A 57,671-nucleotide genomic window follows, 5' to 3' on the forward strand; every position below is an offset into this window, starting at 1 on the left:
CCTACCACCACAGGTAGTTTTCCCCCAACAAAATTTACTACAAATGGGGAACCTAAACCAGTTGATATTCCAGATAATAAGAACACAGACAGCTTTACCTCGTCTGTAACTGGAGAAAAGCCGATTAATTGTATCACCGTCATCAATGCATATAGTCCACAGGGAATTGCTATTAGTTTGAATATCGTAAGAACAATCAGATGTGTCGGGTTAGCAAAAACCCTGTAAAGATCTTGCAGATTCATTTTTATCAAATTAAAAAGCAAAAGTAGGCCTAACCATAAGAGCAAATAGGGTTCAGTTACCAGTCCTATTTGAGGAAACAATATTCCCATCACAGTTGAAGTTGAAATTGCAAAAATAAGAAGATAGAATGCCCGATTCTTAACATTTGATTCATTCAATCAACTTTTCAGTCTCCCTTATTCAGATGTTTGTACGGGGTCAAACACTTTTGAGTCTGACAATTTTCCTATCGATTGCATTGTGACTATTAATTGCATTGTGATAATCAAACTGAAAAAGTGATTGTCCGTAGATTGTATTCGTTATATTATTAGTCAATTTTTTAGTAAAAGGCATTATTTACTAACTAACAATAAAAAAAGTATTGGCAAGTCAATAATAACAATATAATATTTACCTGCTATTATTCTCAGCTTTAATGTAATTCAAAGTAATTTTAGGTGTCCTGTGATTTTGTCTAATTTTGAAGAATAATCCGGTCCAAAACCACAACAGGTCATAGTATTTGGTTCAATCTGAGTTTTGCCTGCATCACGAATTACGGTGGTTATTATTCCATATGCTTGAGCTTTCTTTATAATGTCTATTAGTTCTCCCTCTGATTGAACTTTCAAAACCGCTTTTTTTTGGTTACCATAGTTAAACCAATTCCTTACCTGGTCTGGATGATCCCAAACAACAGAACTGCAAGCGTGACCCACCTGGCCTGCTATCTTGCCAACCCCCATTCCCAAGTCTTTTCTTACCACTATTACAAATTTTATATCGTCACCGCCGCCCAATAATCTAAAATTGGCTTAAAATAATATAAATGAATAAAAAAGGTGGAAATTCTCACAACTAATATTATTATCTTGTTCTCACGTACTCTTTTTATAATTTATTTTCTGAATGTCACTATCCTGATAAACTTTAGTATAAAACTCTATTTCTTTCAAAACAAATAGAAGCATTGAACAAAAATAATGGTTAACCTTTTATCCTTCCTTTTGTCTGATTCAATCAATAAATGAACAGTGGTAGTAATTCTAGCGTCAAAAGGTTTGGCAAGATTTTGATAGCAATTGATGGGTCGGAGCATTCATTTCAAGCCGCCGAATATGCACTTGATTTGGCCAAAAAGTTTGAAGCACAATTATTTGCAGTTACTGTGACTTATATTCCTGCATCGGAGAATTTATCTCACAAACAAGTATTAAGCAAATCATTGGTGGAGGATGGTAACAAGGATATGAAAAACTCTGAACAATGGTTTGATAATTTTGTACAAAAGGCGTCTGAATACAACGTCAATCTCAAAACAGAGTTGTTAAATTCAACCCGGCCAGTCGATTACGTGCTATTGGAGTTTGCCGAAGAAAACGGCATTGATCTAATAGTTATGGGAACTAAAGGTAGGACCGGTTTTAAAAAACTGTTATTAGGCAGTGTGGCATCTTCGGTATCAACTTACGCACACTGTCCTGTCTTGATAGTAAAATAGTATAAAAATAGTAAATTTGTTTATTTATTATACTATTGTTTAATTCAAATAAGGTCATTATTATTATTATTGTTACTCTTGTTAGACCAAAATTGACTTTGTATATGAATTATGTGTGAATCCGCTCGACTTTTGAAATTATAAGTTAGTATACTAGTTTACCCTAGGGACAGGCAGTGTTTACCAACTATAAGGCAGTTATACCTACTATGATTAATTTGTGCTAATTGATTTCCTATACCTAGTCTTGTAAAACATGTTTACAAATTGTTGTAATGGTTTGCTTAAGTGATTCTTTGTTAATCTTTCATGGCTTTTCTAAAATTCCAAACGCATTCGAATCCGGGGTGTTATCTAACAACCAGGTGGATTTGTATTTCTTTTTAAAATGAAACTAACTTGACCATTTGGCTCTAATCGAGCGAATTTTATCTCATCTACATTTTCGATTCCATTGAGTCTCATTTGTACTTCAAACTCCTCAAAATCCATCTTTGCTGCCTTTAAACCTCTTGCCTCGATTGAACCATATTCTACTAGGGTTATCGGTTTAGGTTCCATAGAATTACGAAACCTTTTACTTTTTAAAGTTAGATAATCAATAGCCTTAAAAAATACTACTACTATTATTACTGCAGCCATTGCCTGAGGAATTGATATTTCTTTATATATCATCGGGTCACCAATTGCAGAACCCAATCCAACAACAATCAATAGTCCAAAAGGTGACAACTGGCCAATGCCTTTTCCTCCAAGCCACTTTACTATTAGAAAGACTAGAGTTGCTATTATTGTAGTTCTTATTATTACCGATAGCACTGAAGATGCATCAGGAACAAATGCATTATTCAATAGACTAAGAGTCATTGTATTATTTTGCAGTAGTGGGTTTGCCTGAGGAATTTCTTCTTGATCAGACTGTTGAGCGTGTGCTTCAAAAGAATTCGAAATACTTTGCAAAGACAAATCGTCTGGAAATTTTGTTTCGTTGATTTCTGTAATTGAGGTAATAATATTATGATCCATTTTTGCATTGACAGGAATTACTGGCTTGGGGATTGCTGATGTACTGCTATCTATCTCTAATCTTAGGGATATTAGATTTTCATTGACTTGATATAAACAATAGGTGAATACTATTATGGTGACATTTAGTCCCATCACCATGGTAAATAATAGATTTTTGCTGACATTCACATTATTGGATAAATATCTGGTGTATGTTAATGTTAAGACTAGAGAAAATAATTCTATGGTTTTTTTGTCTGACGCCATACAAAAAAAATTCTAGTTAGATATTTGAAATCAAAATAAGAAAGAAATGTGAGCATATCGAATTCATTTCTCTTCACTTATTCTAATAGTGATAAAGACTAGTAGTGGGTTTGATGAGCAAACCAATTACATGCTTCTTGTCAAAAAAACCTGTCATTTTAGTCATTATGCTGTCTTAATGTTATTACATAAATTTTTTAACTAGTAAAACTTGCATTCATTTTAAGTTTTGTCATATATTAAATTATAATGACCAAACCCGACCCAATTGGCTTGACTTTTGTATCCAATAACTATGATAATTCTATGGATGAATTCTGGATGATTGTCAGTCCAGGTGTTTTACTCAGTCCTTTTGATTTTGTGAATGTGGAAAATATCAATGATACTATAACTATAGGCATTGTTAAGGAAATCAAAAGGGTAAGATTGAGTAACAAGAAATTATCAAGGGTTCTCAGACATTCTTCTCTTTCACAAAAACCAGATCATAAATCAAAAAAAATTTCGGGAGTTACAGTTGGAAGGATAGATGTAATTGCCACCTTTCCTACGGATGTATATAAAACAGGGAAATCTTCCAAGGAAATGGATCCAAAACTTGCTAGGAAAAGAGTAAAGGCTCCGATAGTAAACATGCCAGTTGAGGAAGGAAAGACTGTGTATTTTGCTAGCAGCGATGAGGTTAAAATTGCTTTAGGAATGCCTGAAATGGAACGGCCTATTCCTGCTGGGTTAATTACAATGACAAATGATATAAAAATACCAATCGATCTTGATGTTACTTACATTTTTGGTCCGGATACAACTCACGTTAACGCAACAGGCATATCAGGTAACATGAAAACTAGCTATCTTTTATTCTTATTGCAAGTAATACATCAGAAATTAATTGATGAAGGTATTTCCATTATCATCTTTAACACAAAAGAAAAGGATTTACTTTATTTGGATAAGGAAAGAGAAGGGGGACAAAACCATCATGATGATCAGTCTACATTTGATTTGATGGGTGTAGAATTTTCACCATTTAAGAATGTGTCTTATTTTTTACCCCGGGGTAAAGATGGAAAACCAAATTCTGCACGTGTTATAACGGATAAGAATGCAAGGACATATTCCTACGAATTATCAGATGTTTATGACCGGCTAGATTTATTGTTTTCTTCAGAGTCTTTAATGGATCAGTATCATAATTTATCTTCAATACTTAATTATATTTATGAAACTTGGCCCCAATTACCTCAAAAAAATAACACCCAGAAAAAAAAATCCAGTCAGTTTATGAATTGGAGTGATTTAATTGACTATGCTGATTACCCTGAAGAAATTATTACACACAAGTCCACCCTTTTAAAATTTCAGGGAATGCTACAGAGATTTTACAAACCAAGCACTCTATTTGTAGATAAAAAGATAACCAGTACTTATCTGGGCAGGGAGATCCGGAATATGAGTAGTAATCAAGTAATTGTAATTGATATCGCAATGTTGCCTACAATGGAAGAACAGGCATTTGTAGTTGGAGATGTGTTAAAAACAATAAACGAAATGTATTCTTTGGGAGTTAACAATAATGATACTGTATCCAGTAAGGAAGTCTTGACAAGCAATAATAGTCAATACGACAACAAAATGGAAATAGCAAGTAAAAAGATAAAAGAAAGTGGAAAAATTCACATCAACAAAAAACCAAAATATGTTGTAATACTGCTAGATGAGGTTAACAGATTCTTACCCCATAGAGATTTGGACGGAAATTCTTACAGTAATCATATTGGTAGTCGCTCTTCTGTTGGTGAGGAATTGTTCAAGACGATCCTTGCTGGAAGATCAAGACACTGTATTTTATTTACCGCACAGCAATTTAAAAGTCAGATAGACCCAATCATAAATGAAAATACTGGACTTCATATTTTGGCCAAACTTGGAAACTCTGAGTTGAGCACACGGCCATACAATATGGTTGATGACATGACAAAGTCGGTAATCAACAAGTTGCATAAGGGTGAATTCGTCTTGGTACACTCTGCCTTCAGACATCCAATTAAGATTACTATACCCAAACCCGCATTCAAAAAGCCCTAGTAAATTTTTACTATTTTATTGACTCTATAACTTGCTGTTGTTACACTGTAACTATTTATTCAAAGGTTTTTAGGATCTAGTAATGATGCGCATTATACAGATTTCAGATCTACATATAGGTGGTTTATTTAAACAAGACTCTTTTGATACTCTGGTTGATGAGGTAAATAATGATTTGAAACCCGATGTTTTAATAATTTCAGGTGATCTAACAGATGAAGGTGTATACTTTCAGTATGAAAAGGCCAAAAAAGAATTATCAAGATTTTTATCCAAAAATATGATTGTTTTTCCGGGGAATCATGATTACCGCCATACTGGTTACCTCTTATTTCCTCAGTTTTTTCCTGATATTGGAAAGTCTATCGACTCAAAGGTCCATACCTACCGACATCCTGAAAACTTGAATCTGAAAATTCTAATTACTACCGTGGGAACTGCGGTGGCCGATAGAGATGAAGGTGAGGTAGGAGAAAGCCAAAACCTTTGGCTAAATAGGGTGTTAAAAGAAGATAATAAAGTAGACGACAGGTCAATACCTGAAGGTTCCTCTTCAAAAAAAAACACTGTAAAAATTGTCGCAATGCATCATCATTTGATAGCAATACCTGATACAGGATATACAAATATTGTCGGAATCTCTGATGCTGGAGATGTCTTAAGAACATGTCTTGCAAACAACGTTGATCTCATCATATGTGGTCATAAACACAGACCTTGGCTCTGGGATTTTGGTCAGATGAAAATTGCATATGCAGGCACTGCCTGCTCTTGGAGATACAGGGGGGTTTTTGAGGATACCTATAATATCATTGATATTGAAAAGGATGGAGTTTTGAAAGTCGACATAAAAATTGTCGGAGGCGACCGGATGCCGCTCTCTGATGTAGTATCACGATATGATCCTGAAGTACGTGTTACTCGAATAGCCGACATGATGTCTCCAGATTAAATTTAAACTACAAAAATATTTTGGTTAATGTACGCTATTTACTATGATTTAAAAACGTACAACACTATTAATTCCTCTTTATTGTCGTGGAAATAGTGTTTTGTATTAGCTGGAACAAAAATACAAGAGCCCTTGTTTATGGTATGATCTTTATGGGATATCTTTATTTTTCCATTTCCAGCCACTACAAAATAAAATTCATCGACTGAGTGAGTGTCTTGGATATCCTTTTGTCCTGGAAATAATCTAAGCACACCTACTTCAAAACTCGCATTTCGCATAAAATCTATAAAATAATGAGATGATCCCATTTTGTCTAACCTTGATAGTATCGATTCCAAGTTCGAAATTTGTTCCATGTACGTCTTTTCTCAAACCATGATTAGTTTGTTGCTCCATCCTACCTATTTTTTTATTTCCGTACTAGTCATAATATCATTACCGAAGCTTCACGATTGAGTGAAGATGTAGAGTTGTCGATGAAAAATTACTTTCTCTTTTGCAGGTGTCTGTTCAATCCTCAATTGATCGAAGATTGCATTAGTTTTTTAAACACAATAAAAATATCAATATAATTTTTTTGCGACAACAAGTGATGTAATAATAGACAGTCCTTTGTTCTTTGTATGTTACCATCTGTATTATAAAAGGTTTATAAAGTAAAAGTAAAAGTAAAAAAGTAAATCCAGTTATATTTTTTTTAGCAACCAAAAGCTGATTTCAGTCTATCTATCAATTTTTCAAAATTTTTGCAAGAGCTGCTATCTAAAACAGCTACCTTTGATGAGATTACATCTTCATTAATACTAAGTTCCTTTAATGTATCAGAAACGCTAGTTGTTTGACAAAACAGGATTCCACTAATATAGCTAGTACTTTCATTTAATATTACAGAATGAGTAGATTGATTGTTAATTTGTGATTCGATATACACCAATGCTGGAGACTTTATTGGACACATAACTGATGCATAATGGGTCGAATCTTCCTGTTTTAAAGTATCATTGTAAGAGTGTTCAATAAAAGATAACTTTACATTTAAAGTTCCATTCAGCTGTACAGTGTTATTGTTGTAAACTTCAGATATGATGCCCTTGATAATTGGATTAAAAGTCAATGCATTCGTCATATCCTTCATTTCTATTCCAATAACATCGGGTAGAGGAATATTGCCTGATACTGGGATGAATGCTACAATAACTGCTAAAAATATGAATATAAATATGAATATTCGACAATGATTTTGCAAATGAAACAACTATTTTAGTCTCCTTCAAAGTTGATATGGTAGGTACTTTATATAATGAATGAATTTATTAATTTTGGAACCAAAAAAGCCCATTCATGACCATCTAACACAAAAGAAAAAAGCGGAGAAATTGATTGCATTATTTATTTTTAACGTATTGTTCTAGGAAGTTAACGGTCTTTTCCCATGCATCATTTAGTTCGGCTGGTGCAAAACCGCCGCCGGTTGGATTCGCAAATGCATGCCCTACATCTTCATAAATGTATATTTCGTTGGTAATATTATTTGCATTCAATGCCTGTTCAAACTTCTCAACTTCCGAAACCGGTATGGATTGATCCAAACCACCAAAGATGCCTAATACTGGCCAATCAATCTTGGATAGGGTTTTCTCGTCAGTTACCAGATTCCCATAATAAAGAACAGTAGCAGCCAACGGATCCTGTGTATCAGTGTTCAATGCAAGTTGAAGAGATTGTCCTCCTCCAAAACACCATCCTAAAGAGGCGACTTTGGTTTGATTAATATAATCTAAGGTTTTAAGATATTTTACAGCGGCAAGAAGATTCGAATTGGATTCGTTTTGATTGTCTCTTGCTTTATTGACTAATTCCATTGCTTCATTGGGATTACTTGCTACCTTTCCATTGTAAAGGTCAACTGCCAAGACCGCGTATCCTTCCTTTGCGAGTTCATTAGCCATGTTCTTTATATTTTCATTTAGTCCCCACCATTCATGAATTATTATTACTGCCGGCAACTTTTTATCTGAACTGTTGGTCTGAGTTTTATTTATTTCAGGGTATACTAAATATCCGGAAGTGTTCTTATAGTATTTCACATCTTCTTTGTGTAAAGGAACTGAAACATTAGACAGGCTTATTGTCCCATTTGGCAGCAGGATGTTTTCTGAAGCTTTGGTGTCATTATTGGAAATTCTGATTGTTTGAACGTTATTTTGTGCCATAACTGAGTTAACTGACGTAATTGTCGCAGCAAATATTAATATCGATAAAGCAGCAGGAATTAATAGTATGTATTTTTTACTTAGTATTGCGTTTTCCATAAATTCTATTTGACGTCAATATATTTAAAATATAAAGAAATCCTATCTGAGGACAAGGATGCCTTATAAGCTCACCAGATTTACAATTTGTATCTCTGATTGGAATTTAAAGACAATTTGTTTATCATGTCGTCTATCTACTGATTACATGATATTTGTAATTGTAGGGGGAATCATTTTTCTTTTCATTTTGAACAGGTACCTATGATTTTTTTTGAATTTTTGCATATAGACTAGAAATAATCTCACAAATGCTTTAATATTACAATTTTTACAGAAACTATCTGTGAAACTGGGCATCACACTACCACAGTCAGGCAAGAGTGCCACCAAAGAAAATATACTTAAAGTGGCTCAATCTGCTGAAAATTCTGGGATTGATTCACTTTGGGTGTTTGAAAGATTGCTGTGGCCACTAAAACCCCAAACGCCATATCCTGCATCCAAAGACGGCCTTCTCCCTGAAGAATACCAAGTGATTTATGATCCATTACAGACTTTAGGATTTGCTTCTGCCAAGACTTCAAAGATTCAGATTGGAACTTGTATACTAGATATTTTATTTCATAATCCGGTGATACTTGCGAAATCACTTGCTACATTGGATAATCTGTCAGATGGCAGATTGATTGCTGGGTTTGGGTTGGGCTGGATGAAGGATGAATTTCAAGCATCAAACATTCCGTTTGAAAAAAGGGGAAAAAGATATGATGAATTAATAGAATTAATTAAAAAAATGTGGTTAGAAGATATCGTCAGTTTTAGTGGCGTTTATTATAATTTACCTCCATCAAAAGTGGGTCCAAAACCTAAACAAAAGCCTTACATTCCTTTTTTTCTAGGTGGCTTTAGTCCACAATCTTTGTCTCGTATCATAAAAACTGATGCAAATGGGTGGTTAGGAGCTGCTGTTGGACAGCGCGATATCATAAAAAAAACTATAGAATCTATAAAATCAAAAGCATTGGAGGCCAATAAAAATCCCAAGAAATTTGAAATAATCTTATTAAGTTATCCCCAAATTGTAAAAGAAGATCTAGCTGATAATATGCCTGAACATGACCATCAAAGACAACTTATGCGAGGTTCTTTAGATCAGATTGGAAGTGACATACAGTATCTAAAATCAGTCGGTGTGGATCACTTGATCACAAGCCTAACATTCGGTAATGGATCAAAAGATATAGAAAAAACTATGGATATGGCTAAGCAATTTCAGGAGTTTGCAAAAGCTTAATCATTAAGCAATACTGGAAGTTTTTTCGTGTTAAAAATAAAAAAACCTGCTTTATGTGACTACAAAATGGTAACAAACTTACCTCTCATTCTTGCTGGTCCAATTCTTAGGCGAGTTGAAAGTAATAGAGTATGTGTTTGGATTGCTACTAGTAAAAAAGTAGATATTACAATAGATATTTTGCAATGCCCAAATATTACTAATACTAGTAATGTCAGTGACAGCAATACTAACAACAACAACAATAACAAAGAAATTATTGAAATACCTTTTCATAAAAACAAACCGAATCCTGACTCCCTTAGTAATGACAGAAAGGCTACCCTAAATGGTATAGGGACTGGGAAAAATACGTTCGTGCAACTTGGAGACTGTCTTTTTATAAACATATTGGATGCAGTACCCACACTTGAGACTAAAACAAGAACTGACACAGATGCTGGAGTCATATTTCCAGAAGATGAACTTTTATTCTATGACCTTGAATTTGAAGTTGAAAGTGAACAGTCTCACAAAAAATATTCACTAGGTGATTTGGGACTATTGGATGGTCCAAACAGTATATCATATGCATCCAAAAATCAAGATATTGATTCCAAATTGGGTGACTCAACTACTTTGGAACATGTGCCTTTCTATTGCAATGTCAATTTACCTGGTTTTTTCATCCCAAGCAAAACTGCTAATTCAAAATTGAATTTTTTATATGGGTCATGTAGAAAGTTACATGGCGATGAAGAAGACAACTTTATAATTGCAGACAGTATATTGACTGAAAACTTTTTTGATTTGCACAAAAGACCAAGTGCGTTATTCTTAATTGGTGATCAAATATATGCTGACAATGTAGCAGGTCCGTTAATAAACCACATAACTAATTTGTCTAAAAAAATAATGGGTTGGGACGAAAGAATAGATGGATTGGACCATCCGATAAGCAGTTTCAAAATAGGACAACGAGAATCCAAAGTGAAGGATCTGACTCAGTTTTCTTCCGATGACATGGACAACCATCTCCTAGGAATGGGGGAATTTGCTGCTATGTACCTGACAACATGGAATCATGAGATTTGGCCCAATGAATTTAAAATGATTCAAAAAGATGATGCTTTTTTTGATACAAAGGACGTCGAAAAATACGAACTTGAATTGATGCACTTGTATCAGAGCCGAAATGCCTTAAAAAGCATTAGAAGACTGCTTGCAAACATTCCAACTTACATGATTTGCGATGATCACGAAATAACAGATGACTGGAACATAAATCGAAAATGGTATCAATCAGTATTAAACAGTAAAGCAGGAAATCAAGTTATCGTAAACGGCTTGGTCGCTTATTGGGCTTTTCAAGCTTGGGGAAATGAACCCATGGCCTTTGATAATGATTTTAAAAATCTCATACAAACATATCTAAAACGAAGACGTAATCAAAGTTTAGGTTTGGAGAATCAACAGAATGGATTCAATTTTAGCAAAGACCTTATAGATAAAAATAGTCTTGGTATGAATTCAATAAAGAAATTGGAACAGCAGATTCTTGATTTAAAGAAATGGACTTTTGTGGCTCCCACATATCCGTTGAGTCTATTTTTGGATTGTAGGACCCAAAGAAAATTTGTAGATGAAGAAGGGCCTCCTTTACTATTAAGTGAACAAGCTCTAGTTACTGCGAAAGATGGATTATTCACCAAAGGTTATAAATATGGTGACCCTTTGATTATAGTTTCTCCTACACCGGTTCTGGGTTTTGAGCTTGCGGAGAGCATTCAGCGTTTCCTAACTGCTATATCAGGTTCTTACAAATGGGATTTGGAAACTTGGCGGGCAAATGAAGATGGGTTTGTTAAACTCTTGACCTTTATACAAGATAATTTCAATCCCTCTTTCTGCGTCTTTCTTTCCGGTGATGTCCATTATGCCTTTACAATGAAAGGGGAAATAGTAAAATATGATTTGGTAACACGAAAGGCAAACTTTGGAGCATCTAGAACTGATTCTGTTGCTGATGTGCATCGAGAGTTAAACCAGGTCGACCCTGCTCCAATTTCAGAGTACAAGAATTTAGTAGGTGAAAAAATACTTTCTAGGTTGCAATTGGTCCAATTGACCAGTAGTCCCTTTAAGAGTACTAGTACTGAAAATAGGTTTGTTGCGATACTAATTTTGAACTTGGTTCACATGATGATTATCGCTACACGAAGGATGTTGATTAATAGATGTAAATTTGATTATAAGAGGTATTATCAGTGGCAATTTAATAAATTTGTACAGACAACAGATGTAAAAAAAATAACGGCTCATTCTCGCTTAAAAAAACCTGGCTGGCTTAGACCTAAATATTACTCTGAACATAACAGAAACCATCAAAATTTGTTCAGTAATTTTGCTACTATTTTTAAGACTTTACGCATTAGATCCTTTGTCCAAAGAAAAAGCACTGTTATTCCAACTGCACCGCATATTAAAGAGGCCCGATTGCTCATGCCTTCGAACTGTTTTCTATCTTCACCCGTGTTATCCAGCAACAATATGGGACAAGTTTCTTTGGATTATAGAAAAAAAATGGTGAGACATACTTTGCTTTATCTGAGCGGAGGTAAAATAAAGAACAAAAAAATTGATGTTGAATTTAATTGATCTATTTCCAAAATAAGTGGGATAGATTTTACTTAGTTTCCTTCCTTCCTTGTCTTATCATTAAATATATTGGTCATGGAAATTGCATGATAAAATATTGGCTTTATATAATGATAAACGAGGTTAAATTCATTTTCTTGATGGTTTTTATTTCAAAAGTTTCATGCAGTCGTTCTTAATCTAGACCTAAAACAGAATAACATTTTTGCTTTATCATTGCAATCCATGCTGGTAGTAGAGCCCCTATCAAGAAATGAGTTAGAGTCCATAAACAAAAAATATAGATACTAAGGGAGACAAACACTGTTTATGCATTTATCTTCTGAAATGATCGAAGCAATTAATGAGCAAATTTCCTATGAAGCATCATCATCAAACGCCTATATAGCTATAGGTTCATGGTGCGAGAGAACAGGGTATGATGGAAGTTCTGCCTTTTTCTATGAGCAGGCCAAAGAAGAAACTACTCACATGCTTAAATTTATTCATTATCTTAACAATGCAGGTTCAGAAGCGATAATACCTGCGATAGATAAACCAATTGGGAATTTTGAATCACTCGAGGCTGCATTTAGGTTCGGACTGGAAAGTGAGCAAAAAGTATCAAAGACCATTTATGACCTAGTGGATTTGTCCAGCAAACAAAAAGACTACTCAACTTATTCTTTCTTACAATGGTTTGTGACTGAACAAACAGAAGAGGAAATTCTCTTTCAGACGATCCTACAGAAATTCGATTTAATAGGCAGGGATAAACTCGCTGTTTACCAAATTGATCAATCACTGTCTGCTATTCGATCCCAAGTGGTAAGTAAGCAACAACTACTTGGCCAGCAGTAGTATTCTTATTCAAGAAACTCATCTTTCTAACCAACTTATTTTATTTTATTTATATTAAATAACAACACCAAATAATCGCATCAAGATTCCGTTGTGTGTTTTATCTTTGTACCTTTACAGTTAGCATGTCTTCAGTCAAACTGATTATTTTTATTATCATTAATTTTGGACTCTTGGAATTTTCCAGCATAACCTTGATAATATCTGGATTTTCAAGGGTAAAATTACCTTCAGAATAAACGGGTCTGTCATCTGGCCCAACTTCTTGGATTATTACATGACCATTTTTTTTAAATTCCATGATCCTTTTGCCCCTAGTAATGGGTATCTCGGCTTCTGACGATCGAAAAGTCATCTCTTCACTATCTGGAATATTTTTGTCGGCAGCAAATACCCACCTTTTAACGAGTTTATGTAGAATCTCAGACTCCATGATTACTTTCTGATTATACTTGGTTAAAAGTGATTAAAATAAAAAAAGGTATTGTATATCTACAAAAGCCGGGAAGAACCAAACTATAAAATCTCTTCAACTGAAATCTTTTTGTCTCCTCCGCTAAAGACTTCGGAAGGTAGTAACATAACCTTTGATAACTGTTCTTCTTCAATAGGACAGATCAAAACATCTGACTGGAGTAATGATGACCTAGAAGTATTTAGAGTTGCATGCATTCTAACAGATTGACCAACTGTAAACATGTACATGGAATCATCATCGGTGTAGTCCATATAGTTCATCCACATGGTCCCATGTTCTCCTGTATCATTGCACCTTTGCGTATTATCGGGAAAAGATGGCTTTCCTGTATTTTCGAATCGTTGGTTGGGGGTATCAACTACATTATCAGTTCCGCTGCATGGATCTTCCATCATTCCTTCATCTCCCCACAAATGATAACAGTTAAGATAATGTCCTATTTCATGAGTGGCTGTTCTTCCCAAATTAAAATTGTTTCCAAATGGACTGTTGGGGGATAATACTGAGCCCCTATCACCAAAGACCCAATGACTAATCGCGACTCCATCCGTAGAAGGGGGTCCGGCTGGAAACTGCGCATACCCTAATAGTCCACTTCTAAGATTGCATGTCCATAAATTCAAGTACCTGGTGGTATCCCACGCGTCTCTGCCACCCTCAGAAGTAAACTTTATTGGTTCGGGGTCATTAGGATTCTGCGGGATATCAAATACCGTCCTATTTGTTTTTGTTCGGGTTATCCCTCTGGTAGGTTTTCCCTCTGGGTCCTTGCAGGCAAGTTTGAACTCGATTCGGGTGTCTGCTGCTAAATTTCTCCACGGTTCAGGTACCTTTACAATATCTTCATTAGTTCTTCTAAAATCTTTGTTTAGTCGATTGATCTGGCTAAGAATCTGTTCTTCTGATATGTTTTCTATTTCGTTATATACACCACGTGAACGACCACAGGTATTGTCATAATTGTAGATCTGCTAATGCTTCGCGCAGAACGACCTGTAAATTGTAAAATGTTCTTTTCATCAGATTCTCTGTTCTTTCTATATCGTTCACCGTTTTTTTCTAAATTTCTCTTGTGTAGTAAGGTGGTACCGCACAATCCGCGACCCTGTTCACTCAATTAGATATACCTCCTATATTTGGATATTTCATGTTCCTATCAATTTCAATAAAAACCATTGTATTAAAATTTATTGTAACTCAAATTAATGAAGGGGATTTTTCTTTTAATTGGAAGTTTCTCAAGAAAATTATCGATTGCGGGAAAATTATACAAGATGATCAGATTCCAGAGAAATATCTCTTCCATTTTGATACTGACAAATATTAATTTAAATTGATTCAATTTAATTTAACACTTTAGCTTTTATACCTTACAGTTTCATTTTCATTTTGCTTTTGAATTTTGTTATATGTAGTTAAGATTTCATTCACAGTTCAAAAGTTGTCTCTACCCATGGCAAGTCCAATGCACACTAAGTATCCAGTTGTGTTGGATTGGCTAAAAAAATTCATAAATTAAATCAATATTTGTCCAATGTTTGTAATAAAAAAATGAAATTGTATTTCCCATCCCAATCCCTTTTATTAGAATATGAATGTAGTGCATTTTTATTAATGTAATTAATTAGTGGTGATGCAAACCCTATAGGTGTTACAAAAACTTTATGTTTGACCTGATCTATTTTCTATTATTGTTATCTTTTGATGTATCACATTAATTTTTTTATTATTGTGATACTCTGGCACCATAAGTCAATCTACTACATGGTAAATCTGGACTTGTAAGTTATGTAATTAGGATAAATTAAGTAGTAGTTCAAATTAATGGGCTTCCTTATTTTCTCTGTCAAATTACAAATAATTTTCTAAATTGTGTTTGACTAGAACAGATTTTGCAAATTTTTGTAAAATTCTTTAAATATGGCTGACAATGGATTTAAAATATGTGTATCTCTCATATAGAAAGGTATGGTCCTCCAGATAAGACCAAAAGTCCAAGAACTCTTCAGAGCCAGGATCTTTCTGATCTTAGAGCGAAAAAAGCACGTATAGCTACTGATGCAGCGGTACAGACTGTTTTAAACCTAGTGTCAGTCAATAATCTGGAAAAATCAATTCTGGAATTGTCAAATTTTCATAATAGACATAGCAAATCTGTCTACATCCACGAAGTAGCAGATTGGATTCAAAGACAGCTTTTGGATATCGGATTCAATGACGTCAGCTTTCATGATTACAATGAAGATGGATTTGATCTTAAGAATGTCATTTGCAACAAGGGCGTGGAAACTGAGGAAGGATGCATACTTTTGACTGCGCATTATGACACCGTGTTAAGTAAGGATCCTGATGACGTCACCAGCAGAATGCCTGGTGCAAATGATAACGCCTCAGGTGTTTCTGCACTTTTGGAGATCGCTAGGGTTCTTTCGGGTATTCCATTACAAAGAAGGGTCAAGTTCGCCTTTTTTTCAGGCGAAGAACAGGGACTATGGGGTTCTACTCATTATGCTCATCATATCAAGGAGAGTGGAGAAAAGATCCATGTTGTTGTAAACATGGACATGTGTGGAGAGACCGGGTTTTTGGCAAATGATAATCTGTCGTATATTGATATAGATAACGGGGAAACCGGAACTGTTGACTCTAATAATATTCCGTCAAAGAATTTTGGTTTAAAGATGCAGGGCTTGGCTGAAGTATATGCCCAAATCGATACTATATTTGATCCCATTGATGCCAGTGACTACATGCCGTTTGAATCTCGAGGATATGTCTGCATCGGAGCTTATGATGGATCTGCCATTTCAGAAAATCCTCATTATCATGATAGTTCCGACGTAATTTCAAACCTTAACATGAACTTTCTCAATGAAGTTACCAAAATGGTTTTGGCATTTGTGTTGAGTGAGACAAAGTAACTTTTCTGCCTCTTTTATTCTCTAACCCAATTTACTGGTTTCTTGACCAAATGTTACCACTATCTTATTTAAATTTAGTTAGTATTGGGCATAATTGACAATCTATCAATATTTTTATATTAGTGCCTTGCCTTAACTATATGAAATATCCTATTTTGTGTCAGATCATGCCTCCAGATTTGCTCAAGCAGTTACTGGGTCAAGTTCCTGAAGAAGAGAAAAATATAGTGCTGAGGACAATAATTATTGACAGCAAAATGCGTGAGAGGAGGGCTATAATGGGTTCAATGTCCTCGATGTTCCCACTTGCAGGCGAAAAAAGTATTTGCATTTTTGATTCACATAACACAAAGGATGTTAGATCTTCTACTAAAGTGCGGTGCTTAAACGATGATAAAGCAGATGATCTCTCTGCCAATGAGGCCTTCCACGGGTTAGACGTTACCTATAATTTTTATGAGAATATTTTTGGAAGGAAATCTATCGACAACAATAACATGTCCATAAAAGGATACGTACACTGGGGAGACAAGTATATGAATGCGTTTTGGGATGGAGCTAAGATGTGTTACGGTGACGGCGATCCAAATCTTGGAATAAAAAGCTTTACCGCTTCGATCGACGTTATGGGACATGAGTTGACCCATGGGGTAACACAATATGAATCTGGACTTGAGTACTGGTGTGATGAATCTCATCACCCGGGTGCTCTAAATGAGAGCATATCGGATGTCTTTGGATCTCTTATAAAACAATATGCCCTTAATCAGACTGCCGAACAGGCCGACTGGTTGATAGGACAAATCTTTACTGATCCAAATCTGGCCCTACGTAATATGAGAGAGCCAGGAACAGCGCGACCAAATGATCCCCAGCCAGCGCATATGCGAGATTATGTTAATCTTCCTAATGATGAGGATCACGACAATGGTGGAGTGCACATCAACTCTAGTATCCCCAACAAGGCGTTTTGTTTGGCAGCTATTGATATAGGGGGCTATGCCTGGGAAAAGGCTGGGCAGATTTGGTACAAAGCGTTGCATGGAGATATTCCCACCGACTGTGATTTTCATACATTCGCCCAATTAACGCTAGAAACTTCAAAGTTGCTGTTTGGCAATGAAAGCAGGGAGCATCGGGCTGTTAGAAAAGGGTGGGAGGCCGTAGGGATAAGGATTTAGGCTCTCAAATTGGTTAAAAATAAAATATAAAAAATAGTCAAAGGATCATTTTGTATTTATGAAAATTTATTTTTCTACCAGCGGAGGTCTAATGGGCATTTTAAATAATCACGTTATGATTGATTCTGATACATTTTCTGAAAAAGAAAAATACCAGTTTGAAAACTTGATAAGACATTCTGATTTCTTTAACTTACAATCTGATAGACCTCCAACACATGGTGCCGCTGATTATATCAATTATTCAATTTCAATTGAAGATGGCAAGCAAAAGCACACTGTAAAAACAAATGATGTTACTATGTCATCCCAATTAGAACCTGTTATTCGTTTCCTTCAAAACAAAATCAGAAAATAAACACCTTATGATAGATTGGTAAGGTAAATTTTGACTACCCCATAGTATGTATTAAAGTGAAGGCATTATGTAAAAATATTTTTTAAAGTACAGAGGTCAAAAACTAGATTAATATATTAGTAGAAATTCAATGAAATAAGTCGTATTTCTAAATTCTGAAAAAGTAAATCTTTGGGACGTAGAAATCTGTGTCAAAAGTATGATCAAACATTCCATTTAGAACAAGATGGTAACTATTATTTCATCTCAGATTTTATCAGGAGACCATGTAATAATCTACACCACAAGACTTTCAGAATTTTAATGCATCTTCTCCTCAAGAGAGGAGTTATTATGTTGTCAGAATTATACAAAGAGAAAACATTGATATCTGATTATGACAAAAAATTATATTATCTACTCTAGTGAGTGACTCAGAGTCACTCATACTTATATAGTATGAATACTAAAAGTAATTGTGCAGAATTATTATGAATGCAATTCATGCAATTACAAATCAACGAGGAAAACTAATGCGAATAGACATATCAAATTGGTGCACAAAGGAAATGCTCATGCATTTAACTTTAAAACTGGTCAAGCTTCATCAACACATTCAGATAAAACCCTAACTCAAAGAACGAAAGCTGACATGTCTGTGGATGATGCCCTTTTCGTCCAATCCATTGGGAAAATGATGGAACCTTTTGAAAGTCTAGAAAGTTTATCGGCAGTACTTCCACCTAATATTAAAAATTATTATTTGTCACAAATTCTTCAAATCTCACTCTTGACCAATGATCCCGCAGCATTCATCAACGAACAGGTTAAGCAAAACAGATCTTACTTTTTTCTAAGAAAACTTGCGACGTACCTTTCTAACACTGGTCCTCTTTCTGTCTCTAAAGCAGAAAATTTCATTAGAGTTGCAATCATATCTTGTTATCATTCAAAAAAGGCAATGGGAACCAATCAAACCATCAAGGCATCTTTAGATTCAAAGGATATGAACTCGGAATTGTCCAATGCTGTCGCTGCTAGTTTATTTGACAAGGAGAAAGCAAAGGGGATTGTACGCCAAATTCTGGCTACTGATCCAGAAAACAAGATAGGAAAAACAATCATGAATTATATCGATTCAAACCATTAGATTCTATAAAATCTTTTCAAAGAAAATATTTAGTGTATAACGTCTTTCTAAATCTTAAAAAGTAGACTAGGGAGAATGGATATTCAAATTCTATAATATTTTTTTTGATGTTGAATGATTAATGTGTTTAAGAATATTATGCATATGTTTGTCGATCATTACTATAGAACTGATTTGAAAGAATTAATAACAAAGAGAATTAGTTCTGTTTTGGATAAGTTAAGAAATGAACATACTCCATATGTGATGGATTTGATTTTAATTCTTAACAAGCCACAATCGCTGTTTAAAAAGGAAATGAGATAGGTACTTTCATTCTGTTGCTTGACTTTGATGTGTGAAATCATTTGCTTTAATATGGCCTAACTTTATTAAGAACTGACTGTCCCGTAAATTTCTAAATGTAATAACCCACCTTGAAATTTCTATTACCAACAAAAAAATTTCTTTCATGAATAATGCATATTTTTGGTGGTAACAGGGTGGCACAAATAGATTTCCATCTTATCAGAACCAGTTAAAATGAATTGAATTTAATTAGTTATGCATTACCCCCATACAAATTATATACTTTGTTTTTATCTGCAGTTTATGAAAATCTAACTGGTTAACGCATCAACTAGAATTACATTTCATGAAAATCTGCTTTTTAGATGTCGATAAAAAGGGGAGAAACAATGACTGAACACAGGATAGGAACAGGGGAAGAGTGGCTTGCAGCCATACTGGAGTTACTTAAGGCCGAGAAGGAGTTGACCCGGCGCAGTGACGAGCTGGCTCAATGGCGTTAAAAACTTCCATGGGTTAAAATTGACAAGGAGTATAGTTTTGAGACTGACAAGGGCATGACTGCTTTAACTGATCTCTTTGGAGGGTGCTCACAAATTCTCGTTTATCATTTTATGTTTGGTCCAGAGTATTGGGGAGATTGTCCAGCATGTTCTGCAATTGCCGATGGTTTCAATGGCTTCACCGTTCATTTAGAGAATCACGATGTCTCAATGGTTGCAGTCTGACGTGTCCGACTCTCAACACTTTTGGCCTATAAACACCATATGGGTTGGACTTTCCATTGGGTTCGTCATGGGATAGTGACTTTAACTACTACTTCAATACGTCATTTACTGAATAACAACAACGCTCAGCCCGAGTCGACTACAATTACCAAAAAATCAACTTGATTTCAAACTCGGAGTCAGGTTCAAATACTTTTGCAGCTATGAGTGGCACTGATTTACTAACATATAGACGTGAACTATCGGGTAAGCGCCTTCATTTTCTCTGATGGTGTTATTTATCACACATATTTTGCATATTCTCGAGGCCTTGATGCTCTCTGGAGGGATTGTATCAGTGGCTCGACTAGGTACTTAATAGACGCAATGAAAACGATATATGATTTAAGAAACATGATGAATACACAAGATCCTAAATAATACTCATCATCCAAACTGGAATTTTTAATAAAGAGGATAAGATCGTTACTAGATCCTTTATTTAGGGAATTGACCTGTCTGAATTGTATTACATTAGCTTGTATCCACTGCATACAAACGAATTACTTTGTAAATCATGTTTTCCATCCAAAATACAAACTAAACCATTCATCCAAGCGAGTTCTTTAACATCTATGAAAAAAGTCCTCAACACATAGAACTTTTCATTTTTACTCACATCTTTTCCAATAAAAGATATTTCTTGTCCCTTAGCAGTAGTAAATATCCCATACCAGTTCGAAATTGATATTCCATTTTTAAATATTTTTGAATTTCCTTGTCCCTTAGCATTGCCGCTTGGAAAGGGGTCTAATCCTGTAATCTTACCCGTCCAACTACTTTCCCTTTCTACTATTCCTTTTTCCTTATCCTCTGATGTTATTTTACTATCTTCTGGTTTATCCACTTCTTCAAATAGTTTGTTTTCTGTTGCGATCATTCATTCATATTCAGATTTTAAGGATTATTAAGAATATTGTTACCAACCCCTCCCCCCCTAAGAACATATAAATAATCCATTGGCTAGACAATATCGGCATAATTTCTATCTTTTTTAATTTCTTTGAACTTTTAAAGTTGCTTTAGGGTTATAGTTTTTTTATCAAACATTGTTCAAGCCATTGACCATTGCTATTTTCGAACATTTAATTACTTTTAGCAAGAAACTCTATTTCATACCTTCTTTGTAAAATCATTACTAGTTTTGCGTAAAGAATTTCCAGTCTGCTACTGCTCCACAAATCAATAGGGTCAGAATGTAAACCAAGTATTTCTACTTTTTTGCCTCCTTTTACAATCTTAACCCCAAGGTCTCTAATAGTGTATTCATCATTCGCAGGTAATTTACCCAGCAAACTCTTGCACTCGTTAACCAAATACTCGTGTTGAGTGTTATTGACAATATGACCCTTTAACACGTTTTCTATAGTAATGACAAAAATATTTACAGATTAAATATCATTAATAGATAAGAATGTTAGTGTAGATTTGCTAGGATTACGGCCTGGGCGAGTTGTAATTTAATTGGATGTTTATAATACCGCAATTTAACTAGAGTTATTGTCAGGAACTATATCATGCTATCGATAGTAAAACTATCTAATCCTCTTGCTGCGTCTTAAACTATTTCTATATCGGCATATCTTTTAAGCATCATCTTTTGACACCATGGATGGATTAGAAAAATTCTCACTTACCTTTGTGAATGACAGGCATCCGAAGCATTTTTCAAATCTGCTTTTTAGTATATTGAATCATTATCGAATAAGGTTCTAAAATCAGGAACTGAAGTAAGGATATTTTTTTAAAAGAGTGTGTTACTACATCTATCAAAACAACTAATAAAATTAGTATTTCATGGTCTTATAATATGATATTTGCTCTATATTTTTTTAAGTTCTCATAATGATTTCTTTACTATTCATAACAAATGAAAGATAGAGTGTTCTTAAACTTAACTTTATTTGATCTTCAGGAAGATGGGTTAAATATGCGTACCTTTAGAATGTCATAACATGCCAAAGAATTATTACTAAGGCTACATTCTCGTTACCAGCATTTACATTGGTTTATAAAGTATTACTTTTAAAGCCATTTACCACGCCTTAACATAGCTAGTTTTACATTATGTGTAAATAATATAATTTCGACCTTGTTGACTCACAGAAATATGAGGATACTAAAACATGAGTATTGAAAATATACCCTCGAGCATTGATGCCTTGTTACTTCTCAAATAGAAATTATCTATTTATTTTCTGCTGACTTTGACCATGGCAATAATTTTAAAATATTTGAAATCTAAAAATAGTAAAAGATTTAAAATTAAAGCATTTGATCTATTATTAAATACTTTAATGTTAGTTTTAACAAACTACAAGACAAATACCATTGATTTGTAGTGGCACAGGTGATAAAGGAACACCTTGATCTCTGTTAACAACCTTTTTATCGGCTTGTTTTCAATAGTCGTTTAAAATGATCATAGCTTTAATAGTTTGTTTTTTCTAAAATCGTACATTCAGGCGAGAAAATGCACCATGGACGAACAAAAAAAGCCAACAGCATTCGGCTCCTAGGGATGACAAATAATTGATAAGTTAATGGGGACTGCAACTCTTCGTTATTCATATACCCTTCATCCCTGGGTTCTCTTTGGACTTCGCTCGCAACTATGTTGATTACTCTTTAAACATCATGTTAAATTATCTCTGGTGTTCAGAAATAAAATTAATCATTCATCCGATCGGCTCTGGGATTTTTTATGTAAAAATATTTCAAAAATGGATTAGTTATGGTATTCTAAAAAGAAGAAAATTTTGTAGAGCCGCAATTTCGCAAGTCACCTTCTGATTTTGTTATTTGTTGATATTCCATTACTTTCTTGGTAAAGGACAAAATAACAGTAAGAGACGAGTCAATTGTCTGTACTTTGCTATTTCAGAGAAATTAAATAGGTGAACAAGCTATTTAATAATAGATGTCACATATTGACTATAGTGACAATCCGAATTTATTTCAACTGATAACCAATCAGGGTGGAAAACGAGCTTCATCAAATGAACTTAGGCGATTTGTATGGACGCATGTAGTTTGGTCCTTAATTTTAGATACGAACAGAAACTATTTTACTACTAAAGAATACCATAACAAAAGAAATAAGGTATGTAAAGATTACAATATATCTCCTTCTAAGGTAGGTGGGGGGATAATGTCATTATTAAACAAGGGAATTTTGTATAGAGATAAAGATGTGTATTCAGTTCATCCTAAATTACTTTTGTATGTTAGAAGAAAGATTAATCTTGAATATGGAACGGTGTTTAAAGAAATTAATTCTAACAAGTGAGAGTAGTTAGGCTATTTGTCTGGTTTGTAAACATCCTATTATTTTTGCTATATTTAGGTCAAAAAACTCTCTATTCGCTAGCAATACTGATCGAATATTTGTGAAGAATTTTCTCATGTCCAAATTTTATAAAGCAATAAATTCAACATCTTTGTTATAGTGGTCCCAACTGATTAACAGATATAGCTCGCAGCTCAATGAATCAAATGGAACACCTTCTTTGATGATGAAGGTTTTAGACCACTTCAGTGCTCGATACTCATGAAATGATAAATAGATATCTCCTTACATAGTATGCTTTTGAAACAAGTACCTCTCAATTTTAATGCGATGGACTGGGCGGGATTTGAACCCGCGATCTTTCGATTGCGAATCGAACGTTCGTACCACGCTGAACCACCAGCCCAATAATACCTTTTATGGGTTGCCAGTGGTTAGTTTATTTCCGCACCTATAACAGTAGACTGCAGTAACGGGATTTATATTATTGCATTGTGTACAAACTAGTCCATTTTTCTTCGACTGGTCACTCTTTAATTCTCCATGAAGATTAGATATAAGATTCAACAAAGTGACAATTTCTTCATTCTGTAATCCTTCTATTTCATCTATTTTGTTCTTAATAAGAGCCTTTATGTTGTTTTCTTCTTTTCTTCTCTGGGACCTAATACTTGATTCGATAAACTGAGCCCCAAGTGTAGATATCAAAATACCTAATATGGCTACTCCAATTATCATTACAACTATAGCAATGGCTCTTCCTTCAAAAGTAACCGGGTAAATGTCACCGTATCCTACAGTAGTTACAGTTACTACCGCCCACCAAAATGCATCACCTAAATTAGTGATAGTTGAATTAGGTGCATTGTGTTCAACAACGTAAATACCCAAAGCACCTGCAGTTACAGTTGATGCTGAGAGAAGAATGATGTAAATAAGACGGTTTTTTATCTCGTCAAAAATAATTAAAGTCCTCGAAAGAACATGAATAACTCTAAAAAGTTGAATAATGCGAAGGCTCTTGAGTCCAGCGCCAATAATTGTCTGCCCTGACAAAATCATGATAAAAAGCATTGGAATCAAGGCCGGTACTTCATAAACATGTGTTGCTAAATATTTCATTGGATGTTTGGATTCTTTGGCCCTCCAAAGAAGATCAAATCCTAATATTATGGAAACTATGAGATCAAAGACAAGAACTGCTATCAAAGCATCTCCAACAGGATTATAAAAGTACTGAACAAGAACTAGGAAAATAGAAAAACAAGTAATCGTAACTATGAAAAACTCGGAATTAGCCTTTCTTCTCATGTATATATACACTATTGTCATTTGGTTTGATCAATTTAGACTTCTGAAACTTTTATAGTGACAATTATATCCATTAAATTTTGTCTGTAATACTACTTTTAGTTTCGTCTATTATCAAATAACGGAAAATTGGCTATTATTATAATTACTATTATTTACCTCTTTGTTTTTCTACACCGTTAGGTAGTTTAAAATACAAAATACCTCTCCCTTCAAAAAAATAGTAAATATTAATTCAAATTAAGTGGATTAATTCCTTAAATTATGAGAGATTCTGTTACGCTAGACTTTAAAGTGCTCAAGGAATTCTGGGATACTTATACCTTAAACGATGGAACTAGGCTCAAAAGTAGGGTTGTATTGACAGGAGTAAAAAAATCAAAGATTAATCCAGAGAAAGAATATGAATTTGATTTTCAATCCATACAATCTTTTGTTTTCTCTGACAAATCAGGTGGCTCGCCTCATAATAGGGCCTACACCAAAGAAGAGTTAGAATCTTCATACAATAAAGGAATAACATTTACAACTGATTCTGAAAAATGGAATGAGTATTTACTTGATGATGGAACCAAAGTGAGATTAAAAAATTCTGTGACCGAGATAGCAAAGTCTGATTTATTTCTGCAGAATGGTGATCCTATTTACAATGTCAAAATAAGAGTGTTATCCAAGGTTAAACGAGTCAGGAATTGACAAAAAAATAATTATTACTATTTGTGAAATTCATATTATTCATCTTAGATTTTCTACTCTTGACAATTATGACTCCTTTCACATTATCTTTACAAGCAAGCAAGCACGTATAAGCAAGTAAGCAAATAAGCAAGCAGACAGACCCATGTACTCATTTTTTATTAAATTAATTTCTCTTTTTTTATTATTGTGTAATGTTCCTATAATAAGTACTCAAACTATAATCTGAATAATCTTTTTGAGTTCTCATACATTAACAAATTCCTTTCCTGATCATTAAGATCCAGTTTTGAAACAAAGTTCAAATAAGACTTCATGCTCGATATGGGCCAATCAGTGCCATAAAGCAGGTATTTTGGTTCGCCCGCATAATTTAAGAAGTCAGTGATCTTACCAACCAGATATTTTTCATAAAATTCAGTAAAGTCTCCAAGTACCAATCCAGATATATCGGCATAGACATTCTTATTCTTATAGATAACTTCTTGACAATCCAAAAACCACGGATTGCCCAAGTGACATATTATTATTTTCAAATCAGGATTATCCACAGCCACATCATCAACGTTCATCGGATGAGCAAACCTAATCTTTCCAGTAGGTGTATAAGTATCGCCTGTATGGATCATCAAAGGAACATCAAATTCAGTGCACAGGTCTATTATCTTCTTGTAGCCAGGGTCATAAGGATAATAATGTTCATAACCTGGGTAAATCTTGAGACCTTTTAATTTCCCAATTTTAAGATACTCTTTGTATTCTTTAATAAAAGCCTCGTTATGATTCGTGATAGAGTATCCAGCCACGACCTTAATGTTCTCATATTTTTCAACAGCCTCAAGAATATGTTTGGTTGATGGTCTCTCTTCATTAATCTTGTAAGACGAAATTATAATAGCTTGGTCAACATTGTTAACCTGCATCGCATTATTTAGAGATTCGATTCGCTCCTTTAGTGATAAATTTGTCAAACTTTCATAGGCGTTTATATGCACATGGCAGTCAATGATAGTCTGAGTCAATTTTGATAATATGGATTCAACCATTCAATAAATGTTGCATAATTTAACGACCTTGAATCCTTGATGTAATTAGGCAATATTTTTATGTACTTGAATCCATTCGCAAGTTGAAAAGTGAGCACTTGATCTGCAATATTTTGTTTAATCACTTCTTCAACATATTGTTCAGGGGTGAATGTGGTTGCATATTTGTAATAGTTGACCAGTCTTCCACCGGCTATAATTCGCCTGAGATTGTATTTTTTTGCAATTTCTTTTCTAGCATCATAAAACTTTGTGGCAATCCCCAACCGTCTAAACGACGGATGAACTGAAACATCGGCACCGTATAATGTGTCGCCATAATTTGTGTGGTTTGTAAACATGCTATTTCCCGTTGCCTCACTAAAAGTATGCTCTCTATAGGGGGGATCTAATTTAACTATCAAACTACTTGATGAACCTATTATTTTATCACCATATTGTGCGCATAACTGGCCATCTGAAAATATTTCAATGTGACTTTTCAGATGGTAATCTCTCCAAACACTACCCTCTTCCAACATGGATGGAAAGGATTCTTTTTGTAGTTCTATTACATTTTTAATATCTTGTATGGTTAGCTTTCTGATTAATACCTCATTGTTTGACATTTGATTTCAGATCCTTGGGGTTACATATGGTTGATTTATTTACAATATTAAGATTGGGGAAGTACTTGCCATGTTATAATTTATCGGCGGAAACGCCGCTGGATGTATTGACCCTGGATTTGTTAAAATTATTTCCACACATAAATCATACTCCTCCCCCAGCCATCTTTCTTTGTATTTGAGAAGTACAATCGTCTGGCCAGTAATACCGATAAAAAGATAAAAAGATAAAAAAAGGGTAAATACGATAAATGCCAAATGCTGGATGTAAATTATTTAAATTAACAAACACTATAAGAAATATTGGATAGTCCTATCTTTTTTGACGAGGAATCTGCTCGCCTTCATAAAGAAGTTCCTAACAGTAGGTATTGTAGGGTAAAGCTGGCATTTGACCTTGATTTTGATATTGGTCAAAGCTATGTAACATCAAAAATCCAAGACCGACAAGGCAATATTAAAAAACTAAATATTCAAGCAGGTACTAGAGGAATCAAATTACAAGGTGATCTAATAAGAGCAAAATCTGAGAGTGACTTTCCTCCATTTGTTTTTATAATCACAAGGGTGGAAAATTCAAAGACCTTTATTAGAAAGCTCCCTGTTTTAGGATTAAGTGACTGGTTATTAATTTTTGAAGAAGATTTATTCCTTTTAGCAGTGAAGGATAAGTACGAAGAAATAGAGATTTTGGGATGAATATTTCTCTCTTTCTTGCTTTTGATTGTTTACATTTACCTGTGTAGATAAAGTTTGAGCTCACAAAATATTGTCATGTACCCCAATCTATACCACTTTCAAACGCTTATCTGAGATACTCTTAATGATATGTTCTTCGTTTAAATGTTAGTTGATCACCTCCTTGATCAATAACCTGATTCCTGCCTCTTTGTATTTTCTCTATTCTTTTGCATATACTTGGTAACAAGCAAATCCGGGTCTATGCCAGCTTCAATAGATAACTGTATCAAAAAATGCCACAAATCTATAATTTCTTCAACAATTTTTTGGTGGTCTACTCCTTTATCTGATTTCCACCATTTCCAATCAGTTTCCCTTTGAAGCTCCACAGTTTCATGCAAGAGTGCGGAAGACAACATGAAAATTCTATAACCTTGAAAGGGTTCTTTAACTTGATAGAGCCTTTTCATCTTGTTTTCTACTTTTTTGTTATTATCTCTGTTAGAAGAATCCAATTCCTGACTTATCAATGCTTTTTGCTTTTGAAACAAAAGGTCCAACTTGTCATCACTTGGTTTTTTCTCTCTATCATCAGTATGGACATCATCAGAATTTAATTCCCTTGCCATATGAAAAAGGATTTAAAACTCACTATTATTGCTTTATTATTAGAAAACGTACTATTTTTTTTGAAGTATTCTGAGAAATTGACAATGAATTATTTTTTGCAATTATGTCAAAATAAAAAAAATTAATTGTTAAAGCTCGTCAATAATTGAAATATAGTTGTCTATACTTCTATCAAGTAGTGTCTTGTTATTTTCAGCTATTAATTTTTTAACCAGGTCTTTGTTGTACAGAAAAAACAGAGATACATTTTCACCTCTTTTTCTGCCAACTATTTTTGAATCCATCAATCTTTTTAGGTTCCACGACGTTGTTGAAGGAGCTTTGTGAATATGTTCTACTATCTCTCCAAAAGTTGCCTCCTCTGCATCTTGTAACATTTGAATTATACTCTTGGTGGTCTTTATTTTCAAAAAATTAAGTATCAGCGTTTCATCTGAGGGAGTTGACGCAGGATAATACCTAGTAATATTGCTGTTTTCAGTTCTACTGATTTTTATTACGGAGCATTTTTCAAGAGCCGACAAATGATGTGATATAGTCCCGTTGTTGAGATTTGTGAGTCTCAAAATGTCTCTATACCTTATCCCTGGAAATGAATTAATTATCTTTAAAATTGTTACTCTGTTACTAGACCCGGATTCTATTTCCTTACCTTCTGTAAGAATGTTTGATTTCATTTCTTTTCTAACCTCAAAACTCCTGCAGCGAATAAACCCAACATAACAAGTAATAGTAAATGTGGAAATTCTACTTCTATTAAAGGTATGTAAAACATTCCAAGCAAATTACTTGATTGAAGTAGATATAAAAACTCTGTAATAAGCAAAAAACCAAAGCTTAGGGCAGTTAAAAGTATTTTTTTACTTTTCGTCTTATTATAAGAAATAGCTGAAATTGTGGTTAAAAATAATGCCACATCTAAACTGATCATATGTAGTATGATATGGTAAATCATGGACGGATGAGCGATATGAGGAATAACAAGTGGATAAACCGCAATGCTGATAACAGCAATAGATAATATCAGAAATAAACTGGATTTGTTGCTCAAAAGATTCATAAAATTTTCTTTTGATATGGTGATCTCTCTTTTAAGCAATTTACTTTTATATTCTCTTTTCTACTTTAAAAATAAATTGGTACAAAGGTAAAACTGTGAATATAATTGAAATATTAAATTTTTTTTTACCCCTATGTGTAACGAGTTAATATGATATTTGACATTATGTGTTTCTAATATCTTCTTTGACAGGTTTTGGTCGTCAAAAACATGCATAAAGTCTAATCTTTTCCAAGCCTGGTGTTTGGGAGTCATTCACCAGACTTTGATATTTACTTTAGCCCCAATAATAAAATAATTCTAATTTTTCTACTTCTTTTTTTTAACTTAGTTTTCCATGCTGGACTTGTAGTATCTCCTCATTTCTTGTCGTTGGTTCCATGAATTATCTTTTCTTTCATTTTCTTAAATTCTTCTTCTGAAATCACACCTTTATCTCTTAAATTAGCAAGTTTTTTTATCTCATCAGCTTGGGAAATAGTCGATTGACCATTGAAATGAGGTTGGTTGTTTTGATTTCCCCACCCTGTAAATGCTGAGGACGGTACTGATCCTGGTGCCCTTATTTGTGATATTCCATTTCTGATAACTTCAACGAGATCTTCGGCTTTTTTCTTTGGAATGGCATCGATAACTCCGTTTTCTCCATGTTCATCAGTTTCTAGTCTTTTCACCCATGGAATTCTACTGGGGATGTTTGGATTAAACAAGCCAGGGGCGTTAAATATCACTGATGCAGAAAAAACACCCTTTTCAATTTTGGCATTTGTTATTACATTATAGGGTATATCGATGATTTCTTGTTTTAGACCTAGCATACTTGGGTCTCTAATTATAATTCTCCTATCTGTGGCATAGACTACATTTGGAGATAATTGTGATCCTCCTGGTAGAATCCTTGATTGTTTTGCTACCACAATGACCCTTTCATCGGGATTTAACATCTCTGCTATTTTTTTAATCTCATCTAATTCATCTTCATCCGTGATGTCGGTGTGAATACTATTCTCTTTCTCTGACATTTCTCCTACTATAACATATACAATCAATTTAAAAAAGATATAATTTTTCAAAGCGTGAAATTTAATGTAAATATTTTATATTCGATAAATAATATACCACTGATGAAAATAAAAGGGCATAAATTAATATCCAAGTCATCGCTAATATTTGCAATTTCTTTCGCAACCGTATTTATGGGATTTGTTCTCGGCACCAATTTTAGTCCATTCACAAATGACTTTTTAGACACAAAATCAGCTCTAGCTCAAGGGACCGTTGCGGATTTGGCCAGCGCAACTTCTGATAATTCTAATAACAGTAACACTATGATCTTTAATAAATATGAAAACAGTGAAATGGGTATTTCCATTAAATATCCGTCTAATTTCTTAATTGATGAAAGCAATTCAAATGAAACGGTAAAACAGGTTAGTTTTTTCCCTGCATATGATGATTCAGACGATTACCCTCCAACTTATATTTCATGGTTTAACGTATATGTAGAGGAATTATATCCACCAATCTCTGATAATCCAATAAACATTAGCACTTATTTAAAGAACGAGGCAAACTCTATCCAAGAAGAAAATGCCGATGTTACCATTTTGGATACATCAACTAATTACTTGCTATCAGGAGAAAATGCTTACAAACTAGTAACTAGGAGTTATTCAGGAAATTCTACGGTAGATGATGTGGAGGTTGGCACAATAGTGGGAAATAAACTCTACATCCTTAATTATGAAGTTGATAGTCATGATTCCGAAAATGCACTGCCCATAGCAAATAGGATGATCTACTCATTCGAAATTACACCAAATAAATTGATGGATTCAATCCAGCAAATGGTCAATTCCACCAGTCTAAATACTATCAAGCAGAAAGTTCCTGGACTTGCGGGTATCTTGTCTTCTTTTAGCTTGAAGAATCTAACCGAAAATCCATATGGTCTGTTAAGCAACTTGGGATCGGATAATTCAACCAAAAATGCAATTGAAGGGTTGATAATGAATGCAACTCAAAGTACAAATGGCACTTCACCGATCTCACACCTACCATTAAATTTGAGCTCTTTATTGCAGAAGGGGCTGTCTTTATTTGATCCTCAAAAGCTTTGCAGTAATGAGATGGTGTCAGATATGTGTCGGGGTCTTTTGTTTTCACAATCCCAAATGTCTCCATTTTCAGGTAACGAATCTTCTTTTGGAGGCTTGAACAACCTGCTTGCAATGTCTGACAAATCAACCCCTAATGGGTTTAATTTCTCAGGATTGAAAAACTTGCTTGGTCCTTTCGCAATGCTTGCGGCTCCTGGTGACTCTTTCTCGGGATTTCCCTCCTCCTCCTCCTCCTCTTTTCCATCATTTTTTTCCAATGACTCTAACCAAAATTCATTATTTGGTAACACTAGTGACTCAAAGTCCCAATTTTTAGAGCAGATGTTTACTGAAAACCGCAGTATATTTAACTCCAATGAATCTAGCTTTAACCCATTTAAATCATTGTTTGGTAGCAACGAGCCAGGCCTTGATATGTTTGACAGCAATTCCACAAATGGTACATTGAGTCCATTGTTTCAGGATAACGGTACTATGGATATTTTACGTATGCTAGAGTTTTTCCAGAGTGGGCAATAAATTAGACAGACATATCTAGCAAGAACAAGAAAAAAATCTTTTTAAAAAAATGAAGAGGATAGCCTTCCTAATTTTTATTTAATTAGTGCTTACCTATTGCTTTCTTCTTATTGGATAAATAATCCGTAATCAGTATTTTGTCAATTTCACCCGGGTTTATGTAGATTGATCTGCCATTTACTGATTTTGCAAGTTCGTTTACAAAGTCAAGTAATGTGTCTTCTTCGCTTACCATTATGGTATCTATTTCAATGCCGTCTTTCCGTAACTTTTGAGCCTCCCTAATCGTATGGTCACCTATATATTGATCAATTTGCCTGTATCTGTAGCACAAATATACTGTCTGTCTATCATTTATGTCAAACTTTACTCTGTTATTTTTATTTTGGGATCCTATAATGTTTTTATTTGGATTGTAAAAATGTGAATATGGTCTTTGTTTTAAAATTTTTTCTTTTTCATTGCTATTGTCTAAAAAACAAGCACTTGGATGTCCGTCAGTGATCATAACAATCCTTTTATTTTTTACTACATCTTTTTTAAGGATTTTTTCCGCTAGTCTGTAAGCTGACTGATAATTTGTATAATGCAAAAAATCCGCATTTGGTTCAAATGTCTTTAAGAAAGGAATATCAATCGAATCTATTTTTGTTGCAATTGAACCGAATCCAATAGTATGTATAATATCCATTGGAAAGAATTTTTTATTTAAAATGTAAAGGCTCCAAAGTGCCCGTTTTGAAGCTTCAATTCGATTCAATTCGCTATACATCGAAGCGTATTTCATTGTAGAGCTCAAGTCAATGCAATAAACAGTTGATACTCTTGCCTCCTCAAGAGTGTCATACACTTCAATATCTTCATATGAAATATCTAGGGGAAATTCTAATTTAGCCTGAAGTCCTTTTTTACTTCCTCCTTTAGAGTCATAAAATCTTTCAGTAAAATTTCTAATTGTCGAGCTGATATTGATGTTTGAAATTTCGTTGCCATGTTCATACCTACTTGATGATTCTTGAATCACGCTACCGTAACCTGAATGTCTTGTTTCATGCATTCCATGCTTGTCTTTCTTGAGTGATCTTATAATTTCAGCTAAAATTTGTTCACCCATTTTCAAGAATCCCTTTTTGTTTAACCACCTTTCAGAATCAACTAAATAACCTTTAGACATAAGTTCAGTAACGATGGGTAGGTTATTTTGGTCCCTTACGGCATTTCTGAAGTCAATGTTGAACCGTTGTCCTTCTGGACCAAGAGAGATAGATGAGTTTTGATTGGATTCGATTCCCTTTGGGGTAAAATTCTTTATTGTGTCTTTAATAGTTTTTTTGGATTTGGGGCTATTTCTGTTTGTTTGAGAGTCATTTTCAACTGGATTTGATTTACTTTTATAAAGGTCAATTATATATTCTTGCAAATAGGATTCCAATTCATGCAATGAGGGGGGTGAATCTTTTATTGCCTTGTTACCGATTGCCCTTAAAATTTCTGGTAAAAATCTCTTCAACAGATCGCTTCCATCATTTTTCTTATGCGATCCATTATTTGCGTTAGGAAATTGGTTTAAGTCTGGTGGTCTAATTTCATTTTCTGAATTTAAGAAATTATTTTCATTCAGAATCTTTTCTGCTCGGTCCTCAGATGAGGAAGTTAGGTTGGAGAGGGGTTGATAAGTTATTAATTTCTTGTAGTTGTAAATTTTTATTCTTTTAGGGATACGCTTATCTTCCGAGTTAGATTCATTTTCAGTCTTTTTATCTTGTTTACTCATTTACATAAACTTACTTTAAGCAAACTTGACTATGCTTCTAAAAATGTAGATTCCAAATGACTTTCTCTCTTTTCTAAAATAGGTGGTGAAGTAAACCTTAGATATTCTAAGAACATTTCAATTATTGCAGCACAAAGTTCCTCTTCGTTAGAGCTACTCGAGTTATCTTTAGATTTTTTCATACTTTTATCAAAGTCTAAATATTTTAAATTGACATGAATATTGTACTTTGCCGCTAAACTTACCAATTCCTTCTGTTCTATTTCTAGCCTTTCTACCATTTTGTTTAAGCTCTTTGAAATCATGGGAAAATTCTTTAGTTGTTCTGTGTAAACTAGGGGGAATTTAGATTTAGACAACGAGGAAGATGCATTTTTCTTTGGGTTTTGAAAATTTGTATTCTTCTCTTTCCCAAAAATTTGATATTGATTCTGCAATACGGTAAATGACTTTCCTCTAAATTCATTCTTAATTGATAATAGCTCTGTAGAATTAAATAACCCATTAAAGAAATTTAGAGTTGTTTCTTGAATTACCTCTTTCATTATGGTATTGAGAAATTGAATCCTGTTTTCAGAGGTATCCTCAATTTCTTCCAGTTCGAATTTTGAGGATTGAAAAATACAATACAAGTCAGAGAATCTTGGGATTGTGATGAGATTGTAAAGGATTGACCTACTGCTTTCAACTTCGCCTAAAACCGCCTCAAGTGAGTGGATTGTTGACCTCACACTAACACCTCTGTCGTTATTTATATCTGGATGATTTCTAATTTTTTGAAATATCCTAACTAATGATTTGAGCATAAATGCTGGCAAAAAGGCGTTGGTCCTTCCCATCATATCCATTTCCTGTATTAATATCAATGTTTCATCATCAATCGTATTTGGATAATGCGTTTCGATATGACTTTTCAATCTATCTGCCAGTGGCTCAATTATTTTTCCAGAATGGGTATAATCCATAGGATTAGCAGTTGCTATGATTTTTACATCCGGTTTAAAAAAGACTGGATATGCCCCAGTAGTAAACCTTCCTTCTTGCAAAACGCTTAATAAAGTTACTTGTTTCCTAGGATCTAAAACTGGTAGTTCATCAAGACATAAAATTCCATATCTGGCCTGCAATAAATATCCTGGAGAATAAGAATCGATATTGTATAGTTCGATTCCCTTTTTGATTATTTTGACAACATCAATCTGACCTACCAGGTCTTTTACCGAAATGTCAGGCGTGGCAAGTACGTATCTATACCTTTGTTTGCCATCCACCCATCTGATTTTGGTGTCAAGTCCATTGTTCTTAATAATTTCTTCACAATCCTTAGATACGAAAAATTGGGGAAGATTTCGTTCAACATCTTTACCATTTATGAGATTAACAAGATGATTATAAGGCATTTCTGTAGGGATATCGTTTGTTAAAGTACCGTCAACGATAGGTATGGGGGAGAGCAAATTCTCTGAAATTAACTCTGACAGTTTTGTCTTGCCTTGGCCTATGTGACCCACGAACAATATGTCATGCCCTGCAAGGAGTGCTCTTTTAATGGAAGGAATGACTGTTTCGTCAAAACCTATTATACTTTGGAATGGATTGTCAAAACTTTTTATCCTATATATAATATTTTCCCTCAGCTGCGTTTTAGTAGGTTGATACCTGTATTTAATTTCCAAAAGGTCCCTCAAAGTTTTAACTTCTTTATAATTTTCGGGTACTCCATAGTAACTAGAATAGGAGAACGACGGTTGAGAAGTATATGATGATTTGACCAGTTCTGATATGGTGTCTGCTCCGGACAATCTGTGTCTGGGGGAAATAGGTTTCATTTATTTAAAAATCTATGTGATCCACTATTGTTTGAATTCATCGGAATCCCATTTGATTATCCCTATCATCTCTGCTATTTCTTTTTCTAAAAGTCCATATTCGTTTATATCTTGTGTACCAAATAATTAGCACAATAAATCCTATGATAACTCCAAAAAGAGAATAAACGTAAAGATTTGTAACTAAAAAACAGTGTTTGCGCAATTCGTATGATTGCTGTAACATTGCATCTTGCTGTTGTCTATTCTGTTCTTGTTGCAGCTGATCCAGCCTAGAAAAACCTGTATTATTTCTCTGGCTATTTGCATTATTGGTATTATCATCCTCACCTAAACTTGTGTACTGAAGTGATAGAGAATTTATCTCCCTTATGCAGTTGGTTCCTTCAATGTTTAGGTAAACAGCAAGAATGGAGCATATACAAATTAATAAAGTTGAAATCTTGAGATAATTATCTTTTTTAATCAGATAATATAGCGCTTTTCCAACCAATATCTTAACTCGAATCCTTTCCTATAAAAATCAAAATGTCGACCGAATGTTAAAAGTCTCTATATTGTTTTTTAAAATCATTGAAATATGGTACTGATATTAACTTCATCCAACCATTGATCAGATCTATAAAAGAAAAATGTTTTAGAATTTCTTTTTATGCCTAGTACAATTTAAACAAGTCTTTTTAGACTATGAAGTTATAAATCAATGATTCATATTATTGCTAAAGTAATTCGCAACTGTACGATAAAAATATCTGACTAATCCTACCTTTACCATTTTTTAGGTGTTGATAAATACCTTTGCAACAGTTGTGTTAGGGGTGCTTGAAATGTCTACTTTTACTTTCCCAAGGTTCTCAAAAATTAGAATCAAAAATTCTTTGATGAATAGTGACCAAATCTCTCCCAGTTTATGCTGGATAACGTATACATGCTTTCCATCCTCTTCAATCCTGTGATCAGAGTTAATTCCTATCACCTTCATATATTGCTCCAAAACTTCCAAGACTGTATATAAACTATAATTTTTCTTGATTAATAATACCGAATCTTTCAAAAAATTAAATGCAATGAGAGAAAGTTCTTTGACTAGCGATTCTTTAAATTTAGCAATGTCTTCTATTCCATTTTCTGAACCAGACTTTATTACTTGGTCCATTACGCTAGATAGGATAATCTTTGGAATCGGAATCATACCTATTTTGTTTTCATACCTTTCCCAGTTTGAATACCTTCGTAGAATTTGATTTATTAATACATTTAGGGAAGTCTCCCTGTAATCGGCCTCAAACTGCAATTCTTCAATGACCGAACTTTCCAACCTAAAAGTAATACTTCTTGTCTTGCTCGGTTTGTTATCAAATGATTCATTAATTTTCAATCTATCTTGGACCTTTGAGTATTATGAATAATCAGTTATTATGCTTTTTATTTTAAACATGGATCTTTCGATGATTTTGAATCTTCGCTTTACTTCAATATTTTTTAACTACTTACAGTTATTCAAATTTTCCGAAAGCGATATAAAAATAGTCCGGATTGATTTTTTTTGATTGTTTGGTGATGGGTTTATAGTTTGGCTCGGGCTATTCCTTTAATTAATGAGAGTGCGTTTTTATATGTATATGCATCGTGGATTCGATGAATGTTTTTAGGTTGTTCTCATTAGTAAAAAACTCTTCAGACACGCCATGGAAATACAATCTCCGATGCAAACAAGCCACTTTATTAGAAAGCATATTTACTGCGTCCAGATCGTGTGATGACCAAATTATGGTGATATTTTTTTCCTTGTTTAGTTTAGTAAGTAAATTGTAGAATAGTTTCAGAACATTGGCATCAATTGCTGTGGCCGGTTCATCTAGGATCAATATATCAGGATTGTGTATCAATGCCTTTGCAATCATCACCCTCTGTTGTTGTCCTCCTGATAAATCACCTATTCTTTTATCTAACAGGTCACTAATGCCAGTTAGGTCGGTCAATTCTTTAATCTTAGATTTACTCTCGCTATTCTTTTTTCCAAATGACCCTAATTGTATAATTTCTCTTACGGTAGCAGGAAATCTAGGATCAAAACTATTTGATTGAGGAATATAACCGATATGTTTGTAAATTTCTTTTGCTCTCGTCCGTATGTCATTGCCCAGAATTTTAATGCTTCCAGTAAAATCTTTGTTTAATCCAAGCATACATTTGAACAGTGTTGTTTTTCCTGCTCCATTTGGTCCAATTATGCCAAGGAAATCCCCTTTTCTGATTTCAAATGATATGTCGTCAAGGATGGTATCAGAATTATTCTTGAAAGTTACGTTTTTTAATGTAATTATAGGTTCAGAATCAGGTTGCACATGTTGAGACATAGATCATTAAACTTTGCATATTAATATATTTAAGATTTGTCAGATTAATTCATTTGAGCTTGACTGCTCGGAAGATAAATAATTAATCAATTGAATTATCTAAATGCCATCATATAACCTCAACTTGCGATACATTATTCAATTTTCATTTAAATTCTGGTTTGGAATATCTATTGCTAGACCTGGCAATTTGAAATCAGGAAGCTTGAAATCTGGTAATTGTGGTAGTTTGAAATTTGGAAATGGTGTATTAGGCTGTATATTATTATTATTGTCTGGTTCTGACTGTGATTGAATTTCTTGAAGTGGTAGATCTGGTCTGGCTTCCAAACTGGCCACCAGATTTATTATTTGTCCGTTACGATTAACAGATAGGTTTATTTTATCTCCAACTTTTTTATTTATATCCAAGTATGAAATTATATCATCTATTCTAGAAACGGGATGATTATCGATCGCTATAATTATGTCCTTATCTAAAATCTGTTGTTCTCCAAATCTGTTACCTTGAATTAGCATTCCCTGTAAACCAGCCTTGTCTGCTGGGCCGTTTGGTACTACATCTTCTATTAAAACACCTTTGTAATTGTGAGGAAGTCCAAAGGCCTCAGCAAATGTGGGTGAAAGTTTTGAACCTGAAATACCTAGCCATGGATGTTGATATGTTCCAGATTTTAGGAGAGATGGTATAATCCTCATTATGTCGTTTGAAGGGATGGCAAAACCCACTCCAGTGTACGCACCTGTATTTGAAAAAATTGCGGTATTCATTCCTACTACTTTTCCATCCAAGTCTATGAGTGGTCCACCCGAATTACCTGGATTGATGGCCGCATCTGTTTGTATGACATTCGGTATTGAATATCCCAAGTCCGAATTAGGCAAGAGCCTGCCGATCTGACTTACTATACCAAAAGTCAATGTATTGTCTAGCCCATATGGATTCCCTATCGCCAAAACTGGGTCTCCTACTTTAAGTAGTGAAGAATTTGAAAAGGCGACCGGTACCAATTTTTCGTCCATTGGATTATCTATTTTAAGTATGGATATATCTCCATAAGGGTCTACGCCAACTACTTTTGCGGTGTAGCTATTACCATTGTTGAATGTGACGATTATGTTTGAAGCTGAGCTTATCACGTGATAGTTTGTAATTATAATTCCTGAATCGTCGTAAATAAAGCCTGAACCAAATTTCATAACAAAGGGACTAGCGCCTGATGAATCATAAATACTGTTTAGGGAATTAGGGTCTTGGTATTCCGTACTTATTTGAACGACCGAGTCTTTGACTTTATCAAACACATCATTTAACAATGATGTATTTCCATTCGCAAATAACCCTAGATGCTCTTCCAAAGATTGTTCGTTACTTTGAGCATAAGCAAATCCTGCCAGTTGAAATAAAATTACACAAACAGAAAAAAATATTATAAAACAAAATAATCTTATTCTATACAAAAAGATCTAATTAAATAAGACAGTAATTGTATTTATATCTTAAATATGAGCAAAGACGGAAGGTATTTGGAATAGTTGTATATAACTATGATATAAGACCAAAAGGACCTTGTAGTACTTGAACTGCTTTTAAGATATGTGATAAATTGATAATACACAGAGAATTCTAGGCAAATTTTCTATATTGAAAATACAATTTAAGTAAATAATGTCTGTGGTTGAACTTACAAGGAAATTAACTTTTTACAGATTAAAAGTCTAAACTGTGCTGCTATGTACTCTTTTGTCAAAAAAAACCTAAAAGATCAGAGATTACAATCCGGCGTATCATCCATATCTAGTTCTCCAAAAAGCTAACATATCAACACTAATTGAGAATCCTATACACATTGAAGCAATCCAAAATTGTTCCTTAACTTTCTTCATGTGAATTTTGAAGCATGGGTTAAATATTTTATCAAAGATTTTTCTGTACAATGAAATATCTTTTGATACATTCATTAGCCTTGTCCGTAATTGACATCATTAGGTTTAGTACCATTAGAAACTCACCAGGTAAGGAGGATAAATGAAATGGATCTTCGAATAAATCTAAAAACCACGTTACAAATCACTTGCGTAGTATTCTCGCTTTTGATACTGGCTCAGATTTCAATTATTGACCCAGCCAATGCGCTAACCCGATACTTTAATTGTGTAACTCGATCTGCAAATCATAACGGTACATTCTCCATGGATAATGCTGAAGCATGTTACGACAAAGTATTTAAAGGAGCAGCAGATAACGATGAATTTGGAAGAGTAATAAAGTAGTTTAAAAATTGTATTATTACATTGATTGTTTATTTGAGTCAGACAAAAATTTCAGTGTAGGAATTTTTAATTAGTGTTGAACCAAACTCGGCTACAATTCATTTTAAAGGTTCTGACTTAAATCAAATAACAATCAATGATTTGTATATTACTTTCTATTTTAACAATTAAATTCAAATGATAGAGACATAATGCAGGAATTAAATCTGATTCCACAAATAATCGATAGTTGGTAAATGATTATCTATACTCAAATGAATTAAAAATAAAGTAGTTTTATGATTGTAGTTTATAAAAGTCCGATCTTAATTCTTTTTGGTTTAACTATTTGAGTGCTACTCCAATGCCTTCTATACCCCCAAATGTCAATATCATCATTCCCAATTTCGTAACATAATGCATTCCAAGTAGATTTAGATATGTATCCACTTGATTATTCTTGCAGGCGTGTTTCTCTCACCCTAACTTTCAATACTTTTTGAACCTCAATTTAGCTCACAACACCTTCAACAAGAGAACATGAATGAGGAATTTTAGTTTTGGCTTAAATTTCATTTCCTGGTTTGAACTGAAGTATCAGAAGTTACCTTTTTATCTATTTGGGTTTGGAAGTTTAAATGTATAGGAAAATGCGTTTATTGGAGAGGATTAAATACAATGCTTACGACATTAGAAAGCATCCTAGTGAGGTCGATTAAATGTATAGTATCAATAGATATCTAAGACTAAAAGAAAAAATCAAAGAAATTAGAAAGATTGCCTTAACTGGTATTGCAGAGGCGGGATCAGGGCATCCAGGAGCCTCTTTTTCGGCTGCCGAAATTATGGGTTCGCTATATTTTCAAATTATGAATATCGACCTTAAGAACTACTCATTAGCAAATAGAGATTACTTTATCAATTCCAAAGCACACTCTGCACCAGGTTACTACGCAACATTAGCCTTGTCCGGTTCCTTTCCCAAAGATGAAATAAAAACACTAAGAAAACTACACTCTAGACTCCAGGGCCATCCTGTTAGATATAGTGAACATCAAAAGAATCATAGCGTTCCTGGAATTGAATACTCGGGAGGGTCTGAGGGAATTGGATTGTCTGTCTCCATAGGAATAAGCCTCGCAAACAGATTAGATGGGTATGACAATATGGTGTATTGCCTGTTAGGAGACGGAGAAACAAATGAAGGGCAAGTTTGGGAAGCGTCTATGGCTGCTTCCAAATTCAGGTTAAATAATTTAATAGCAATATTAGATAGGAACAAAATACAACAAGATGGCTTTACAGAGGATATCATGCCAATTGATCCAGTAAAGGAGAAATGGAGTTCCTTTAATTGGGATGTGGTTGAGGTTGATGGTCACCGAATAGAACAGTTAATAACTGAGCTTTTGAGAAAACCTAAAGATAAACCAAAGATAATTATTGCAAATACTGTTAAAGGTAACGGGATCAAACATATGGCAAACAACCCTCAATGGCATGGTAAGGCACCTTCAAAGAAGCATATGCCAATATTGTTAGAAGAGCTGGAGGGCGAGTATATGATTTCACCTTCTATTATCGCAGGTCCTACGGGCATCGATGAGAAAAGCTTAATTGAAAAAATTGAGACAGCAGAAAAGTACCGCTCAGAAATGATTCATCTAGATGTTATGGATGGAATTTTTGTGCCCAATACCACCTTCTCTCATAAAACTATTAAAAATATAAGAAGTGTGACGAATGTTCCATTTGATACGCATCTTATGATACAAAGTCCAGCAGATGAACTAGATGACTTCATTGATGCTGGCTGTGACATACTTACGATACATTCTGAGGTTTGTAAAAGCGAGAAAGATTTTGAAACTATGAATACTAAACTGATATCTAATGGTGTAAGTCCAGGTTTGGCAATTAATCCAAATACTGAATTTCCTCAATGGGCAATTCCATTTTTGGATCAATTGGATGTAATTATCATCATGTCGGTTAATCCTGGCTTTGCAGGTCAAAAGTTTATTCCTGAAGTGTCATCAAAAATGACCAAATTAATTCCATTGCTGCGTAAATCCGGCTTTACGGGATACTTTGAGGCCGATGGTGGTATCGATTTATCTACGATTTTGAACGCGTATAATGCTGGCTGCAGAATATTCGTAATGGGTAACGCAATTTTTGGGTCAGATGACATACAATCTAGGCTAAAAGAGACGAGACTCAAGATTGATACAAATTTGGAACAGCAATTGCTTCAAAAGTCACAATCATTAGATATTAAAGATGACTGGGTAAAGGGGAGAAAAACAGTTTTAGAACGCTTTCAATTAGGAGTATTGCCTTGAGTTACTGTGATCACAAAAAGAATAGCTTTTTCTTTTGCAATTTTGGTATAAATGAAAAAAATATAATGTATTTGGTGAGATAAGATTTGTATTCATTGAACTCCTTGAACACTGATGAGGTAAAATTTTCCGATATGAGGTCTGCTTATGGTGAAGCCCTAGTAGACCTGGGGACAGAAAATAAGAATATAGTGTGCGTAGGCGGTGATACCACAGACTCTTTAAAAACAAAAAAGTTTGGTGAAAAATTTCCAGATCGGTTGTTTAACGTTGGAATTGCAGAGGCAAATTTGGTGTCGATTGCCGCGGGACTAGCTATCGCGGGTAAGATCTCCTTCGCAAGCACCTATGCTGCATTTATTCCAGGCCGATGTTTGGATCAAATTAGAAACGCAATATGCTATCCCAAATTGAATGTAAAAATAGTTGTTTCTCATGCTGGCTTGTCAGTTGGTCCTGATGGTGCATCACATCAACAAATTGAAGATATTTCCATAATGAGATCGCTTCCAAATATGAATGTCTTGATTCCTTCAGATGCACTTTCAGTAAAAAAATTGTTGCAAAAGGCGGTCAAGACTTCAGGTCCGTTTTACATGAGATTGGCGCGGCCCTCTACTGAGGAAATATATGGCTCTAACCCCGAAACCAATTTTGATATAGGTGTAGGAAATATATTGGTAGACGGTAGTGATATTAGTATCATTGCCTGTGGAACTATGGTTGCTACCTCGCTAAAAGCAAGTAATATTCTCAAAACTGAGTATGGAATTTCTTGTAGAGTTGTCGATATGTATTCAATTAAACCTATTGATTCAGACCTCGTTTGTAAGTGCGCCAAGGAAACCCGTGGAATTCTTACTGTAGAAGAACATAATATTATAGGTGGTCTCGGATCTGCAGTTTCAGAGGTCACAGCCGAAATGTATCCTACAATAGTTAAAAAATTAGGAGTCAGAGATAAATTTGGTGAATCTGCTAGGGACGAGGAAATTGACACTCTTTTGGATAACTATGGTTTGTCTCCTAGGGAAATAGTAAAAAATGCCTTGGCCTTAATTAAAAGTGAGAAAAGATGAAAATTTTTCTGGACACAGCAAATGTGGATTCAATTCAAAAATACAGTGAAATGGGCGTTATAGATGGAATAACAACCAACCCGACCTTGCTTTCAAAAGAAACGGGTAATCCCATTAAAACAATGAAAAAAATCGTTGAAATTGTTCGAGGCCCTGTTAGCCTTGAAATTGTTGCAACCACATTTGACAGAATGATGGAGGAGTCTCTAAAATTGGCAGAGTATGGTGAAAATGTAGTGGTAAAAGTACCTATGACGGTTGATGGCCTTAAGGTAGTAAAGGCTCTAACCAACAAAGGAATAAAAACAAATGTTACCCTTATTTTCTCAGCAAACCAAGCTTTGCTTGCTGCCAAAGCAGGAGCCACGTATGTCAGTCCTTTTATAGGTCGACTGGATGATATTGGCAGCGAAGGATTGAATCTCGTAAGTGAAATAATCCAGATTTTTGTAGGTTACGAATATACAACTCAGGTATTGGTAGCAAGTGTCAGACATCCTCTTCACGTTATTGAATCAGCTAAAATGGGTGCTGATGTAGTAACACTTCCTCCAGAAATTTTGGACAAGATGATAAAGCATCCACTATCTGATAAAGGATTAGATTTGTTTCTGTCTGACTGGAAGAAAATAGAAAAAGATAATCCTAACCTTTCATTCTAATCTTTTTTTATGTAATAATTAAAGTTAATTAATTTTCAATAAATTAAATACAATCAAAATGATCACTCAATCGTAGTTAGCCTTATTCGGTGGCTAACAAATTGAGAACTTTCTTTGGTAGGTCTTTTAACCTCTTTTTAGATAATGTCAATGTTTTTTGATAGTTGAGGTATCTCAAATTATGACCGATGCTAAGGGCGTCTCCAATGTCCGCTCCTAATCCGATTGCTATCATCCTGATTCCGCTCCTCTTATATGACAAAACCACTGATCGGACTGCATCCATATCAGATGGCTCACCATCTGTTAAGGTTACAAAGATATCGGGTTTAAATGCGCTAATACTTGGGTTCAATATTTTATAAACTTCTGCCAATGGCGTTCCTCCAAGTGGTTTTACTTGCATCAGTCTTCTGGCATAAAGTGACCCCCATTTGATAGTAGGAGGTTTTATGATCCAACACTTTACCGAACGGGATTCTGTATTAAAAGCATAGACTGAAAATTTTATCCCGAGGTAATCTAAACCCTCACAAAGGGCTACAGCTGCTTTTTTGTACTCTATTTCATTGTCCTCGATACTACTAGAGAGGTCCAACAAGATTGCAATTTTTATGCTTATCGATATTTTCTTATCTCTGATAAACACTTTTGACTGCCTTTCTACATAATTTTCAATTTCAATCTCCTCTCCGGTATAATCATACCTTTCCTTCCATCCGCTCTTCCATTCCTTTAGTGCCGTTTTTACCTTGTTTATTAAATTTAAATCATATATGGCAGCTTCATCTATGCCAATATTATCTGGAATAACTATTGCCAGATTTTCAGTAGATTCAAAACCCTTGTTGTCGTTTCGCTTACTTTCTTTGACAATGATTTTGAACTCCTCTTGTATTTCATAACCTTGAAGTATCTCTTTTTTCAATTTTTCAACTTCCATTTCCCTGGTTTTGATTTTCACGAGTTTTTCAATTTGAGAGATTATTTCTTCTTGCTTCATAGACAATCCCACTTTACTCTTGGGCATGCGAAGGGGGATTGGTGGAACTGTCATCAAAGAATCAACTTGCAATATTTTTATTATCTGCCTTGTTTCTTTCTCTAACCATTTCTGATCTTCAAGGGGATCGTAAGTTTTGTTTCTCAAGTGAAAGTTTTTCAAATAATGTTTAATAACCCCATGGGCATATTCTGATGCTCTGATCACTCTTTCGTTTTCCCCGCCAAATAACTCGCCTTTGATGTAGCCAGTCAGAAAGAATTGCGAAAAGGCTTCTAATACTTTGTTACGACCGTGCAATGAATTAAGCAATGGTTTGTTATGCCATGATAAACCTTCGTAAAATATTATCTCCTTTATCATTCCCCTCCACTCTTCTAAACCTAGAATTTCGATTCTTTTTGTTTCCAAAATGTTGAATATGAATCCGAAAACAACGTCTGTATCGAAAATTTTAAAAGAATATTTTAATCTAATAGATTCATACCAGAGTAACGTTCGCCATTGTCTGTATTTTTGAAATATATTTCCATAAAAATATTCCAAATCAGGTAACGTTATTCTCTTCTTTTCCAAATTTGTTGATATTTTTCCTTCCCTGGAAATGTGAATAGATGATTCTGAATTATCCGACCATCTACGAGATAAAAAGGTGGCAATCTCTAACAAAACATCATTTCTAATGTGGACGTTTTCAAGTTCTTTTTCATCAATTGTACCTGAAGGAGTTAGCTTATATTTAACATGACCATCGTTTGAAGCACTTTTTGAAATTAAGTTGGAGATAGGAGATCTAGATTTAGAATTTATTGATGACGAGGAAGATGTATGTGATCCCTCTTTTTCTTCAGAATCGTCAGGTTTCCAAAATATGGACATTTTGATTCAAATAAAAATTGAAGCAATAATATCCATAACTTTTCTGTACTCTACCTCTCCCCATTGATGGTAAACATTTGCAAAAACAATCTCGGCTGCTACTTTTGCATTGGTACCTGTTGCTACCAACTTTGAATAAGCTATCGTTTCTCTTAAACTCGGACTATAAAAAATCTCCTCTAGAGACGCAGCCCTTCGGAGATTGCTAGCTAACTTTATTGCACTCCTTATACTATCTTCTACGGAAGCGCTACCGAGGTTTACATGTTTTCTTATGATCTCTAGTTCTGTTTCCTCTGGGGGATAATCTAACATTATCCGGATTGGAAATCTGCTCAATATTTGTGGGGGTAATTCCTTTGTTCCTACGTGTGAAAGTGGGTTTATTGTTCCTATCACAAACCAATCCTGATTTGCTTTGATAGTTTGTCCATGAAATTCCTTAAGAACAATTTGCCTTCTGTCGTCAAGGGCTTCATCTAGCCTCAACAACACGTCAGGTTCAGCTGCATTGAGTTCGTCCAAGTAAAGCATATCTCCTTGTGTCATCGAATGGACCAATATTCCATTTACAAAGTTTATTTGACCATTATCAATTGTATTTGTACCTATTAAATGCGATTCTCTTGTCCTTAAACTAAAATTAACAGAAGATAATTGTTTATTAATTTCACTGGCAAATTTTCTTACAAGAGTTGTCTTACCAGTACCTTTGGGACCTATAATGAGAACAAAAATCCCTAGTTGATATGCCTTTCTTAAAGTTTCAAAAGCATTATTCCAATCAATATATTCTATATTTGACTCATTAGCGGCTGCAGACATCAATTTAAATTTTCTCCCTATTCTATCTAATTAAAATATATCGCACCACCTAGACTAATGAATGAGAATGATATCTTGGACACAGGGTCAAAGACCTATTTTCATAAAAACTCGTTGGGATCAATTTTTTTGAAATCATCAAATATAACATAGATAGACATGGTTCTTATAGTTGAAAAAGTATGTAAGCAAATAAACGATAAAAAATATATATTTATAATCTTAGTCGACCATCAGAATTGATTATCGAAAAGAATTCTTGTTTGGTATTATGATTTTCTTTAAAAATTCCATCTACAGCCGATGTTGTAAATTCTGCAGAGCTTGATTGGGTACCCCTAGCAAATACACATGTGTGTATAGCCTTAATTACTACCCCCACCCCTTTGGGCTCGAGTCTATTTTTTATCTCTTCTAAAATTTGATAAGTTAATCTTTCCTGAAGTTGAGGTCGAGATGATACTTTGTCAACCAATCTCTGGAATTTTGAAAGTCCAAATATTTTACTATTTGGTATGTAACCTATTGCCACTTCTCCAAAAAATGGAAGAAGATGATGTTCACAGAATGAAAATAATCTCAAATGATTTCCTATTATCATATCATCATGATCGGCTTTGAAGGCGGTGAACTTTTCATAAGATCTCTTTCTAAGTAGTTCTTCACCAAAAGCTCTTAGTCTTCTACTAGTCTCCTTATTGTAATTTTTATCGTTGCCCCCAATTAACCGATAATATCCATTAACTGTATTATCAAATTCATCCCTGTTTTTATCCAAAAAAACTTCGCTTAATTCAGTCCTTTTCAAATTCATTCTTTCCTTTTCAATCATTTTGATCTATAGTTTACTATTATGTATGAGAAGAAATCAAATAAAAATCCTTTTATCCTTCTCGGATCGGTAAAGACGAGGAGAGAATTTCGTGTCAAGACCTACTAATCTCAAAACATATCCTTATATCCTCAAATGATTTTATAGGACAATTAGTGTCTATCAGGATTACACAAAGATCATACTTTTTTAATTGTAACTTTTGCTTTGTAGTATCTGAAATGATAATTTGATTTGACTTGGCATATTGCTGGAGTCGACTAGCTAGGTTAACACTTGTTCCCATTACTGTACATTGGTTATATAGTATGCACACTTTAGCTATGCCAGTATTAATCCCACATTTTAGACCAAATTCAGGAATCTGGATCTTAAAAATGTCCCATTTTTTTCTGAACTGTCTTTGCAATTCTTCAAAACATGTACGCAATTCGATTGCAGCATTAATTGCATCGTTTGCTCCGTCATCAAAAGTTGTATCTTTAATTGCTCCAAACCAAGACATAATTCCATCACCGATCGCCTTATCCAACATGCCATTATTTTTTGAAATTGTTTTCCGTGCAATCAGATAGTACTGATTTAAAAAATCCAGCATGTATATTTCCTTATCAACCATACTGAAAGTCCTATAAAGACGAGAAAATCCACTTATATCCCAAAATACTATGCTAATTGGGATTGTCATGTTTTCGAATGATAAGAGAGGATCAACCTGATCCTCTATGTTTCGGAAGATATTTGTATCCCTTGAGTCTCCTCCATTATTCGTCCCCCCTTTAATCAATACATCGATATTGTATTGCATTGACAATAATAAACAAAGCGACTATTTATATCTTACTAATAGTTTTGAATAATTAAAACGAAATTTTAATTTTTTAAATGCACTTTTGATTTTTAAAAATATAATGTTACCTGCATATATAAAATAAATTACTACTAGTATTTTCACTTCAGGTGGTACATACCTTCCATTGCGAATGTTTGAAAAGCTTAAGAGATTTTTCAAAAGTAGTAGATGATGGTGGAGTTGTAATTTATCCCACTGATACAGTCTACGGAATAGGATGCGATGCCACCAATGAAAACTCAATTATTCGTTTGTACCGAATAAAAAATAGGGAATTAAATAAATCACTACCTGTATTGACACATTCGGTTGAGGAAGTTGATAAAATAGCTTTTATCACTCCCTTAGCTGAAAAGCTTTGCAAGTTATTTTGGCCCGGCCAATTAACCATTATTTTGAAGGCTAAAACTTTATCAACCATATCTAGGTATGCGACCAATATAAAAAATAGGTCAATTGCAATAAGAATTCCTGATGATAACTGTATCCGCGAGCTGATTCAAATGACTAATTCTAAACTGTTAATAGGCACAAGTGCTAACTTTTCGCAGAGTCCTTCCTCTAAACAATTTATCGATATTGACCCTAAATTGGTTACAAAATGTGATGCAGTTTTAAGGAAAAGAACCTTAACAGAATCTAAGGGAGAATCTACAATACTTGACATATCCGATGAAGTCAATCCTAAAATAGTTCGACTAGGATCTCTGCCAAAGAATAAAATTATTGAGGCAATTAACATTAACTTATAGACAAAGGTTATGGAATTTAATTTTGTTGCAACTACTCATAGGTTCGCGGAAGAAGATTTGATGGATGAATTAGAAAATTTGTTTTATGAATTTGGTGAAAAGGAGGCCGAGGTCGATGCAACCAATGTCTCTGGGCTTATAGTCGGAAAATCGTCGAGAGATCCAAAAGAATTCATCTCTTTTCTAAGGATGAAATTGCAGGATTCTTCATGGGAAATTAGATATCTACTTAGATTTATTCCTATCCAAAAGGTGGTTACTACAGATATTGAAAATATTAAAAAAAGCGTACTAGAACTTGCGAGTACAGCTCCAATACAAGAAGATCAAACAATAAAGATTGCAGTAGAAAAAAGACATACTAAATTACAGAAAATGGAAATTATTGATTATATAGGTCCTGATTTAAATTATCGAGTAGATTTGACCAATCCTGATTGGATTTTTTTGATAGAGATTATCGGAAAGTTTACCGGCATTTCCATTTTGCCTATTAATGCCATTTTCTCTTCTATGATTGAAAAACGGGTTATTTGATCCTAGATTTTTGACTAAATAAATTCAAATGTGATATAGTGTCCAAAAATTCGATTTATTGAAAAAACTATTCAGCTATTCATTTTAATGCTATTGCCCCTCTTTCTACCACAAATTCCAAAAATTTTCTTTCATCTTTGAAGATGGACGAATCCCATTCCTTGATATGTTTTTTAAAAAACTTGTCTATTATATACTCTTTATTTGATGTGTCTTTTTCCAAAATTTCTTCATTTAACTTTCCCTTATCTAATACGCATCGTTCAACTTCACAAAATATTCTATCATGATTAGAAATTACAATAACAATAAAGTTCCTATTAAAAGGATCGCCAAAATTTATTTTCAAGGCTTCACTTATCTGATCTGTATAGCAAAACCTCATCAGAATTTCTATTTCAATATTTTTTATACTACTGGTATTGTTTCTTTTTTTCTTTTCATCGATGATCCGAAGTATGCCAATGATGTGTTTGATACTTAATATCAACCGATAATCTATAATTGAAATATCTATTTCTTTATCAATTAATTTTAGCTTATCATAGATGTCTTTTAAATTGGTATTAGTAAATGTGGTAGGTATCAAACCGACTTTCAAACTTCCAACTTTGAGAATGTATTTACTTTTCACTATTAACCCCAAACTATTTGTAAACCTTTAATCTTTGATCTTTTATAATAATTATCTTTATTCTAGAGGTCTTTATTTTCATTAATCTTTGTAGACAGAAAAAATTTGCGACTACATATTCTCTATTATTATTAAAGAATCAAAACAAAAATTCATTATCCCCATGAACCAGTAATTTTGCATTGAAAAGTACTGGTTTGGGGACTGCATACTGGAATGAAGTTATTAATGTCCTCAGAAATATCATTCCAGTCTACGACAGAGTCAACAGCGCCATATCTATAGGAAGGGATAATGAATTTAGGATTGAGGGGATAAAGAAATCCGTATTTCCAGGCAATACTATTCTGGATGCCGGCTCAGGGTATGGCAATATGTCAAAGATCGTGATAGAAATGGTATCAAAAGACGTCTATATTCATTTTTATGATCCAATACCTGAGATGCTTAAAGGACTCTCTGAGAATTTTAAAGGTTATGACATTACATATTCTAAGTGTAGTGGTGTTTTCGAAAAAATCCCTTTCAGATCTAACACCTTTGATGCCGTAATATGCGGATATTCCATTAGGGACTCGATAAATTTTCAAGATGCTTTTGAAGAAATCCATAGAATTCTTAAAGATGGAGGCAGATTTCTTATAGTTGACTTAGGAAAACCGGACAACTGGTTCCTGAGAAACCTCGTAAGCATTTATCTCAGATACCTTTTAGTAGTCATTGCCTTTATTACTGCAGGTAAAAGGGGATTGCCATTTGGCACATTATATGGAACATTCCTTAGGTGGCCAAAAAACAATGATTTGAAGCTACTATTATCCAAATATTTCTCTAAAGTAGAAATGGACAAAAAGTTGTTTGGCGGTGCCGTTATTGTAGTGGCGCATAAATAATTGACATTTTTTTCTCATTTTCTTGAGTAGCCAAATTAAATGCATAGAATGTACGTTAGCATTTCAGAAAAGTGCATTTTGTAATAAATGGACTTGATTATGAATAATGATTATAAGGAAAATTTTTAAATCCAATAGAATATTGTTTTTTTGTTGACAGATCAGAATAAAATCAAAGCCATTTTTGAAGATTCATTTAAAAACCAAACAAAGGTAATTACTGAGGAAACCGCGAAAGGAATACTATCAGAATACCAGATTTCAGTACCTGGTTTCACACTAGTAAAGGATGTCGAAAGTGCGGTTGCAGAAGCAAAAAAACTAGGATTTCCTCTTGTTGCAAAAATTGTTTCTCCTCAGATACTTCACAAAACGGATGTAGGTGGTGTGAAAATTGATTTGGGAGATGAGGAGGCTGTAAGATCTGCATTTCTTGATATGTACGAACGCTTGTCAAAAGAATATGACGTTAAGGGTGTTCTTCTCGAAAGAATGGTTCCAAAAGGAGTCGAAATGATTGTTGGTCTGCAAAATGATCCTCAATTCGGACCAGTTATGATGGTTGGTCTAGGTGGAATTTTTACTGAATTATTCAAAGATGTTTCATTCAGGGTTTTACCAATCCAAAAACAAGATGCAATGGAAATGATAGAAGAACTACAAGGAAAAATGTTGCTTAAGGGATATAGGGGCTCTGAGCCTGTCAATATGGATATGCTTGCAGAAGCCTTACTAAATATTGGAAAGCTTGGATTTGATATTTCTCCATATTTTGAAAGCATCGACTTTAATCCTGTTATAGTCTATCCGGATAGTTACTATGTGGCAGACGCAAAGATATTGTTGTCTGAAAAACCGCAATATAACATAGTGTCTGATATTAGTCCAAATTCTGATAATATGGATTTGTTCTTTAATGCGAAATCGGTGGCATTAATTGGTGCCTCTCCAGAAACTGGCAAAGTGGGTAACTCAGTTCTGGAGACTCTTGTAAAACATGATTACAAAGGAAAAGTCTATCCGGTCAATGCTAAAGGTTATCCTGAAATCATGGGAATTCCAGCTTACAAGAGTTTGGCTGACATAGCTGAACCCGTAGACGTGGTTGTGGTTACTGTGGATCTCAAGTTTGTACCTGATCTCTTAAAGACTTGTGGAGAAAAATCAATACACAATGTTGTAATTATATCAGGCGGTGGAAAGGAACTGGGAGGCGAAAGGGCAAATATTGAACAACAAATCAAGGAACTCTCGTCCCAGCTAGGTATAAGGATCATTGGTCCAAATTGTATTGGAATGTTTAACGGAGAAAATAGGTTGGACTGTGCATTTCAGGGTCATGAACGTATGTTAAGACCAAAGAATGGTAATGTTTCATTTCTCTCACAAAGTGGCACAATTGGAATTGCTTTTATGGAACATTCATTTCCCTTTGGAATGAGTAAAATGGTTTCCTATGGAAATCGTTCTGATGTAGACGAGGCAGATATGATATGGTATTTGGCAGAAGACCCGCAAACAAAAGTAATTGGATTGTATGTTGAGGGTTTGGGAGATGGGCGCAAATTTGTAAATACTGCAAAGCGAGTAATTATGGAGAGGAGGAAGCCCATTGTAGTGTTTAAGAACGGTCGTACTTCCCGAGGTGCAAAACAAGCAGCTTCACATACTGGATCACTTGGTGGGACTTATAATGTGGTGAAGGGTGCATTTGCTCAGAACGGAATAATTTCTGTAGATAGCTACGACGAACTAACTGCCTCACTTAAAGCTCTTTCTTGGCAACCTATTCCTTCCGGTAATAGAGTTGCAATGGTGACAAACGGTGCAGGCCCTATTATCGCTGCGATTGACCAGTTTGAAAGGCTTGGATTGCAGGTAGCAAACCTTAGCGAAGAGAGTATGAAATCATTTAAAGAACATTATCCCGCAACTTATGTAATAGGAAATCCATGTGATGTCACCGGATCGGCAAACGCAGATGATTACAAATTTGCAATTCAAACCTTTATGGATGATCCCAATGTGGACATAATAATGCCGTGGTTTGTTTTTCAAGACGATCCGCTTGAAGAAAAAATTGTAGACATCTTGGCAGACTTTAACCGACAAAATAAGAAACCTATCCTGGTGGGTGCTCTGGGTGGGCCTTTTACTCAGAAGATGGCAAATAAATTAGAAGAAAACAATGTGCCTGTTTATCAATCTGTGTTGACTTGGAGCACTGCAGCTAGTTCATTGGCAAAGTGGGGAAACCTGTCCAAGTGAGCAAAAATATAAATTTTTACATAGTTTTTCTCTTTTCTTTGGTTTATTTATAGGAAAACCTTATTAAATTTGTATGCCAAATTATAATATATCATGGCAAGTGTTCAACAAAATAAAATAATCGATGTTACTCCAAAGGCTGCCGAGAAGGTTACAGAGTTTATGAAACAGGAGGGGAAAGATAACCTTTATCTTAGAGTATATGTGACAGGTGGAGGATGCTCTGGATTATCATATGGAATGGGATTTGAAGAAAATCCTGATGAAGATGATGTAGTATTAGAGCAAAATAATGTTAAGGTTTTAATAGATAACTATAGTCAAAAGTATTTGAAAGGTGCAGTTGTAGATTATATTGAAAGCTTGATGGGATCAGGATTCAAAATTACTAATCCAAATGTAACCAAGAGCTGCTCCTGTGGACACTCTTTCTCTACAGAATAAATTTCCTTTTTTTAGTAATATTTCTGGCTATTATTTTTCTATATCTGTTCTATAGTCGTAAATTAGGCGGTCCCATCTTAAATTCTAACCTCATATATTGCATGAATTATATTTTCAATTCTTAAATGTTTTATTTAAATAAAAATGAAGAAATTAATAGATTTGTTTAAAAATTTTCCAAATTTTCTTATGGCCAGATACCTCTTAATTGAATAGCTTCAGCGACTCTGTTAACAGCCAAAGCAATACTAGCAGTGCGCATATTAGTGTTATAACTTTCGTGAGCCTGATAAACTTCTTCAAAAGCTCGAGTCATAATAGTATCTAATCTGTCGTTGACCTCCTTTTCGGTCCAGTATTCTCTTCGCAGATTCTGTAGCCATTCAAAATATGAGACTGTTACACCCCCGCTATTTGCCAAAACATCTGGAATCACTAATATTTTGTTGTCATAAAGGATCTGATCAGCTTCTGGGGTTGTAGGCCCGTTTGCAGCCTCAGCTACTATCTCGGCACTAATCCTAGAAGCATTTTCTTTGGTTATCTGGTTCTCTAATGCCGCTGGGATTAGAATAGTACAATCCGTGGTCAAAAGTTCGTCATTGCTAACTTCCGTAGAGCCTGGAAAATTTTTAATCGTCTTATTTTCTTTCTTGAATTTAATCAGGTCATTTACGCTGAATCCGTTCTTGTTTAAAATCGCACCTTGAGTATCTGAGACGGCAATTATCTTTGCACCTTGTTCTTCAACCAATTGTGCTGCAAACTGACCTGCATTACCAAAGCCTTGAACTACTACCGTTGCCGTATTCATTGAGATATTTTGTTTCTTCGCAGCTTCTCTCACTGTAAATGATAATCCCCTTCCTGTGGCTTCTGTCCGTCCAAGAGATCCACCTATGGGAATAGGTTTGCCTGTTATAACTCCAGGTTGTCCATGATCACCTTTGAGCGTCGAATATGTATCCATAATCCATGACATTTCTTGACCACCCGTATATACATCCGGAGCCGGGACGTCAGTGTATGGTCCTATTATGTCAGATATTGAATAGGCATATCTTCTTGTTAATCTTTCGAGCTCTGTTATTGACATCTTTTTTGGATCACATATAATGCCTCCCTTACCACCTCCAAGTGGAATTCCTACGATAGCACATTTCCAAGTCATCCACATTGATAGGGCCATTACCTCTTCAATAGTAACTTGAGGGTGATACCTTATCCCACCTTTAAAAGGACCTCTTGCGTCGTTATGTTGTGATCGGTATCCGGTAAATACTTCGATACTTCCGTCATCCATCTTTACAGGTAGAGATACTGTTAGTACTCGCTTAGGTTTAGCTAATATTTTGTGAATACCTTTATCTAGGTTCAGTATGCGGGCCGTTTCGTCTAGTTGCTTAAGTGCCATTTGATAGGGATTATCATTAACTTCATTAGTCATTATACTATCAGGGAAAAATTCTGATATATTTAAGTTTAATTATAAACGGTAACTATGTTGACTTAAGATAATATATCTTGAAGATGCCATATCTCGATTATCATTATCAAAAGAAACAGAACATCTTCGTTAGGTGTTTATCTTGTTTTGTATTTTGTACTTTTTTGGTCTATCAACTAGAAGGATTGCCCAAGCAGTATTGTCTACGCAAGATTGGAAGGTCATGTTGCAATCTGGAAGTAGATTCAGAAATACCTTTCCAGAAATATTTTCTCAAACAAAAGAAAGATTTTAGATTACTTAATTGATGAATCATTGCTTTTCAAGGTTGGATCCGATTGCACATGATTGTGGAGTGGGATTGAGCCAGAAAACGGGCAGTTTCTTGTACTCTGTTTGCTAATAATATCCGGAAAAGGAATATGCTTATCGCAGAGAAATTCATATCAAGGATGGTAGAGATCTATGGGACACGTCCAATTTCTACTGATAACAGTACGTGGTACCCAATGGCATTTAAATTCCTAAAACTAAAAAAACCACTACATCCATTTTTTTTGCAAAAAAAGAGAAATGTCTGATTGAATGATAGTCATGAAGTATATAAAGGACAGAACAATGTTTTGATGACTACTTTCCATGTAGAAAAAAGATATGCTATAAACTAGAACATGTACGTAACTGGTCAAATCTATTCGGATTTAGACATATCTTGAGATATTTATCGCTAAGTTATTAGAGCCCAAATGGTGATTCAAAATCTATTAATATGGCAGAAATTTGACATGACGAAATTTTAGGCACCATAATTTGAGTTTTTTTTACTAAATATCTTTTTAATTTAATAAATACACGTAATTAAGTTCTTGAAAATAAATATTATTAGATGGATTGTGGATGGGAATAAGCAATTCCAGAAATAATTTAGGTTATTGATAGAGTTATTATTGTTATTGTAATAATAATACTGTACATTAAACAATGGTTTTTGTAACTTTCAATTCACTTGATAAATTATACGTGCGTTATTTATCAGATCAAGTAGAGACTTAGTCATGAATTCAAAAAAGTCAAAAAAAGGTAACTCTCACATTAAGAAAAATGAATCAGCATTAAACGAGATAAACAAAATCGAATCATCTATGAGGTCCCTGTCCAAAAATCTAATAAAACTTAAGTCATTGTTTAAGAAGGCAGAGGCCAAAAAGACCCAGTAATCCTTTTGATAGTTGGTACCGTTACTTTCGTAAAATCTATTTTATTTGTTGATATTATTAGACTCCTCTTTTAATTGAAATTTTTGTTAAATCTATAAGGCCTTACAAATTTATAATATAAATTGGTTAATACTCAGCAATTACGTAACTTTAAAACTGATTTTACAATTTCGCTCTCAACCTTCAACGACATTCCTTCCATATCAAAAAAAATAATTGAACATTATTCAAAATGTTATTCAAAACATAATTTTGCAGTCAGAGTATTACTTCCAAGGGAAAAAAATTCAGATAATGTGAATCTAAAGTCTAAGAAACTTGGTCATCAACTTCAAAGTGAGTTGCTCTTTGGAATTCGAAAAGCCAAGCAAAGGCCTAATCTCAAAGAATTTCGTTACATACATGATGAGGAGCATTTTGGCTGGATACTCTTCGATCCTTCTTTATCTGATTTATTGGAGTAATATAAAAAGTCAGGAAGTATTGATTTGACCATTGCCTTTTTCTCTTGGTTATTCATTTACCTGTGACTTTTGTATTTTTGTATTGGCCTTTAGACCTCTTACGATAAGACTTGTTACTATTAATCCAAGTAAATAACCGCCAACAAGGTCTATTAGGTTGTGTTGC

57 protein-coding genes, 1 tRNA gene and 1 pseudogene (2 of these 59 cut by a window edge) are annotated in these 57,671 nt (G+C 34.2%); 27 read left to right on the forward strand and 32 right to left on the reverse strand.

The features are described from left to right. Both F1Z66_RS06600 and pth2 read right to left on the reverse strand, forming a co-directional pair. Positions 1-404, reverse strand: partial view of a bile acid:sodium symporter family protein gene (locus tag F1Z66_RS06600; protein WP_149862820.1) — the start only. Its footprint begins 562 nt before the window's first position; the window shows 404 of its 966 coding nt (coding positions 1-404); the start codon lies at positions 402-404; its stop codon lies off the left edge, out of view. Between the two features lie 267 nt (positions 405-671). After that, on the reverse strand, positions 672-1,028 hold the full coding sequence (pth2, locus tag F1Z66_RS06605) for an aminoacyl-tRNA hydrolase (RefSeq protein WP_201448495.1): 357 nt from the start codon (positions 1,026-1,028) through the stop codon (positions 672-674). A 227-nt stretch (positions 1,029-1,255) separates the two neighbouring features. Between pth2 and F1Z66_RS06610 the strand changes: the two genes are divergently transcribed. Next, positions 1,256-1,729 carry a universal stress protein gene (locus tag F1Z66_RS06610; protein WP_149862821.1) on the forward strand — a complete coding sequence of 158 codons (474 nt, stop codon included), beginning with the start codon at positions 1,256-1,258 and terminating at the stop codon, positions 1,727-1,729. A 354-nt stretch (positions 1,730-2,083) separates the two neighbouring features. Here the strand turns inward: F1Z66_RS06610 and F1Z66_RS06615 are convergent, their stop codons facing one another. After that, positions 2,084-3,004 carry a DUF421 domain-containing protein gene (locus F1Z66_RS06615; protein ID WP_149862822.1) on the reverse strand — a complete coding sequence of 307 codons (921 nt, stop codon included), beginning with the start codon at positions 3,002-3,004 and terminating at the stop codon, positions 2,084-2,086. A gap of 249 nt (positions 3,005-3,253) precedes the next feature. Here F1Z66_RS06615 and F1Z66_RS06620 point away from each other — a divergent pair, with 249 nt between their 5' ends. Beyond that, positions 3,254-5,092 carry an ATP-binding protein gene (locus tag F1Z66_RS06620; RefSeq protein WP_149862823.1) on the forward strand — a complete coding sequence of 613 codons (1,839 nt, stop codon included), beginning with the start codon at positions 3,254-3,256 and terminating at the stop codon, positions 5,090-5,092. An 85-nt stretch (positions 5,093-5,177) separates the two neighbouring features. Beyond that, positions 5,178-6,044 (forward strand): metallophosphoesterase family protein, encoded by an 867-nt coding sequence (locus F1Z66_RS06625; protein ID WP_149862918.1) that lies wholly within the window; start codon positions 5,178-5,180, stop codon positions 6,042-6,044. 41 nt (positions 6,045-6,085) lie between these two features. Here the strand turns inward: F1Z66_RS06625 and F1Z66_RS06630 are convergent, their stop codons facing one another. From F1Z66_RS06630 to F1Z66_RS06640, 3 genes are all read right to left on the reverse strand, one after another. Continuing rightward, complete coding sequence (locus tag F1Z66_RS06630) at positions 6,086-6,403, reverse strand: cupin domain-containing protein (RefSeq protein ID WP_149862824.1); 318 nt, start codon at positions 6,401-6,403, stop codon at positions 6,086-6,088. A 341-nt stretch (positions 6,404-6,744) separates the two neighbouring features. Next, positions 6,745-7,293 carry a hypothetical protein gene (locus tag F1Z66_RS06635; RefSeq protein ID WP_195907495.1) on the reverse strand — a complete coding sequence of 183 codons (549 nt, stop codon included), beginning with the start codon at positions 7,291-7,293 and terminating at the stop codon, positions 6,745-6,747. A 139-nt stretch (positions 7,294-7,432) separates the two neighbouring features. Then, positions 7,433-8,359 (reverse strand): dienelactone hydrolase family protein, encoded by a 927-nt coding sequence (locus F1Z66_RS06640; RefSeq protein ID WP_149862826.1) that lies wholly within the window; start codon positions 8,357-8,359, stop codon positions 7,433-7,435. Positions 8,360-8,645: 286 nt separating this feature from the next. Here F1Z66_RS06640 and F1Z66_RS06645 point away from each other — a divergent pair, with 286 nt between their 5' ends. The 3 genes from F1Z66_RS06645 (at position 8,646) to F1Z66_RS06655 (ending at position 13,073) form a co-directional block, all read left to right on the forward strand. Further along, entirely contained in the window at positions 8,646-9,596 is a 951-nt protein-coding gene (locus F1Z66_RS06645; protein WP_159357333.1) for a TIGR03619 family F420-dependent LLM class oxidoreductase, read from the forward strand. A 27-nt stretch (positions 9,597-9,623) separates the two neighbouring features. After that, positions 9,624-12,233: a hypothetical protein gene (locus F1Z66_RS06650; protein ID WP_159357332.1), complete on the forward strand. Its 2,610-nt coding sequence runs from the start codon at positions 9,624-9,626 to the stop codon at positions 12,231-12,233. A 309-nt stretch (positions 12,234-12,542) separates the two neighbouring features. Further along, positions 12,543-13,073, forward strand: a complete 531-nt coding sequence (locus tag F1Z66_RS06655) for a ferritin (protein WP_149862829.1) — start codon at positions 12,543-12,545, stop codon at positions 13,071-13,073. Between the two features lie 100 nt (positions 13,074-13,173). On the opposite strand, the gene F1Z66_RS06660 is transcribed toward F1Z66_RS06655, so the two are convergent. The 3 genes from F1Z66_RS06660 to F1Z66_RS06670 all read right to left on the reverse strand — a co-directional run bounded on the left by F1Z66_RS06660 (position 13,174) and on the right by F1Z66_RS06670 (position 14,668). Then, on the reverse strand, positions 13,174-13,506 hold the full coding sequence (locus tag F1Z66_RS06660; RefSeq protein WP_149862830.1) for a hypothetical protein: 333 nt from the start codon (positions 13,504-13,506) through the stop codon (positions 13,174-13,176). Between the two features lie 83 nt (positions 13,507-13,589). Further along, a complete protein-coding gene (locus F1Z66_RS16410; protein ID WP_159357331.1) occupies positions 13,590-14,174 on the reverse strand; it encodes a M43 family zinc metalloprotease in 585 nt (194 codons plus the stop codon). Between the two features lie 290 nt (positions 14,175-14,464). Next, positions 14,465-14,668 (reverse strand): hypothetical protein, encoded by a 204-nt coding sequence (locus F1Z66_RS06670; RefSeq protein WP_149862832.1) that lies wholly within the window; start codon positions 14,666-14,668, stop codon positions 14,465-14,467. Positions 14,669-15,494: 826 nt separating this feature from the next. On the opposite strand from F1Z66_RS06670, the gene F1Z66_RS06675 reads away from it, so the two are divergent. The 6 genes and pseudogenes from F1Z66_RS06675 to F1Z66_RS16415 form a co-directional block, all read left to right on the forward strand. Then, positions 15,495-16,472 (forward strand): M28 family metallopeptidase, encoded by a 978-nt coding sequence (locus F1Z66_RS06675; protein WP_149862833.1) that lies wholly within the window; start codon positions 15,495-15,497, stop codon positions 16,470-16,472. A gap of 167 nt (positions 16,473-16,639) precedes the next feature. Further along, complete coding sequence (locus F1Z66_RS06680) at positions 16,640-17,653, forward strand: M4 family metallopeptidase (RefSeq protein WP_159357330.1); 1,014 nt, start codon at positions 16,640-16,642, stop codon at positions 17,651-17,653. Between the two features lie 58 nt (positions 17,654-17,711). Next, the gene (locus tag F1Z66_RS06685; RefSeq protein ID WP_149862835.1) at positions 17,712-18,011 is read left to right on the forward strand and encodes a protealysin inhibitor emfourin; all 300 of its coding nucleotides are present in this window, start codon (positions 17,712-17,714) and stop codon (positions 18,009-18,011) included. A 535-nt stretch (positions 18,012-18,546) separates the two neighbouring features. After that, entirely contained in the window at positions 18,547-19,140 is a 594-nt protein-coding gene (locus F1Z66_RS06690) for a hypothetical protein (RefSeq protein WP_195907497.1), read from the forward strand. A gap of 114 nt (positions 19,141-19,254) precedes the next feature. Continuing rightward, positions 19,255-19,446, forward strand: a complete 192-nt coding sequence (locus tag F1Z66_RS15825; protein WP_159357329.1) for a hypothetical protein — start codon at positions 19,255-19,257, stop codon at positions 19,444-19,446. Positions 19,447-19,817: 371 nt separating this feature from the next. Next, positions 19,818-20,503, forward strand: a pseudogene (locus tag F1Z66_RS16415) (DUF899 domain-containing protein); the annotation flags it as partial. A 161-nt stretch (positions 20,504-20,664) separates the two neighbouring features. Here F1Z66_RS16415 and F1Z66_RS06700 read toward each other — a convergent pair. After that, on the reverse strand, positions 20,665-21,075 hold the full coding sequence (locus tag F1Z66_RS06700) for a hypothetical protein (RefSeq protein WP_149862837.1): 411 nt from the start codon (positions 21,073-21,075) through the stop codon (positions 20,665-20,667). A gap of 205 nt (positions 21,076-21,280) precedes the next feature. Then, positions 21,281-21,490, reverse strand: a complete 210-nt coding sequence (locus F1Z66_RS06705) for a hypothetical protein (RefSeq protein WP_159357328.1) — start codon at positions 21,488-21,490, stop codon at positions 21,281-21,283. A 1,625-nt stretch (positions 21,491-23,115) separates the two neighbouring features. Between F1Z66_RS06705 and F1Z66_RS06710 the strand changes: the two genes are divergently transcribed. After that, entirely contained in the window at positions 23,116-23,484 is a 369-nt protein-coding gene (locus F1Z66_RS06710) for a hypothetical protein (RefSeq protein WP_149862839.1), read from the forward strand. Between the two features lie 331 nt (positions 23,485-23,815). Here the strand turns inward: F1Z66_RS06710 and F1Z66_RS06715 are convergent. Next, positions 23,816-23,890 (reverse strand) — tRNA-Ala (locus F1Z66_RS06715). A gap of 11 nt (positions 23,891-23,901) precedes the next feature. Further along, on the reverse strand, positions 23,902-24,816 hold the full coding sequence (locus F1Z66_RS06720; protein ID WP_149862840.1) for an ion channel: 915 nt from the start codon (positions 24,814-24,816) through the stop codon (positions 23,902-23,904). A 243-nt stretch (positions 24,817-25,059) separates the two neighbouring features. On the opposite strand from F1Z66_RS06720, the gene F1Z66_RS06725 reads away from it, so the two are divergent. Next, positions 25,060-25,491 (forward strand): hypothetical protein, encoded by a 432-nt coding sequence (locus tag F1Z66_RS06725; protein WP_149862841.1) that lies wholly within the window; start codon positions 25,060-25,062, stop codon positions 25,489-25,491. 218 nt (positions 25,492-25,709) lie between these two features. Here F1Z66_RS06725 and F1Z66_RS06730 read toward each other — a convergent pair whose 3' ends face one another. Together F1Z66_RS06730 and F1Z66_RS06735 are read right to left on the reverse strand one after the other, a co-directional pair. Then, a complete protein-coding gene (locus tag F1Z66_RS06730) occupies positions 25,710-26,537 on the reverse strand; it encodes an amidohydrolase family protein (protein WP_149862842.1) in 828 nt (275 codons plus the stop codon). After that, positions 26,510-27,145, reverse strand: a complete 636-nt coding sequence (locus F1Z66_RS06735) for a GNAT family N-acetyltransferase (RefSeq protein ID WP_149862843.1) — start codon at positions 27,143-27,145, stop codon at positions 26,510-26,512. The genes F1Z66_RS06730 and F1Z66_RS06735 overlap by 28 nt, the downstream gene beginning before the upstream one ends. A gap of 303 nt (positions 27,146-27,448) precedes the next feature. Between F1Z66_RS06735 and F1Z66_RS06740 the strand changes: the two genes are divergently transcribed. Next, entirely contained in the window at positions 27,449-27,844 is a 396-nt protein-coding gene (locus F1Z66_RS06740) for a hypothetical protein (protein WP_149862844.1), read from the forward strand. Positions 27,845-28,011: 167 nt separating this feature from the next. Here F1Z66_RS06740 and F1Z66_RS16030 read toward each other — a convergent pair whose 3' ends face one another. The 4 genes from F1Z66_RS16030 to F1Z66_RS16035 form a co-directional block, all read right to left on the reverse strand. Next, a complete protein-coding gene (locus tag F1Z66_RS16030) occupies positions 28,012-28,455 on the reverse strand; it encodes a dUTPase (protein WP_201448491.1) in 444 nt (147 codons plus the stop codon). 129 nt (positions 28,456-28,584) lie between these two features. Further along, positions 28,585-29,133 carry a winged helix-turn-helix transcriptional regulator gene (locus tag F1Z66_RS06750; RefSeq protein WP_149862845.1) on the reverse strand — a complete coding sequence of 183 codons (549 nt, stop codon included), beginning with the start codon at positions 29,131-29,133 and terminating at the stop codon, positions 28,585-28,587. Next, positions 29,130-29,555, reverse strand: coding sequence for a hypothetical protein (locus F1Z66_RS06755; RefSeq protein ID WP_149862846.1), 426 nt, complete (start codon positions 29,553-29,555; stop codon positions 29,130-29,132). The genes F1Z66_RS06750 and F1Z66_RS06755 overlap by 4 nt, the downstream gene beginning before the upstream one ends. A gap of 320 nt (positions 29,556-29,875) precedes the next feature. Then, a complete protein-coding gene (locus F1Z66_RS16035; RefSeq protein ID WP_201448511.1) occupies positions 29,876-30,538 on the reverse strand; it encodes a PH domain-containing protein in 663 nt (220 codons plus the stop codon). 102 nt (positions 30,539-30,640) lie between these two features. Here F1Z66_RS16035 and F1Z66_RS06765 point away from each other — a divergent pair, with 102 nt between their 5' ends. Further along, complete coding sequence (locus tag F1Z66_RS06765; RefSeq protein WP_149862847.1) at positions 30,641-32,155, forward strand: hypothetical protein; 1,515 nt, start codon at positions 30,641-30,643, stop codon at positions 32,153-32,155. Positions 32,156-32,237: 82 nt separating this feature from the next. Here the strand turns inward: F1Z66_RS06765 and F1Z66_RS06770 are convergent, their stop codons facing one another. The 6 genes from F1Z66_RS06770 to F1Z66_RS06795 form a co-directional block, all read right to left on the reverse strand. Beyond that, the gene (locus tag F1Z66_RS06770; protein WP_149862848.1) at positions 32,238-33,929 is read right to left on the reverse strand and encodes a hypothetical protein; all 1,692 of its coding nucleotides are present in this window, start codon (positions 33,927-33,929) and stop codon (positions 32,238-32,240) included. 29 nt (positions 33,930-33,958) lie between these two features. Then, positions 33,959-35,758 (reverse strand): AAA family ATPase, encoded by a 1,800-nt coding sequence (locus F1Z66_RS06775; protein WP_149862849.1) that lies wholly within the window; start codon positions 35,756-35,758, stop codon positions 33,959-33,961. Between the two features lie 37 nt (positions 35,759-35,795). Beyond that, on the reverse strand, positions 35,796-36,251 hold the full coding sequence (locus F1Z66_RS06780; protein ID WP_149862850.1) for a hypothetical protein: 456 nt from the start codon (positions 36,249-36,251) through the stop codon (positions 35,796-35,798). Between the two features lie 285 nt (positions 36,252-36,536). After that, entirely contained in the window at positions 36,537-37,136 is a 600-nt protein-coding gene (locus F1Z66_RS06785; protein WP_149862851.1) for a hypothetical protein, read from the reverse strand. A 217-nt stretch (positions 37,137-37,353) separates the two neighbouring features. Then, positions 37,354-38,118 (reverse strand): metal ABC transporter ATP-binding protein, encoded by a 765-nt coding sequence (locus tag F1Z66_RS06790; protein WP_149862852.1) that lies wholly within the window; start codon positions 38,116-38,118, stop codon positions 37,354-37,356. 138 nt (positions 38,119-38,256) lie between these two features. Then, positions 38,257-39,477: a S1C family serine protease gene (locus tag F1Z66_RS06795; RefSeq protein ID WP_149862853.1), complete on the reverse strand. Its 1,221-nt coding sequence runs from the start codon at positions 39,475-39,477 to the stop codon at positions 38,257-38,259. 675 nt (positions 39,478-40,152) lie between these two features. Between F1Z66_RS06795 and F1Z66_RS06800 the strand changes: the two genes are divergently transcribed. From F1Z66_RS06800 to fsa, 4 genes are all read left to right on the forward strand, one after another. After that, positions 40,153-40,392, forward strand: coding sequence for a hypothetical protein (locus F1Z66_RS06800; protein WP_149862854.1), 240 nt, complete (start codon positions 40,153-40,155; stop codon positions 40,390-40,392). Between the two features lie 698 nt (positions 40,393-41,090). Beyond that, positions 41,091-42,716, forward strand: a complete 1,626-nt coding sequence (locus tag F1Z66_RS15830; protein WP_159357326.1) for a ribulose-phosphate 3-epimerase — start codon at positions 41,091-41,093, stop codon at positions 42,714-42,716. Between the two features lie 134 nt (positions 42,717-42,850). Then, on the forward strand, positions 42,851-43,795 hold the full coding sequence (locus tag F1Z66_RS06810; protein WP_149862855.1) for a transketolase family protein: 945 nt from the start codon (positions 42,851-42,853) through the stop codon (positions 43,793-43,795). Continuing rightward, positions 43,792-44,457: a fructose-6-phosphate aldolase gene (gene fsa / locus F1Z66_RS06815; protein ID WP_149862856.1), complete on the forward strand. Its 666-nt coding sequence runs from the start codon at positions 43,792-43,794 to the stop codon at positions 44,455-44,457. Before F1Z66_RS06810 ends, fsa begins: the two co-directional genes overlap by 4 nt. Positions 44,458-44,539: 82 nt before the next feature. Here the strand turns inward: fsa and F1Z66_RS06820 are convergent, their stop codons facing one another. From F1Z66_RS06820 to F1Z66_RS06835, 4 genes are all read right to left on the reverse strand, one after another. Further along, positions 44,540-46,339 (reverse strand): vWA domain-containing protein, encoded by a 1,800-nt coding sequence (locus F1Z66_RS06820; protein ID WP_230207478.1) that lies wholly within the window; start codon positions 46,337-46,339, stop codon positions 44,540-44,542. 6 nt (positions 46,340-46,345) lie between these two features. Then, positions 46,346-47,164, reverse strand: a complete 819-nt coding sequence (locus F1Z66_RS06825; protein WP_149862922.1) for an AAA family ATPase — start codon at positions 47,162-47,164, stop codon at positions 46,346-46,348. Between the two features lie 214 nt (positions 47,165-47,378). Continuing rightward, positions 47,379-47,996: a GTP cyclohydrolase I gene (gene folE / locus F1Z66_RS06830; RefSeq protein WP_149862857.1), complete on the reverse strand. Its 618-nt coding sequence runs from the start codon at positions 47,994-47,996 to the stop codon at positions 47,379-47,381. Positions 47,997-48,090: 94 nt separating this feature from the next. Further along, entirely contained in the window at positions 48,091-48,804 is a 714-nt protein-coding gene (locus F1Z66_RS06835; protein ID WP_149862858.1) for an adenylate/guanylate cyclase domain-containing protein, read from the reverse strand. Between the two features lie 179 nt (positions 48,805-48,983). On the opposite strand from F1Z66_RS06835, the gene F1Z66_RS06840 reads away from it, so the two are divergent. Together F1Z66_RS06840 and F1Z66_RS06845 are read left to right on the forward strand one after the other, a co-directional pair. Continuing rightward, positions 48,984-49,601, forward strand: a complete 618-nt coding sequence (locus F1Z66_RS06840; RefSeq protein ID WP_159357324.1) for an L-threonylcarbamoyladenylate synthase — start codon at positions 48,984-48,986, stop codon at positions 49,599-49,601. 9 nt (positions 49,602-49,610) lie between these two features. Then, a complete protein-coding gene (locus F1Z66_RS06845) occupies positions 49,611-50,138 on the forward strand; it encodes a THUMP domain-containing protein (RefSeq protein WP_149862860.1) in 528 nt (175 codons plus the stop codon). 79 nt (positions 50,139-50,217) lie between these two features. On the opposite strand, the gene cgi121 is transcribed toward F1Z66_RS06845, so the two are convergent. After that, positions 50,218-50,772: a KEOPS complex subunit Cgi121 gene (gene cgi121 / locus F1Z66_RS06850; RefSeq protein ID WP_159357323.1), complete on the reverse strand. Its 555-nt coding sequence runs from the start codon at positions 50,770-50,772 to the stop codon at positions 50,218-50,220. Positions 50,773-50,954: 182 nt separating this feature from the next. On the opposite strand from cgi121, the gene F1Z66_RS06855 reads away from it, so the two are divergent. The 3 genes from F1Z66_RS06855 to erpA all read left to right on the forward strand — a co-directional run bounded on the left by F1Z66_RS06855 (position 50,955) and on the right by erpA (position 54,377). Beyond that, positions 50,955-51,665 (forward strand): class I SAM-dependent methyltransferase, encoded by a 711-nt coding sequence (locus F1Z66_RS06855; RefSeq protein WP_201448490.1) that lies wholly within the window; start codon positions 50,955-50,957, stop codon positions 51,663-51,665. Positions 51,666-51,818: 153 nt separating this feature from the next. Beyond that, positions 51,819-53,933 (forward strand): acetate--CoA ligase family protein, encoded by a 2,115-nt coding sequence (locus tag F1Z66_RS06860; protein WP_149862862.1) that lies wholly within the window; start codon positions 51,819-51,821, stop codon positions 53,931-53,933. A 93-nt stretch (positions 53,934-54,026) separates the two neighbouring features. Beyond that, positions 54,027-54,377 carry an iron-sulfur cluster insertion protein ErpA gene (erpA, locus tag F1Z66_RS06865; protein WP_149862863.1) on the forward strand — a complete coding sequence of 117 codons (351 nt, stop codon included), beginning with the start codon at positions 54,027-54,029 and terminating at the stop codon, positions 54,375-54,377. Positions 54,378-54,564: 187 nt separating this feature from the next. Here erpA and F1Z66_RS06870 read toward each other — a convergent pair whose 3' ends face one another. Then, entirely contained in the window at positions 54,565-55,824 is a 1,260-nt protein-coding gene (locus F1Z66_RS06870; RefSeq protein WP_149862864.1) for a Glu/Leu/Phe/Val family dehydrogenase, read from the reverse strand. A gap of 1,055 nt (positions 55,825-56,879) precedes the next feature. On the opposite strand from F1Z66_RS06870, the gene F1Z66_RS15335 reads away from it, so the two are divergent. Both F1Z66_RS15335 and F1Z66_RS06875 read left to right on the forward strand, forming a co-directional pair. Then, positions 56,880-57,041 carry a hypothetical protein gene (locus tag F1Z66_RS15335; protein ID WP_154670500.1) on the forward strand — a complete coding sequence of 54 codons (162 nt, stop codon included), beginning with the start codon at positions 56,880-56,882 and terminating at the stop codon, positions 57,039-57,041. A gap of 122 nt (positions 57,042-57,163) precedes the next feature. Further along, positions 57,164-57,505 carry a hypothetical protein gene (locus tag F1Z66_RS06875; protein WP_149862865.1) on the forward strand — a complete coding sequence of 114 codons (342 nt, stop codon included), beginning with the start codon at positions 57,164-57,166 and terminating at the stop codon, positions 57,503-57,505. 48 nt (positions 57,506-57,553) lie between these two features. Here the strand turns inward: F1Z66_RS06875 and F1Z66_RS06880 are convergent, their stop codons facing one another. Beyond that, positions 57,554-57,671 carry the final stretch of a phosphatase PAP2 family protein gene (locus tag F1Z66_RS06880; RefSeq protein ID WP_149862866.1) on the reverse strand. Its footprint extends 584 nt past the window's final position, so 118 of the gene's 702 nt are visible here — the last part of the coding sequence; the start codon falls outside the window, past its right edge — the gene reads right to left on this strand; the stop codon is at positions 57,554-57,556.

Source organism: Candidatus Nitrosocosmicus agrestis (assembly GCF_008389435.1).
Classification (GTDB): Archaea; Thermoproteota; Nitrososphaeria; order Nitrososphaerales; family Nitrososphaeraceae; genus Nitrosocosmicus; species Nitrosocosmicus agrestis.

What these genes read in the sequence shown, in the direction of transcription:
- F1Z66_RS06610 (WP_149862821.1), top strand. Translation starts at nt 1,256, where the DNA reads ATGAACAGTGGTAGTAATTCTAGCGTCAAAAGGTTTGGCAAGATTTTG.
- F1Z66_RS06615 (WP_149862822.1), bottom strand. Translation starts at nt 3,004, where the DNA reads ATGGCGTCAGACAAAAAAACCATAGAATTATTTTCTCTAGTCTTAACA.
- F1Z66_RS06620 (WP_149862823.1), top strand. Translation starts at nt 3,254, where the DNA reads ATGACCAAACCCGACCCAATTGGCTTGACTTTTGTATCCAATAACTAT.
- F1Z66_RS06625 (WP_149862918.1), top strand. Translation starts at nt 5,178, where the DNA reads ATGCGCATTATACAGATTTCAGATCTACATATAGGTGGTTTATTTAAA.
- F1Z66_RS06630 (WP_149862824.1), bottom strand. Translation starts at nt 6,403, where the DNA reads ATGGAACAAATTTCGAACTTGGAATCGATACTATCAAGGTTAGACAAA.
- F1Z66_RS06640 (WP_149862826.1), bottom strand. Translation starts at nt 8,359, where the DNA reads ATGGAAAACGCAATACTAAGTAAAAAATACATACTATTAATTCCTGCT.
- F1Z66_RS06655 (WP_149862829.1), top strand. Translation starts at nt 12,543, where the DNA reads ATGCATTTATCTTCTGAAATGATCGAAGCAATTAATGAGCAAATTTCC.
- F1Z66_RS06660 (WP_149862830.1), bottom strand. Translation starts at nt 13,506, where the DNA reads ATGGAGTCTGAGATTCTACATAAACTCGTTAAAAGGTGGGTATTTGCT.
- F1Z66_RS06675 (WP_149862833.1), top strand. Translation starts at nt 15,495, where the DNA reads ATGTGTATCTCTCATATAGAAAGGTATGGTCCTCCAGATAAGACCAAA.
- F1Z66_RS06680 (WP_159357330.1), top strand. Translation starts at nt 16,640, where the DNA reads ATGCCTCCAGATTTGCTCAAGCAGTTACTGGGTCAAGTTCCTGAAGAA.
- F1Z66_RS06685 (WP_149862835.1), top strand. Translation starts at nt 17,712, where the DNA reads ATGAAAATTTATTTTTCTACCAGCGGAGGTCTAATGGGCATTTTAAAT.
- F1Z66_RS15825 (WP_159357329.1), top strand. Translation starts at nt 19,255, where the DNA reads ATGATTAATGTGTTTAAGAATATTATGCATATGTTTGTCGATCATTAC.
- F1Z66_RS06700 (WP_149862837.1), bottom strand. Translation starts at nt 21,075, where the DNA reads ATGATCGCAACAGAAAACAAACTATTTGAAGAAGTGGATAAACCAGAA.
- F1Z66_RS06710 (WP_149862839.1), top strand. Translation starts at nt 23,116, where the DNA reads ATGTCACATATTGACTATAGTGACAATCCGAATTTATTTCAACTGATA.
- F1Z66_RS06720 (WP_149862840.1), bottom strand. Translation starts at nt 24,816, where the DNA reads ATGACAATAGTGTATATATACATGAGAAGAAAGGCTAATTCCGAGTTT.
- F1Z66_RS06725 (WP_149862841.1), top strand. Translation starts at nt 25,060, where the DNA reads ATGAGAGATTCTGTTACGCTAGACTTTAAAGTGCTCAAGGAATTCTGG.
- F1Z66_RS06730 (WP_149862842.1), bottom strand. Translation starts at nt 26,537, where the DNA reads ATGGTTGAATCCATATTATCAAAATTGACTCAGACTATCATTGACTGC.
- F1Z66_RS06735 (WP_149862843.1), bottom strand. Translation starts at nt 27,145, where the DNA reads ATGTCAAACAATGAGGTATTAATCAGAAAGCTAACCATACAAGATATT.
- F1Z66_RS16030 (WP_201448491.1), bottom strand. Translation starts at nt 28,455, where the DNA reads ATGGCAAGGGAATTAAATTCTGATGATGTCCATACTGATGATAGAGAG.
- F1Z66_RS06750 (WP_149862845.1), bottom strand. Translation starts at nt 29,133, where the DNA reads ATGAAATCAAACATTCTTACAGAAGGTAAGGAAATAGAATCCGGGTCT.
- F1Z66_RS16035 (WP_201448511.1), bottom strand. Translation starts at nt 30,538, where the DNA reads ATGTCAGAGAAAGAGAATAGTATTCACACCGACATCACGGATGAAGAT.
- F1Z66_RS06765 (WP_149862847.1), top strand. Translation starts at nt 30,641, where the DNA reads ATGAAAATAAAAGGGCATAAATTAATATCCAAGTCATCGCTAATATTT.
- F1Z66_RS06770 (WP_149862848.1), bottom strand. Translation starts at nt 33,929, where the DNA reads ATGAGTAAACAAGATAAAAAGACTGAAAATGAATCTAACTCGGAAGAT.
- F1Z66_RS06775 (WP_149862849.1), bottom strand. Translation starts at nt 35,758, where the DNA reads ATGAAACCTATTTCCCCCAGACACAGATTGTCCGGAGCAGACACCATA.
- F1Z66_RS06790 (WP_149862852.1), bottom strand. Translation starts at nt 38,118, where the DNA reads ATGTCTCAACATGTGCAACCTGATTCTGAACCTATAATTACATTAAAA.
- F1Z66_RS06800 (WP_149862854.1), top strand. Translation starts at nt 40,153, where the DNA reads ATGGATCTTCGAATAAATCTAAAAACCACGTTACAAATCACTTGCGTA.
- F1Z66_RS15830 (WP_159357326.1), top strand. Translation starts at nt 41,091, where the DNA reads ATGTATAGTATCAATAGATATCTAAGACTAAAAGAAAAAATCAAAGAA.
- F1Z66_RS06810 (WP_149862855.1), top strand. Translation starts at nt 42,851, where the DNA reads ATGAGGTCTGCTTATGGTGAAGCCCTAGTAGACCTGGGGACAGAAAAT.
- fsa (WP_149862856.1), top strand. Translation starts at nt 43,792, where the DNA reads ATGAAAATTTTTCTGGACACAGCAAATGTGGATTCAATTCAAAAATAC.
- F1Z66_RS06820 (WP_230207478.1), bottom strand. Translation starts at nt 46,339, where the DNA reads ATGTCCATATTTTGGAAACCTGACGATTCTGAAGAAAAAGAGGGATCA.
- F1Z66_RS06825 (WP_149862922.1), bottom strand. Translation starts at nt 47,164, where the DNA reads ATGTCTGCAGCCGCTAATGAGTCAAATATAGAATATATTGATTGGAAT.
- folE (WP_149862857.1), bottom strand. Translation starts at nt 47,996, where the DNA reads ATGATTGAAAAGGAAAGAATGAATTTGAAAAGGACTGAATTAAGCGAA.
- F1Z66_RS06835 (WP_149862858.1), bottom strand. Translation starts at nt 48,804, where the DNA reads ATGCAATACAATATCGATGTATTGATTAAAGGGGGGACGAATAATGGA.
- F1Z66_RS06845 (WP_149862860.1), top strand. Translation starts at nt 49,611, where the DNA reads ATGGAATTTAATTTTGTTGCAACTACTCATAGGTTCGCGGAAGAAGAT.
- erpA (WP_149862863.1), top strand. Translation starts at nt 54,027, where the DNA reads ATGGCAAGTGTTCAACAAAATAAAATAATCGATGTTACTCCAAAGGCT.
- F1Z66_RS06870 (WP_149862864.1), bottom strand. Translation starts at nt 55,824, where the DNA reads ATGACTAATGAAGTTAATGATAATCCCTATCAAATGGCACTTAAGCAA.
- F1Z66_RS15335 (WP_154670500.1), top strand. Translation starts at nt 56,880, where the DNA reads ATGAATTCAAAAAAGTCAAAAAAAGGTAACTCTCACATTAAGAAAAAT.